At 54.3% G+C, this 57,671-nt stretch carries 53 protein-coding genes, 1 tRNA gene and 1 pseudogene (1 of these 55 running past the window's edge); 13 read left to right on the top strand and 42 right to left on the bottom strand.

Translation table 11 applies throughout. The features are described from left to right. The 3 genes from J2Z49_RS06495 to J2Z49_RS06485 all read right to left on the bottom strand — a co-directional run. On the bottom strand, positions 1-171 hold the 5' end (the start) of the coding sequence (locus J2Z49_RS06495; RefSeq protein ID WP_307401049.1) for a TatD family hydrolase. 591 nt of this gene lie to the left of the window's left edge; 171 of the gene's 762 nt are visible here — the first part of the coding sequence; the start codon lies at positions 169-171; its stop codon lies off the left edge, out of view. 99 nt (positions 172-270) lie between these two features. Next, positions 271-657, bottom strand: a complete 387-nt coding sequence (locus J2Z49_RS06490) for a DsrE family protein (protein WP_307401046.1) — start codon at positions 655-657, stop codon at positions 271-273. Between the two features lie 444 nt (positions 658-1,101). Continuing rightward, a tRNA-Asn gene (locus J2Z49_RS06485) sits at positions 1,102-1,174 on the bottom strand. Positions 1,175-1,575: 401 nt separating this feature from the next. Here J2Z49_RS06485 and J2Z49_RS06480 point away from each other — a divergent pair. Beyond that, positions 1,576-3,390: a chloride channel protein gene (locus tag J2Z49_RS06480; RefSeq protein WP_307401043.1), complete on the top strand. Its 1,815-nt coding sequence runs from the start codon at positions 1,576-1,578 to the stop codon at positions 3,388-3,390. Positions 3,391-3,520: 130 nt separating this feature from the next. Here J2Z49_RS06480 and lysS read toward each other — a convergent pair whose 3' ends face one another. The 6 genes from lysS to J2Z49_RS06450 form a co-directional block, all read right to left on the bottom strand. Continuing rightward, positions 3,521-5,014, bottom strand: coding sequence for a lysine--tRNA ligase (gene lysS, locus J2Z49_RS06475; protein ID WP_307401040.1), 1,494 nt, complete (start codon positions 5,012-5,014; stop codon positions 3,521-3,523). Between the two features lie 23 nt (positions 5,015-5,037). Continuing rightward, positions 5,038-5,511 carry a transcription elongation factor GreA gene (gene greA, locus J2Z49_RS06470; RefSeq protein ID WP_307401037.1) on the bottom strand — a complete coding sequence of 158 codons (474 nt, stop codon included), beginning with the start codon at positions 5,509-5,511 and terminating at the stop codon, positions 5,038-5,040. 143 nt (positions 5,512-5,654) lie between these two features. Further along, a complete protein-coding gene (locus J2Z49_RS06465) occupies positions 5,655-6,764 on the bottom strand; it encodes an SDR family NAD(P)-dependent oxidoreductase (protein WP_307401035.1) in 1,110 nt (369 codons plus the stop codon). A gap of 31 nt (positions 6,765-6,795) precedes the next feature. Next, positions 6,796-7,320, bottom strand: coding sequence for a helix-turn-helix domain-containing protein (locus J2Z49_RS06460; RefSeq protein WP_307401032.1), 525 nt, complete (start codon positions 7,318-7,320; stop codon positions 6,796-6,798). A 197-nt stretch (positions 7,321-7,517) separates the two neighbouring features. Then, positions 7,518-8,498 carry a tRNA dihydrouridine synthase DusB gene (dusB, locus tag J2Z49_RS06455; RefSeq protein WP_307401029.1) on the bottom strand — a complete coding sequence of 327 codons (981 nt, stop codon included), beginning with the start codon at positions 8,496-8,498 and terminating at the stop codon, positions 7,518-7,520. After that, positions 8,495-9,271, bottom strand: a complete 777-nt coding sequence (locus tag J2Z49_RS06450) for a type III pantothenate kinase (RefSeq protein ID WP_307401026.1) — start codon at positions 9,269-9,271, stop codon at positions 8,495-8,497. Before J2Z49_RS06450 ends, dusB begins: the two co-directional genes overlap by 4 nt. Positions 9,272-9,439: 168 nt before the next feature. On the opposite strand from J2Z49_RS06450, the gene J2Z49_RS06445 reads away from it, so the two are divergent. The 3 genes from J2Z49_RS06445 (at position 9,440) to J2Z49_RS06435 (ending at position 11,641) form a co-directional block, all read left to right on the top strand. Further along, positions 9,440-9,778 (top strand): ArsR/SmtB family transcription factor, encoded by a 339-nt coding sequence (locus J2Z49_RS06445; protein ID WP_013824197.1) that lies wholly within the window; start codon positions 9,440-9,442, stop codon positions 9,776-9,778. 93 nt (positions 9,779-9,871) lie between these two features. Continuing rightward, a complete protein-coding gene (locus tag J2Z49_RS06440) occupies positions 9,872-10,846 on the top strand; it encodes a biotin--[acetyl-CoA-carboxylase] ligase (protein WP_307401022.1) in 975 nt (324 codons plus the stop codon). Positions 10,847-11,056: 210 nt separating this feature from the next. Further along, on the top strand, positions 11,057-11,641 hold the full coding sequence (locus J2Z49_RS06435; RefSeq protein WP_307401020.1) for a biotin transporter BioY: 585 nt from the start codon (positions 11,057-11,059) through the stop codon (positions 11,639-11,641). 73 nt (positions 11,642-11,714) lie between these two features. Here J2Z49_RS06435 and J2Z49_RS06430 read toward each other — a convergent pair whose 3' ends face one another. From J2Z49_RS06430 to J2Z49_RS06410, 8 genes and pseudogenes are all read right to left on the bottom strand, one after another. Further along, positions 11,715-14,504, bottom strand: a complete 2,790-nt coding sequence (locus J2Z49_RS06430) for a CHASE4 domain-containing protein (protein ID WP_307401017.1) — start codon at positions 14,502-14,504, stop codon at positions 11,715-11,717. A gap of 366 nt (positions 14,505-14,870) precedes the next feature. Then, a pseudogene (locus J2Z49_RS14840) lies at positions 14,871-15,038 on the bottom strand (type II toxin-antitoxin system VapC family toxin); the annotation flags it as partial. A 21-nt stretch (positions 15,039-15,059) separates the two neighbouring features. After that, a complete protein-coding gene (locus J2Z49_RS06425) occupies positions 15,060-15,296 on the bottom strand; it encodes a type II toxin-antitoxin system Phd/YefM family antitoxin (RefSeq protein WP_027355362.1) in 237 nt (78 codons plus the stop codon). Positions 15,297-15,452: 156 nt separating this feature from the next. Further along, positions 15,453-15,794: a dual OB domain-containing protein gene (locus tag J2Z49_RS14835; RefSeq protein WP_407650055.1), complete on the bottom strand. Its 342-nt coding sequence runs from the start codon at positions 15,792-15,794 to the stop codon at positions 15,453-15,455. A gap of 48 nt (positions 15,795-15,842) precedes the next feature. Next, complete coding sequence (locus J2Z49_RS06420; protein WP_407650059.1) at positions 15,843-17,942, bottom strand: FAD-dependent oxidoreductase; 2,100 nt, start codon at positions 17,940-17,942, stop codon at positions 15,843-15,845. Next, positions 17,935-18,027, bottom strand: a complete 93-nt coding sequence (locus J2Z49_RS14830; RefSeq protein ID WP_407650058.1) for a hypothetical protein — start codon at positions 18,025-18,027, stop codon at positions 17,935-17,937. Before J2Z49_RS14830 ends, J2Z49_RS06420 begins: the two co-directional genes overlap by 8 nt. A 48-nt stretch (positions 18,028-18,075) precedes the next feature. Further along, the gene (locus J2Z49_RS06415; RefSeq protein WP_307401010.1) at positions 18,076-18,306 is read right to left on the bottom strand and encodes a hypothetical protein; all 231 of its coding nucleotides are present in this window, start codon (positions 18,304-18,306) and stop codon (positions 18,076-18,078) included. Positions 18,307-18,382: 76 nt separating this feature from the next. Further along, on the bottom strand, positions 18,383-20,719 hold the full coding sequence (locus J2Z49_RS06410; RefSeq protein WP_307401007.1) for a GGDEF domain-containing protein: 2,337 nt from the start codon (positions 20,717-20,719) through the stop codon (positions 18,383-18,385). 388 nt (positions 20,720-21,107) lie between these two features. On the opposite strand from J2Z49_RS06410, the gene J2Z49_RS06405 reads away from it, so the two are divergent. The 3 genes from J2Z49_RS06405 to J2Z49_RS06395 all read left to right on the top strand — a co-directional run bounded on the left by J2Z49_RS06405 (position 21,108) and on the right by J2Z49_RS06395 (position 22,385). After that, complete coding sequence (locus J2Z49_RS06405; protein WP_307401005.1) at positions 21,108-21,347, top strand: CopG family transcriptional regulator; 240 nt, start codon at positions 21,108-21,110, stop codon at positions 21,345-21,347. Positions 21,348-21,613: 266 nt separating this feature from the next. Further along, positions 21,614-21,865 carry an AbrB/MazE/SpoVT family DNA-binding domain-containing protein gene (locus J2Z49_RS06400; protein ID WP_307401002.1) on the top strand — a complete coding sequence of 84 codons (252 nt, stop codon included), beginning with the start codon at positions 21,614-21,616 and terminating at the stop codon, positions 21,863-21,865. Then, on the top strand, positions 21,837-22,385 hold the full coding sequence (locus J2Z49_RS06395; protein WP_307401000.1) for a PIN domain-containing protein: 549 nt from the start codon (positions 21,837-21,839) through the stop codon (positions 22,383-22,385). The genes J2Z49_RS06400 and J2Z49_RS06395 overlap by 29 nt, the downstream gene beginning before the upstream one ends. Here J2Z49_RS06395 and J2Z49_RS06390 read toward each other — a convergent pair. From J2Z49_RS06390 to nadA, 7 genes are all read right to left on the bottom strand, one after another. Further along, complete coding sequence (locus J2Z49_RS06390; RefSeq protein ID WP_307400998.1) at positions 22,378-22,944, bottom strand: YdcF family protein; 567 nt, start codon at positions 22,942-22,944, stop codon at positions 22,378-22,380. The two genes, J2Z49_RS06395 and J2Z49_RS06390, sit on opposite strands and share 8 nt — an antisense overlap. 996 nt (positions 22,945-23,940) lie before the next feature. Beyond that, positions 23,941-24,624 (bottom strand): SdpI family protein, encoded by a 684-nt coding sequence (locus J2Z49_RS06385; protein WP_307400995.1) that lies wholly within the window; start codon positions 24,622-24,624, stop codon positions 23,941-23,943. Next, entirely contained in the window at positions 24,573-24,959 is a 387-nt protein-coding gene (locus tag J2Z49_RS06380; RefSeq protein ID WP_307400993.1) for an autorepressor SdpR family transcription factor, read from the bottom strand. The genes J2Z49_RS06385 and J2Z49_RS06380 overlap by 52 nt, the downstream gene beginning before the upstream one ends. Positions 24,960-25,445: 486 nt before the next feature. Continuing rightward, on the bottom strand, positions 25,446-26,150 hold the full coding sequence (locus J2Z49_RS06375) for a FadR/GntR family transcriptional regulator (protein ID WP_307400990.1): 705 nt from the start codon (positions 26,148-26,150) through the stop codon (positions 25,446-25,448). A gap of 122 nt (positions 26,151-26,272) precedes the next feature. Beyond that, a complete protein-coding gene (nadC, locus tag J2Z49_RS06370) occupies positions 26,273-27,118 on the bottom strand; it encodes a carboxylating nicotinate-nucleotide diphosphorylase (RefSeq protein WP_307400988.1) in 846 nt (281 codons plus the stop codon). Between the two features lie 77 nt (positions 27,119-27,195). After that, positions 27,196-28,776 (bottom strand): L-aspartate oxidase, encoded by a 1,581-nt coding sequence (nadB, locus tag J2Z49_RS06365; protein WP_307400985.1) that lies wholly within the window; start codon positions 28,774-28,776, stop codon positions 27,196-27,198. A gap of 21 nt (positions 28,777-28,797) precedes the next feature. Continuing rightward, entirely contained in the window at positions 28,798-29,721 is a 924-nt protein-coding gene (nadA, locus tag J2Z49_RS06360; RefSeq protein WP_307400983.1) for a quinolinate synthase NadA, read from the bottom strand. Positions 29,722-30,190: 469 nt separating this feature from the next. Here nadA and J2Z49_RS06355 point away from each other — a divergent pair, with 469 nt between their 5' ends. Then, entirely contained in the window at positions 30,191-31,684 is a 1,494-nt protein-coding gene (locus J2Z49_RS06355) for an SLC13 family permease (protein ID WP_307400980.1), read from the top strand. A 175-nt stretch (positions 31,685-31,859) separates the two neighbouring features. On the opposite strand, the gene J2Z49_RS06350 is transcribed toward J2Z49_RS06355, so the two are convergent. The 11 genes from J2Z49_RS06350 to J2Z49_RS06300 all read right to left on the bottom strand — a co-directional run bounded on the left by J2Z49_RS06350 (position 31,860) and on the right by J2Z49_RS06300 (position 44,668). Next, positions 31,860-33,572 (bottom strand): FAD-binding protein, encoded by a 1,713-nt coding sequence (locus J2Z49_RS06350; RefSeq protein ID WP_307400978.1) that lies wholly within the window; start codon positions 33,570-33,572, stop codon positions 31,860-31,862. Positions 33,573-33,609: 37 nt separating this feature from the next. Further along, entirely contained in the window at positions 33,610-34,329 is a 720-nt protein-coding gene (locus tag J2Z49_RS06345) for a succinate dehydrogenase/fumarate reductase iron-sulfur subunit (protein WP_307400975.1), read from the bottom strand. A gap of 25 nt (positions 34,330-34,354) precedes the next feature. Then, positions 34,355-34,726, bottom strand: coding sequence for a hypothetical protein (locus J2Z49_RS06340; protein ID WP_307400971.1), 372 nt, complete (start codon positions 34,724-34,726; stop codon positions 34,355-34,357). Further along, the gene (gene sdhC / locus J2Z49_RS06335; RefSeq protein WP_013824244.1) at positions 34,699-35,073 is read right to left on the bottom strand and encodes a succinate dehydrogenase, cytochrome b556 subunit; all 375 of its coding nucleotides are present in this window, start codon (positions 35,071-35,073) and stop codon (positions 34,699-34,701) included. The genes J2Z49_RS06340 and sdhC overlap by 28 nt, the downstream gene beginning before the upstream one ends. Positions 35,074-35,174: 101 nt before the next feature. After that, the gene (locus tag J2Z49_RS06330; protein WP_166349322.1) at positions 35,175-35,762 is read right to left on the bottom strand and encodes a FumA C-terminus/TtdB family hydratase beta subunit; all 588 of its coding nucleotides are present in this window, start codon (positions 35,760-35,762) and stop codon (positions 35,175-35,177) included. Positions 35,763-35,777: 15 nt separating this feature from the next. After that, positions 35,778-36,677: a fumarate hydratase gene (locus J2Z49_RS06325; protein ID WP_013824246.1), complete on the bottom strand. Its 900-nt coding sequence runs from the start codon at positions 36,675-36,677 to the stop codon at positions 35,778-35,780. Between the two features lie 262 nt (positions 36,678-36,939). Then, positions 36,940-38,355, bottom strand: coding sequence for an ArsB/NhaD family transporter (locus J2Z49_RS06320; protein ID WP_307400964.1), 1,416 nt, complete (start codon positions 38,353-38,355; stop codon positions 36,940-36,942). A gap of 73 nt (positions 38,356-38,428) precedes the next feature. Next, positions 38,429-40,390: a TRAP transporter permease gene (locus J2Z49_RS06315; RefSeq protein WP_307400961.1), complete on the bottom strand. Its 1,962-nt coding sequence runs from the start codon at positions 40,388-40,390 to the stop codon at positions 38,429-38,431. Positions 40,391-40,484: 94 nt separating this feature from the next. Further along, complete coding sequence (locus J2Z49_RS06310; RefSeq protein WP_307400958.1) at positions 40,485-41,519, bottom strand: TAXI family TRAP transporter solute-binding subunit; 1,035 nt, start codon at positions 41,517-41,519, stop codon at positions 40,485-40,487. Positions 41,520-41,631: 112 nt separating this feature from the next. Continuing rightward, positions 41,632-42,657 carry a UxaA family hydrolase gene (locus tag J2Z49_RS06305; RefSeq protein ID WP_407650057.1) on the bottom strand — a complete coding sequence of 342 codons (1,026 nt, stop codon included), beginning with the start codon at positions 42,655-42,657 and terminating at the stop codon, positions 41,632-41,634. Between the two features lie 298 nt (positions 42,658-42,955). Continuing rightward, a complete protein-coding gene (locus tag J2Z49_RS06300; protein ID WP_307400952.1) occupies positions 42,956-44,668 on the bottom strand; it encodes a methyl-accepting chemotaxis protein in 1,713 nt (570 codons plus the stop codon). A 467-nt stretch (positions 44,669-45,135) separates the two neighbouring features. On the opposite strand from J2Z49_RS06300, the gene J2Z49_RS06295 reads away from it, so the two are divergent. From J2Z49_RS06295 to J2Z49_RS06285, 3 genes are all read left to right on the top strand, one after another. Then, positions 45,136-45,417: a UxaA family hydrolase gene (locus tag J2Z49_RS06295; protein WP_013824252.1), complete on the top strand. Its 282-nt coding sequence runs from the start codon at positions 45,136-45,138 to the stop codon at positions 45,415-45,417. Between the two features lie 2 nt (positions 45,418-45,419). Further along, positions 45,420-46,583: a UxaA family hydrolase gene (locus J2Z49_RS06290; protein ID WP_013824253.1), complete on the top strand. Its 1,164-nt coding sequence runs from the start codon at positions 45,420-45,422 to the stop codon at positions 46,581-46,583. Positions 46,584-46,741: 158 nt separating this feature from the next. After that, positions 46,742-47,473 carry a sulfite exporter TauE/SafE family protein gene (locus J2Z49_RS06285; protein WP_307400949.1) on the top strand — a complete coding sequence of 244 codons (732 nt, stop codon included), beginning with the start codon at positions 46,742-46,744 and terminating at the stop codon, positions 47,471-47,473. 114 nt (positions 47,474-47,587) lie between these two features. On the opposite strand, the gene J2Z49_RS06280 is transcribed toward J2Z49_RS06285, so the two are convergent. The 6 genes from J2Z49_RS06280 to J2Z49_RS06255 form a co-directional block, all read right to left on the bottom strand. Next, positions 47,588-48,634, bottom strand: a complete 1,047-nt coding sequence (locus J2Z49_RS06280) for an Ldh family oxidoreductase (RefSeq protein ID WP_307400945.1) — start codon at positions 48,632-48,634, stop codon at positions 47,588-47,590. A gap of 163 nt (positions 48,635-48,797) precedes the next feature. Next, a complete protein-coding gene (locus J2Z49_RS06275; RefSeq protein WP_307400942.1) occupies positions 48,798-49,493 on the bottom strand; it encodes a FadR/GntR family transcriptional regulator in 696 nt (231 codons plus the stop codon). A gap of 819 nt (positions 49,494-50,312) precedes the next feature. Then, on the bottom strand, positions 50,313-50,696 hold the full coding sequence (panD, locus tag J2Z49_RS06270; protein ID WP_307400939.1) for an aspartate 1-decarboxylase: 384 nt from the start codon (positions 50,694-50,696) through the stop codon (positions 50,313-50,315). A gap of 87 nt (positions 50,697-50,783) precedes the next feature. Further along, on the bottom strand, positions 50,784-51,644 hold the full coding sequence (panC, locus tag J2Z49_RS06265; protein WP_307400936.1) for a pantoate--beta-alanine ligase: 861 nt from the start codon (positions 51,642-51,644) through the stop codon (positions 50,784-50,786). 17 nt (positions 51,645-51,661) lie between these two features. Beyond that, the gene (panB, locus tag J2Z49_RS06260; RefSeq protein ID WP_307400932.1) at positions 51,662-52,498 is read right to left on the bottom strand and encodes a 3-methyl-2-oxobutanoate hydroxymethyltransferase; all 837 of its coding nucleotides are present in this window, start codon (positions 52,496-52,498) and stop codon (positions 51,662-51,664) included. Then, positions 52,495-53,412 carry a Rossmann-like and DUF2520 domain-containing protein gene (locus tag J2Z49_RS06255; protein ID WP_307400929.1) on the bottom strand — a complete coding sequence of 306 codons (918 nt, stop codon included), beginning with the start codon at positions 53,410-53,412 and terminating at the stop codon, positions 52,495-52,497. The genes panB and J2Z49_RS06255 overlap by 4 nt, the downstream gene beginning before the upstream one ends. A gap of 483 nt (positions 53,413-53,895) precedes the next feature. Between J2Z49_RS06255 and J2Z49_RS06250 the strand changes: the two genes are divergently transcribed. Further along, complete coding sequence (locus J2Z49_RS06250; RefSeq protein ID WP_307400926.1) at positions 53,896-55,203, top strand: MFS transporter; 1,308 nt, start codon at positions 53,896-53,898, stop codon at positions 55,201-55,203. Between the two features lie 221 nt (positions 55,204-55,424). Next, positions 55,425-56,657, top strand: coding sequence for an amidohydrolase family protein (locus J2Z49_RS06245; protein WP_307400924.1), 1,233 nt, complete (start codon positions 55,425-55,427; stop codon positions 56,655-56,657). Between the two features lie 139 nt (positions 56,658-56,796). Here the strand turns inward: J2Z49_RS06245 and J2Z49_RS06240 are convergent, their stop codons facing one another. Next, positions 56,797-57,480: an AAA family ATPase gene (locus J2Z49_RS06240; protein ID WP_307400921.1), complete on the bottom strand. Its 684-nt coding sequence runs from the start codon at positions 57,478-57,480 to the stop codon at positions 56,797-56,799. Between the last annotated feature and the right edge of the window lie 191 nt (positions 57,481-57,671).

The following is a 57,671-nucleotide window of genomic DNA, read 5'->3' as shown; positions in this document are numbered from 1 at the left end:
CATCGAAAGGGTTAACATTTGGTGGAAATGATCAAAGAGTGTTTCCGCATGTTTGGCCCCGAAAAATATAGAACAGCCGATAATCTTCTTCACCCCGGCCAGGGCCATGTTTTCCAGCCCTTCGTACGGAAGCAACGAAACATGTGTATGAGAATCTACAATTCCTTCCATAACGATTTCACCCCCCTATTGTGCTGGACCGGGTCCCTTCTTTTTGTTGCCGTGTATTGAAGGGGAAGTTACTCACTTCCCCTTCACGCAGACACATGGTCAGGGCTTGATGTAAGCATACCCTTCAGTTTGTTTTCTGGCAATTTCTGTTATACCAGCCGGTACAACTGTCACAAAGTTAGGGAGGTTCTCTTCGTCGATAGACTGAGCTTTGAGGGCGTTCCGACACGCTACAAAGCTTACTCCCATCTCCGACAAGTTCTTCATCTGGTCAACCAGCGATCCGCTAGCTGTTCCGCAGCACTCACCGCCAACCCCGGTCAGCAGGCACCTGGTCCTGAAAACAGAAACCGCCTCACCGTTGGCCACTACTTCGATGTCAGCACCTCCTTGCCCAACATCATTCAAAAAGTTGGTGATATTGACGAGTGCTCTTTGCCATTTATCAGATTCATTAACATGGAAAAGGACTTTAATCTTTTTCACCTCAACACCCCCCATCTTTCTGCTGAACTCAAAGCAGGTACTTTACCTCATGGTTGTTGTACCCTGCTATCATCTTTTAGTCGTTTTAGTATGTTGCTTTTTTAACGCTACACTTCGTGCCGCTGGTTTAAGCGCTCAGCCACACCTACCGTACTAATCCATGACTGTAATGTAACATAGAAAAGGTTGCTTGTCCAATCATTTTATCTTATGTGTTATATATATGACGTGTAATATAAAAAACATCAAACCTGTGCATTTTCATTTTTACTCAACCCGGTTTCCTTCAAGCTCTTAACCAGCTTTTCCCCCCAGACATTCACCTGCAGCCGGTCCTTGAACCCGCCCCGTGGCATATTCTCACAACCTGGTTATCGCCCGTGCGTGCGGGCGCACAAAAAAAGCATAACCCGGTATTGTCCAGGCATGCTTTATTTCCCATAGCTCCCCGGGCAAGAATTCGAACCTGCAACCCTCCGGTTAACAGCCGGATGCTCTACCGTTAAGCTATCGGGGAAAGGTCCAACACTGAGTAATGTATCATTACCATCAGCCGGCTCCGTCAAGACCCTTTCAACCTTTTTATATGAGAAATATATCACTTAAGCACACGATTGATGGGAATGAAAAGAGAGGATGACTCCTTGGCGAGGGATAAATCCAAACACCCGCATCTTGCCAGTTATCTACCGTAAGGGCTTGAAATTTTATTTGCCGTTGTGAAACGATCGCCTTATTATATGGTGTGGACCAGAATTGTTCAACAATCGAAACCGCCAAACATCCTCTAAAAATCAATAGTATACCACTGCCGGACAATATCTTTCGATTTCGGCTCACAATTGCTAAGATCAATTACATAAAGCTTTTATCCGTGGATTGTGAACTATCTTACATGTTTCGTGAGGGATGATTTAAATGATTACACTAAAAAGAACGCTTATCGAGCGGGTCCGCAGTTTTGACCAGCCTATCTTGCTTTTCCTGTCACTGTTCATCGGAATAGCCTGCGGCTTTCTGGCCGCAGGCTATTACCACCTGATCAGATTACTGCGATGGATTTTTACCGGTTTCGCTAATCCATTCATTTCTCAGAATGGCTATGTAATTTTTATCCCGGTGGCAGGGGGGTTACTCATCGCGCTACTGAATTATCATTTTCTCCATAGCTCTTCACACAGTTACGGGATACCTGCTGTTATTGAATTCATCAGCCTGCAAGGCAAACGCAACCGCCCGCGCACAGTAGTCACAAGAGCCCTGACCTCCGCCATCTCTATCGGTGCCGGTGGCGCTGCCGGTAAACAGGCTTCCATCGTTCAGATGGGGCTGGAAATCAGCGCTTTTATTGGTGAGAAACTGAACCTTCAGGACAAGAAAGTAAAGCTGCTGGTAATATGCGGTGTGGCTGCGGTGATTGGTGCTGCATACAATACCCCTCTGGGTGGGGCAATTTTCGTTTCTGAAATAATCATCAATCAGTTCAACATTAATCAATTCAGCCTGCTGGCTATTGCTTCCACGGTAGCAACAGCGGTCTACCGCGGGATCGTTGGCGATGCGTCAAAATTCACTGCTCCCGAATATATTTTCAAAAATCCGGCTGAACTCCCCTGGTACCTCATTTTAGGGTTACTCTGCGGTGTCGCGGGCGTATTATATCTTAAACTGGCCTTCAAATCAGAAGCGGTTTTTAAAGATATACGAGATCGCCTGAAAGGAAAAATACAGATGATTATCCCGGTATTGGCAGGCCTGGTTATGGGAATTATTTTCTATGCCGTTCCCTTATCTTTCGGTCGGGGCACCCAGGGCATTAACATGGTGCTTAACGGTGAATTGACGGAACCGTGGTTGATGGTTCTGCTGCTGGTTTTAAAACTTTTCAATGTTGCCCTGACCATGGGGGCATGGTCTACCGGCGCCGGCTACAGGGCCGGACTGTTTGTTGGTGCTATGCTGGGCGGTACATATGGCATTGCCATTCATTACCTGGTGCCGGAATCCATTTCTCCGTCAGCCACCTTTGCTCTCGTGGGCATGGCTGGGGTTTTCAGTGGCTTCGCACAGGCACCCCTGACAGCAATGGTAATGATGTCAGAAATGACCAGAAACTTCCAGCTTATCATTCCACTGGCCATTACCTGCGTGGTATCTGCTTATATCTCCAGAGTGCTGAGCACCGAAACCCTGTACACGGCCAGGCTCATCCAGCGCGGCCTGGACGTGATTAACGCACGGCGACCCGATATTTTAAGAAACCTGTACGTGCGTGAGGCCATGACCACTCCCGTAGAAAGCCTTCCCAGCGATATGACCGTCCGTGAGGCCTATATGGTCACAAAGCACAAGCCTTACGGCGGCTTCCCGGTAACTGCAAAAAACGGAGTTTTAATAGGCATAATCACCATCGATGATATCATCCAGTTCCTCGGTGAAGGCAAGGTCAAAACCAGGTTGAGCGAAGTAGCAGTACGGCATCCGGTAACCCTGAATCCAGGGAATTCCTTGCAGGATGCGGCCTGCAAGCTGGCCCGTTACGGGATTAATCACCTGCCGGTGGTAGACGAAAACAATCGCCCTGTAGGTATGGTTACGCGCAAAGATATCATCCGCGCCTACAACAAAGACATCGAACGAGCGGCCAGTACTGTACAGGCCGGCAAGAGCAGAACCCCTCCCTCGGGGAAGCTAACCGATCAAAACAGCAGTGCCACGGAAGTGAACATGTAGTATGACCGATAAAAGGCTCTGAAGGAAGCGGAAAAGGCGGCGCCGACGGGCCGGGCCATTCTCCACCTGTGGTATAAGCTCTCAAGAAGCAAAAGAAAAGAGCGCTGGTGAAGAGCGCTCTCCCGTCCACTTACTCCTTTGGCCGCATTAACGGGAAGAGGATTACATCCCGGATGGACGGGGAATCGGTCAGCAGCATCACCAGCCGGTCAATGCCGATGCCCAGACCTCCCGCGGGCGGCATGCCGTATTCCAGGGCGGTAATGTAATCCTCGTCCAGCATGTGGGCTTCCTCGTCCCCCGCCCGGCGCTTCTCCACCTGCTTGAGGAAGCGGGCCTTTTGATCGATGGGATCGTTGAGTTCGGAGAAGGCATTGGCCATCTCCCGGCCGTAAATAAACAGCTCAAAACGGTACGTCAGGGCGGGATCCTCCGTTTTCCGCTTGGCCAGGGGTGAAATTTCAATGGGGTAGTCCATGATAAAAATGGGCTGGATCAACTGCGGCTCCACTTTTTCCTCGAACACCTTGTTCAGGACGGTGCCCCACCCGTCCTTTTCCTCCACCTCTACCCCCAGCTCCCGGGCCGCCCGGCGGGCTCTCTCCCCGTCATCCCGGTACCGGTTAAAATCCAGCCCGGTATGTTCCTTGACTGCCTCCAGCATGGTCTGCCTTTTCCAGGGCGGCGCAAGATTAATCTCGACTCCCTGGTAGGTGACGGTGGTAGTACCCAGCACCTCGGAGGCCACGGTGGAAATCATTTCTTCGGTGAGATCCATCATGTCGTGGTAGTCGGCATAGGCCTGGTACAGTTCCAGCATGGTGAACTCCGGGTTGTGCTTGGTGGAAATGCCTTCATTGCGAAAATTCCGGTTTATTTCGTAAACCTTTTCAAACCCGCCCACCAGCAGGCGCTTGAGGTAAAGTTCGGGGGCAATGCGCAGGTAAAGATTCATATCCAGGGCGTTGTGATGGGTAATAAAAGGCCTGGCCGCCGCACCGCCGGCAATGGGGTGCATCATGGGCGTTTCTACTTCCAGGAAACCCCGCCTCTCCAGGAAATTCCGGATGGCGTGGATCACCCGGCTCCGGATGATAAAGGTGTTTTTAACCTCGGGATTGACGATCAGGTCCAGGTAACGCTGGCGGTAGCGCAGGTCAACATCCTTCAAGCCGTGCCATTTTTCCGGCAGGGGGCGCAGGGACTTGGCCAGCAGGGTCAGCTCCTCCACGGCCACGGTGATTTCACCGGTGCGGGTTTTAAAAACCTTGCCCCGCACGCCGATGATATCCCCTATGTCCAGCCGCTGGAACAAGTTATAAGTTTCGGCACCCACATCGTTGAGCCGCAGGTAGATCTGAATCTGCCCCGAGCTGTCCCTGAGGTTGCCGAAACTGGCTTTGCCGTGGCCACGCCGGGCCATTAAGCGGCCGGCAATACATACCTCTTGCCCCTCGCACTCCTCGTAGTGCTCGGTAATCCAGGCGGCAAGGTGGGTGCGCGGGTAGCGCCCGCCGTAGGGCTCGATCCCCTGTGCCTTGAGTTCCTCCAGTTTTTCCAGGCGCACGCGCAGCAGTTCATGTAAATCTTCCGGTTTGAGTTCTATACTTTCCTTTTCCGTCATGACAGTCCTCCGGCGAATCCCGTTTAACGTATATCCATAATCTGGTATTTAAGCAGGCCTGCCGGCACGGAAACTTCCACGATACTCCCCTTGCGCTGGCCCAGGATGGCCTTGCCTACGGGAGACTCGTTAGAAATTTTATGAGCTCCGGGATCGGCCTCCACGGAGCCAACAATGGTATATTCAACTTCGTCGCCAAACTCCAGGTCTTTGAGACGGACGGTAGAACCAAGGACTACTTCATCCGTTCCCGTACGCTCATCGTCAATAACCCTGGCGTTGCGCAGCATCTGCTCCAGTGTTAAAATACGGCCTTCAATAAAGGCTTGCTCGTTTTTGGCATCCTCGTATTCCGAGTTTTCACTGATATCTCCAAATTCAATGGCCTGCTTAATGCGGGCGGCTACTTCGCGGCGACGGATGGTTTTTAGCTCTTCCAGTTCCTTTTCGAGCTTTTTTAAGCCCTCAAGGGTTAAAATTACTTCCTTTTCCTTCATGTTCTATCGTCTCCTTTGCATTTCTCTGCCCAGCAGAACCTACTCCCCCAACGACACTGAAAGCACTGCAATGACAAAAACCATTGCAGTGCTCACGGTACCATTAACCTTTCAACCCATTATAAGGAGGGTTTTTTCCTTTGTCAAGGGGCTACCCCCACCAGTTGCTGCTCCCCCAGCGCGTTAAGGCGGCTTTCGGCCCGGGCACGGATGCGCTCGATTTCCCGGGGATCAATGGCCCGCTCAAAGCTGCGCAAACCGGCCAGCTTGAAACCGTGTTTTCTGGCCAGGGCCCTGATTTCCTCCACCTGTTCAATGGTTATGTCACGCCCCAGGGAAAAATTCTCATATCTTTTTTCCAGGGCTAAAATCATGGTTTCGGACATGCAGGCGTAAGCCGTGCCGGGCGGAAAACCAAAGTTAAAGTTAAAATTGACTTCACCGGGCACCTCCACCACACCGCCTTCGATCACCAGCACGTCATCCCTCTGTTCGGCCACCTGGCGGCTCACATTGCGGGGGCGGGAAACGTCACACACCACGGCCCCCGGCAAAAGGTCTTCCGGCCCGATCAGGGTGTCCACCGCGCTGGTGACGGCAATTATCACCTGGGCCGTCCGCAGGGCCTTCTTCACGTCAGAGGTGATGGTCACCGCCAGGCCGGTTTCATAAAGAATTTTCGCCGCCACCTGTTCCAGCCTGGATTTATCCCTGGCCACCAGGGTCATCCTGGTGGCCTCCCGGGCCAGCATGAGGGCACAAACCCTACCGATGGAACCGGTAGCTCCCAGCACCACAATGTGTGCCCGGCGCAAATCGTGCCCCATCAGGCGGGCCGCTTCCTTTGTCCCCTCAATGGCCGTGGCCACAGTATAGCTATTACCCGTGGTCACGGCTATATTCAGGTTTTTGGCCACGGTAATGCCCGCATCCCCCACCACGGAGGTAAAGGCTCCCAGGCCAACAATGCCGGCTCCCAGTTTCTCGGCCACCCGCCCCGCCTGAATAATCCGTTCCAGCACAAAATCCTCCGGCAATTCCAGCATCTGCCTGGCGGTAAGGGGGCAGGCCACAAACCAGCCCTCCGCTTCCCCGTAAGGGGTTTTCACACCGGTAATATGGGACACCTTCATGGGAGGCACCAGCCGGAAGGCGCTTTCAACCCAGCGCCCGGGAAGGTAACGGGTGAAGGGAAACTTCCTGGCCACATCCCGGACATCGAGAGGGTGAATGATAAAAGCAAATTTTTCCACAGGACTCACCTCTAACCGTTTTGCGGCAGACTCAAAGCTTAACTGCCCGGATCAGTTTCACAATTTCGTCGGGGTTGACATATTTATCTTCCTGTATGGGCGATTCACCAATTTCGTAACCTAAAACGGGCTTATCCAGCACCGCTTCAATAATTTTAATTCTTTTGCTGGACCCGATGACCACTACCTGGTCATAGGCGTGCGCCCCGGCTATTAATTCCATCATGGTATTAACCAGCTCAAGACCGCTTTGGCTCCGTACAAAGTCCCAGCGTTCGGCTTCGGTCATGAGGAGCACGAAATCCACCCCTTCTTTATCCAGGGCGGACTGGAGCTCTTCCTTGTTTTTGATGGGAAAGCCAACCACGGCAATCCGCTTGCCTTTCCGGACTTCGCCCAGGCTCTCCAGGCGGCTCACCAGTGTCCGGTCCACGCCCAAACGACCGGCCACTTCCGCCTGGGATAAGCCCTTAGCCCGCAGCTCAAGCATCCTGGAAACGTACTGGTCGATGCGGCGCCGGCTGATGATTTTTTCGCCAATGCGGATGAGATCCACGGAAAATCACACCATCCATTATATCCCGAAAGGGGATAAAAAATGTGCACACTTTTGTGTACACTATTGTAGCAGGGCTTACCAGAAAAGGCAAGGCATTAAAAAGAAAAGCCACGTTTAGCATCCGCGGCTTATACCAAAACCCGCACAAAAAACGACCGGTGCACCGGTACCGGTACACCGCCTGCCGCAAGCGATTATAAGTATCCTCCATCAAGGATTCCCGTTAAAATATCCTTCATTTCCTGTACCGAACCGGCCCTGTTTATTTTCTCCCGCAGCCGGGCAGCGCCCCGCAGCCCCTTCAGGTACCAGGCTGCGTGCTTGCGCATTTCCAGCACCCCGATGTGCTCCCCCTTTAGCGCTACCAGGAGATCGAGGTGCCGCAGGGCGGTGCGGATCTTTTCTTCCCAGCTGGGTTCGGGCAGGAGCTCACCGGTGGCCAGGTAATGCACCGTGCGGGAAAAAATCCAGGGGTTGCCCATGGAGGCCCGCCCGATCATCACGCCGTCACAGCCCGTCTCCTCCAGCATCCGCCTGGCATCCAGGGGCGTGCGCACATCCCCGTTGCCAATCACCGGGATGCCCACCGCCTCCTTTACCCGGCGGATGATGTCCCAGTCGGCCTGCCCGCTGTAGAACTGGGCCCGGGTACGCCCGTGAACGGTCACCGCCGCAGCCCCGGCCGCTTCCACCAGGCGGGCCATTTCCACAGCATTAACGTTCGCTTCATCCCAACCCTTGCGCATTTTGACCGTGACCGGCACCTTTACCCGGGCCGCCACCCGGGACACAATCTCGGCGGCCAGTTCCGGGTTTTTCATCAGGGCCGCCCCTTCGCCGTTTTTAACGATTTTCGGCGTAGGGCAGCCCATGTTGATGTCTATGATATCGGCGCCCTCGCCGGCAACAATTTCCGCCGCCCGGGCCATGTAGTCGGGGTTGGAACCGAAGATCTGCACGGCCAGGGGGCCTTTCTCGCCCCCGTGCTCGAGAATTATCCGGGTGCGGGGATTGCCGTAGATTAAAGCCTGGTCGCTGATCATCTCCGTGAAGACCAGGCCGCAGCCGGCCTCCCGGACCAGGATGCGGTAGGCCCGGTCGGTAACCCCGGCCATGGGGGCGGCAATTACCGGATTGGCCAGTTCAACGTCACCGATCAATAACTTCACCGTCATCTCACCGTCGGCAAATTGCGTTCGTAAATCAGGCGCAGGCCCTTCAGGGTCAACAGGGGATCCACCCGGTCGATGGTGCGGGACTCCCGGGCAATAAGCTCAGCCAGGCCGCCGGTGGCCAGCACGGTGGGGTTCCCCCCCAGCTCGGCCTTCATCCGGCGCACAATTTCATCCACCTGACCCACAAAGCCAAAGATGATCCCCGCCTGCATGCTGCTGACGGTGTTCTTGCCAATCACCGCCGGCGGCCTGACCAGCTCAACCCGGGGCAGCTTGGCGGCCCGGGCGAAGAGGGCCTCGGTGGAAATGCCGATACCCGGGGCAATGGCACCGCCCAGGTATTCTCCCCTGGCCGATATGGCGTCAAAGGTGGTGGCCGTGCCAAAATCAACAATGATCAACGGCCCGCCGTAAAGCTCGTACCCCGCCACCGCATTGACAATGCGGTCGGCACCCACCTCCCGGGGGTTATCATATTTAATAGCCAGGCCCGTCTTGATCCCGGGCCCCACCACCAGGGGTTTGACGCCAAAATACTTCTCGCTCATCTGTTCCAGGGCCAGCATTAAAGGCGGCACCACCGATGATATAACCAGGGCCTTGATGTCCCGGCGGGAAATGCCCGCATACTGGAAAAGGTCTCGAAGCAGCATCCCGTATTCATCGGCGGTACGGTGGGGATTGGTGGACAGCCGCCAGTGCTCCAGCAATTCCTGGCCTTTATATACCCCCAGAACAATATTTGTATTCCCAACGTCAAATACCAGGATCATCGTATCCCACTCCTTTTCAGAGTAATTCTATCAAAGGGGTGCAGGCGGTGCAACAAAATGTACATTGTATTAAGAGGTCCTGGAACCGATCCGGCCTTCACTGGCACTGGAGCAAAAATTATGATATTATCAGATAATAATTAAGCAAGATTTCTGGAGGTAGAGGCAATGAATGAACGCATTCCCCGCATGAAGGCGGATATATTAAAAGCCCTGGCCCACCCCACCCGGGTGAGCATTCTGGAATGCCTGCGGCAGGGGGAACGGTGCGTCTGTGAAATCATCGAAGAGCTGGATATGGAGCAGTCCAACGTATCCCAGCACCTGGCGGTTTTGAAAAAGCTGGACATTGTCGACTCCCGCAAAGAAGGGCTGCGGGTGAATTACCGGGTAAAATACCCCGAAGTATTTCAAATTCTTGACCTCCTGGACGGCGTGCTGGTGTCACAGGTGGAGGATACCATGTCTACTTTAAAGAGCCTGCGCAAAAAAGAGCTGAAGAAATAGCCGTCAACCATTGTTGTTGACAAAGTTGACAAAAGTCGTTAATAGCCTTAAAATTTAAGGAAAATAACGGTTTTTGTCCCGAGGTGTCTTTTGTTGAAGGAACAGGTCCTGGAAATGCTGGTAAAAGGATACCCTGATTTTGTCTCCGGGGAGGCTATCTGCCGGAGCCTGGGGGTTTCCCGCACGGCGGTATGGAAGCACATCCATGCTTTGCGGGGGGCGGGTTATGACATTGAGGCCGTGCCCCACGCCGGCTACCGCCTGGTAAACATTCCGGACCGCCTTTATCCCGCAGAAATCACCCGGGGGCTGCAAACTGCCTTTCTGGGACGCAGCGTTTATCATTACGACCAGGTGGAGTCCACCAACCGTACGGCCCGGGAACTGGCCGCCCGCGGGGTCCCCGACGGCACCCTGGTGGTGGCCGAGGAACAGACCGGAGGCCGGGGACGTATGGGCCGGGGATGGTTCTCCCCCCACGGCCGGGGAATCTGGTGTTCCGTGATCTTGCACCCCGCGGTAAACCCCATGGACGCCCCTCCCCTGACCATGCTGGCGGCCGTGGCCGTGGCCCGGGCACTGCGCCGGACCGCGGGAGTTGAGGCGGGAATCAAGTGGCCCAACGACCTGCTGGTGGGGGAGAAAAAAATATGCGGCATTTTAACCGAACTCTCCGCCGAAATGGAGCGGATCAATTATTTAATCATCGGCATGGGCATCAACGTCAATATTGACCGCCACGAGTTCCCCCCGGAGCTGCGGGAAATCGCCACCTCGGTGCAGATCGAAAGGGGGCGGCGGGTTTCCCGGGTGCATCTGCTGCAAAACCTGCTGGCCGAGCTGGAATACTGGTACAGGATCTGGGAAAAAGAGGGGTTTGCCCCGGTGCTGGCCTGCTGGAAGGAGTTAAACGTTACCCTGCACCGGCCGGTCAGGGTGTTCACCCAGAGGGAAACCTGGGAAGGGTGGGCCGAGGATGTGGATGCCGACGGCTCGCTGGTACTGCGCCTGCCCGGCGGCGAATACAAAAGGGTGGTCAGCGGGGAGGTGAGCCTGCGGGCCAGGTAGAACAAATGAGGCTGTTACCGTCGTCATGAAAGACGCTCCACTTGATGCTCCTTCAGGGGAAGTATTGTGACTTTTTGGTTAACCAGTAAATATCCTGAAGTTAACTATTTCGCTCCGGGCTTCCCTCCCCCCGGTCTCGTTAAGTTTGCCCGGCACTCAACAGTTTTGTAAGTGATTGTACAAAATTGTAATGTAAGGAGGCATCATTCCATGAAACTATCACCCCGGGATATGGCTCTGGCCGCCCTCTTTGCCGCCCTGGCGGCCGTGGCGGCCATGTTGTCCCGCTTCTTCATCACGCCTTATGTACCATTTAGCCTGGTGCCCTTTGTGGTTATGCTGGCCGGCGGGCTTCTAGGTGCCCGGGTGGGAGCTCTGAGCATGCTGATCTACGTGCTGCTGGGCCTTGTCGGCCTGCCGGTCTTCGAGACGGCCCCCTTTGGCGGCCCGGCCTATGTGCTGAAGCCCACCTTCGGCTTCCTGCTGGGCTTTATCGGGGGCGCCTGGGTTACGGGAGCCCTGGCCCCCAAGCAAAAGGACCCGGGCGTGGTACCCCTGTTTTTGGCTATGGTCGCCGGCCTGGCGGTAATCTACGTCATCGGACTGCCTTACCTCTACGTAATACTCAATTTTTACATGGGCAAAACCTTCTCCGCCCTGCAGGTAATTAAGATAGGATTCCTGCCCTTCATCGGCTTCGACCTGCTCAAGGCCGCACTGGCCGCCGTGCTGGCCCGGCTGGTTTACCGGCGGCTGCACGGCCTGGGCGGTGGAAGCACCGGCCGGGTGAGGTAAAACGTCCCCCCGGGCATCACAGCTTTCAGGCAAAAGCAGCAAAATAAGGGAAACAGAAGTTATGGCCGTTACTTCATGCATCTGAAAACAGGGAAACAAAGACATCAACCAGGTGCGGGTCGAAATGGCTTCCCGCGCACTTTTTAAGCTCTGCTATCGCCTCTTCTTTGCTCCTGGGCTTTAGGTACGGCCGCCCGCCGGTCATGGCGTCAAAGGCATCGGCAATGGACAGGATGCGGCATTCCACCGGTATCTCTTCTCCTCTCAGCCCCAGGGGGTATCCCTTCCCGTCCCACCTTTCGTGGTGCTTGAGAATCAAGTCTGCCACCCCGGCGAGGTCGGGGGAGGACAGGGCGATGCGGTAGCCCTTTTCGGGGTGCTGGCGCATGACCTCCCATTCTTCCTCTGTAAGCGGGCCTTTCTTGAATAAAATGCTGTCCGGCACGGCAACCTTGCCCAGGTCATGGACCTGGGCCAAAAGGGCCAGGTCTGCCATCTGCCGGGGAGAAAGCCCCAGTTTCTCGCCCATTTTAAGGCACATTTCTTTCAGCCTTTCGGCGTGCCCCGCGGTGAGGTAATCCTTTTCTTTGAGGGCTGCCAGCAGGGCGCCCACGATCTGGTTTCGCGCGCCGGCCCTGTGAACAAGCTTATGGCGGTACATGAGGTCGTCGGCCTTCTTGAAGGTGTCTTTGAGGGATTCGTCCCCGCTCCGGCACGTGGCAAAGCCTGTAGACACGTGCAGGGGCAGCTCGGGGTGTTCTTTGTTGTAGTCATCGATCCGGGAGCGTATCCGGTACATAATATCTTCCCCGGTTTTTTCATCCGTTCCCGGCAGAAGAGCGGCGAATTCATCGCCCCCTATGCGGGCCAGGATATCGGAACGGCGCAGGGAATTTCTCAAAACATCTGCGCAGGCCTTCAACATTTCATCGCCCCTGGCGTGACCCAGGGTATCGTTGACCAGTTTCAGGCCGTCCAGATCGGCCACCAGGACGGTTATCGGGTATTCCCGGCTGGCAGATAAGCGTCTGAGCTCTTCCTGGAAAAAGGCCCGGTTGTAAAGGCCTGTCAATGGGTCGTGCAGGCTCAGGTATTTCAACTGTTCTTCGTAGCGCCTGCGCTCGGTGATATCCAGGGCTGCTTCCACGGTCCCTATCACGTTTCCCTTTTCGTCCTTAACGGGGGAGGCAGTAATACTCCACAGGCGGCCGTCCGGCGAAGCCACCTCCCCCGCGCATACCCGGCCGGTCTCCATAGCCTGCACCACCGGGCACCCCTGGCAGGGATCGCTCCTGCCGTGCCATATTTCGTGGCATTTCGCTCCAAACAGGTCCCCGGGGTTCCTGCCGACGGATTGACCGGCCGCGCGGTTGGCCCAGATGATCTGCATGTCCCGGTCTATAAATATAACCAGCTCCGTAAGGCTGTCGAGAATCAGGGATTTTTCTGCCATCAACCGCTGCAGCTCTTCTTCCAGAATCCTGCGCGGGGTGATGTCAGTCAAAAAATGCAGGGTGGCGGGCCGCCCCTCCCACTCGACCACTACGGAGTTTGTTTCCGCCCACTTGATACTCCCGTCCCTGGCTATTACCCTGAACGGAAATGCGTATAAGATGGCTTTATTCTCCAGCAATTCCCTGTAATGTTCCCATACTGCCTCCCTGTCTTCCGGGTGAATGAAGTCAAGAAAATGCCTGGAGACGAGCTCTTCCGTTGTATAGCCTGTATGGACCGCAGCCGCCCGGTTGGCAAATTTGACCACGCCCTCCTGGACCACCACGACTGCTTCGGCGGCGTTTTCCACCACCGCCCTGTATTTCTTTTCCTTGTCGCTTATCTCCCGCCGGTACTCTTCCAGTCTATCCAGCATTTTACCGATTTCAGCGGAAAGGAGGGCAAGTTCATCCCTTCCCCCCAGAACCGGGAACCCGGAGGAAAGGGGAAACTGGTAGCCCGTGCTGGTTACGGCAGCGGTAAGCTTTGCCAGCCGGGATACGACGGCACGGTTCAGCCAGAACAGGGCCAGGCCACAGCACAGGACCGCCGCCAGCGCCAGGTAAAGGCTGAAGGCCTTTTCGGCGGACTGGAACACCCTGGCAGCGCGCCTGTCCGAATTAACCTGGAGGATTAAAGCGGTTTTCCCCTGCAGGTCTTTAATGCCGGTAAAGCCGGCGCTTTCCCCAGGGGAAATTATCCTGGCGTAGCAGGCCTCCCCGTTCTCTAAAGAGCCCGCCGGCTGCAGCTTGCGGAAGTCCACGGCCCCCGGCGGGTGAAGGGTGAGAGGCAGGCGGGTAATCTCCGAGAGCTCTTTTAAATGCTTATCATTTAAGATACGGCCGAAAATCAGGGTTCCCCGGGCAGGCCCGGTGTCATCGCTTTTTAAAACGGGCCTGGCGGCCAACAGCACCGGCCCTTCCGGCGTCACCACCAGTCCTTTAAGACCGCTTGCTTTCTGGCGGGCCGGAAGAACAATCTCCCGGGGTACGGGGATATCTTTTCCCTCTTCCGGATCGTATCCCCTGGCGTATACCGTCTCTCCTCCAGTGTTTATAATCACTGCGTAGTTGATCTTAAGAACCTCAAAGGTGCTGTCGACCAGGTTCTTTTTTATGTATTCCTCGTTTTTTTCCTTCACAAATATATACGTATCATCCCATGCAGCCCAATCTTCGGTATACTTATCCAACTCCGCCATTTCCCTTTCCAGGGCCTGCAGGGCCCGCTCAATATTCTGCTTAAGATCATCTCTTTCCAGCTCAGCTACAATGCTATTTGCAATCACGTGAGAAACCGCGAAAAAAACAAGGGCAAGAATGGCGAAGGCGGCGCATAGGGTGAGGACTATCCTGGTTTTTAAAGACATCCCGGTATCTCCCCCAGGTCCTGGCCGGCAGCCGGGTTCCCGTCACCGCATGAAGGTAAAGCGGCAAGCTTTCAGTGCAGCGGGGGTTATATTCCCCGGCATGTTCGGTTTTTACTTTACCAAATTAAATGCCGCTACCAATAAAGCTTCAATATCTGGGGAAATTCGACACCTCAGCTCAATAACCTACCGGCCGGGGAAATTTTTTGCCTCTTCGCCAGATCGCGTGGGTAAACATCTGTTCCCAGTTTATTGTTGTAGCGGAAGGGCAAAAATGCTCAAATCTGGAGTAACAAAAAAGCCCCGGCAAAAATTCTTACCGGTACTTCTGGTTCTCTGACCAGGAAACAGCGGACTTTAAGCCTTTCACCAAACAACCTCTACCGGATAACAGGCAATTTGGGGATCCGCAGTTATAATGGGCAGATTTTCTAACTGAGCCTGGGCAATCAGAAGGCGGTCAAAAGGGTTCCGGTGGAAATCCGGGAGGGTATAAACGTGGAGGGCGTGGCGCATCGAAACAGCCAGGGGTTCAACGGCATTTACGGCAAGTTGTTACTTTTCAAACGCCTCTAAAATATTCTCGGGAAGTGGCTCATTAAAATCTGTGCTGATACCGACTCTCCCTTTTGCGCTGCCGGGAACGCGCCGGGCCGGCCGCTCCGTTACTGGAACCAAACGGGCTACTGGCTTGCCGGCTTTTGCAATCACAACCTCCTCGCCTTCCTTTACCCGCGCCAAAAGCCTGGAAAAATGGGTTTTTGCCTCATGAATATTCACCTGTACCGGCATCCGGATTCACCTCCGTTACCGGTAGTAGCCCGCACGCGTACAAAGCGTCCTCAACGGGCAGCCAGACGCGGTAAAAAGTCACACCCCAGAGCATTTCCATTTCGAGGATGCGACAGGGTTGGTTGAGGTTCTGGAGGTAGGCCCAGTCGCCTGATCTCAAAGCCGATTCCTCCAGTGGCGGGGTAAAACGATCACGCCAGCAACGAGCTTGTAGCAACAATTGTCCCATTCAAACGGTTCACCCAGACTAATTGTAAATAAAATTTTGTCATCCTGCTTTAGTCCAGGGGCTTCGTAAAACGGGTAGCAACCAGGGGGCAAATTTCTAAGACGTCCATGGCAGTATGGATCGGTCACCACAAGGTTGTAGGGCTGCCCGCTTAAATGAAACACGGCCCGCACTTGGCGTCTGTTTCTAATATCCTTCGTTATGTACCAATAGGCATTTTCTGGTTCAATAAGAACTAAGGATGAGCTAGCAGGACTCCTGGCAAACATATCCCCACCTCGAATCGCCAGGGTTGCCCCCTCGTTTAAATTGTTAATTTACCTTTCCGGATTAACGGCGTCGGCAGCCAGGGTGCCGGAGATGACCACCGCCTCGATGCCCGCCCCCGGAAAAACGCCGGCGCCGGCCAGGTAGAGCCGCTCCACGGGGCTTTTGGCCGGCGGCCGCCACTGACCGGCGGCGGGACCGTAGATGGCGCCGCCCGTCGTCCGGGCATAGCGGGCGAACGTGGCCGGGCTGGCCTCCTCCCGGAAGACGATGTGCTCCCGCAGGCCGGGCAGCACCCGTTCGGCCAGGGCGATCAGCGCGTCGCCGAACTCTCTTTTGCGCCGGGCATAGCCGGGCATCCGGCGGTCCCAGGTTGTTGCCTCCGCCCGGGGAACCAGGGTCAGCAGGGTGATGGCGGCATGTCCGGGCGGCGCCAGGCCGGGATCGACCCTGGAGGGAGTCATTATGCCAAGCCCCCGGCCGTCTACGGTGTGAACCAGGGTGACCGGCTCCAGGTCCGGTACGAAGTCGACGCCCAGGAAGACCGCAAAAGCCGAAGTAGAGAATTCCAGGTCTTCAATGCGTCGCACAAAGTCGGGCAGTAGATGTTCCCGCCCCACCAGTTCCAGGAAGGTCTTGCGGACGTCGGCGCCTGCGATGACGGCCCCGGCACGGTGTACTTGTCCGCCGGCCAGGATTACGCCCGCGGCCCGGCCTCCTTCGATGAGGATGCGCTCTACGGGTGCGCGCAGGAGTACCCGGCCGCCGTGCGCCTCGATCACGTCTGCCAGCACGTCGGCAAGGGCCTGGGAGCCACCCACAGGGTAGTAGCCGCCGTCGAAGTAGTAGCCGAAAAGGGGGGCCATCTGGGCGGCGGTGAGTGCTTCCGGCCGGTCGCCCAGGTAGCCCGTCAGGAGGAGCAGGAACCGTTTCAGAGATGCATTCTGGAAAAACCGCTCCAGCATGACCGTATAGGGAAGGTCCATCCAGCGGAAGGCATACGGGTGGGTGCGCGGGTAGGCCAGCATCTCCCCCGGCGTGCGCGGCGGGCACGGCACGCCGCCGGTGCGCTCCACGCCGGCGTAGAGGTCGCGGTAGATGCCCTCCATCTCGGCGAAAAAGGCAGCTATAGCCTCCCGTTCCGCGGGAAAGCGCGCCTGCAGAGCCCTGACCAGTTCCTCTGCCGTGCCGGGCACCTTGAGCCGGAAGCCGGGCAGCACGTATTCGTGGCCCACCCGCCGCCATTCCAGCCGGTCGCCGATTTCCAGCCGGCGCAAAAGATTGGTCAACGGGCCGCGCGGCCCCAGCCCGCTGATGTCGTGCACCCCCGCGTCGAAGACGTAGCGCAGCCGCTCGCCGTCCCGCCGCACGTGCCGCTCCCACGAGGTGCAGAAGCCGCCCGGCCGGTGGTGCTGCTCTGCCACCAGCACTTTCAGGCCCCGCCGCGCCAGGAGGGCCGCCGCCGTAAGGCCGCCGATGCCGGCGCCTACGACGATGACGTCGTGTTCGGCTTCACCGGCCGGCCGTGTGGGGCCGAAGACCGGGTCCGGCCACCGGTACGGCTCGCGGGCAGCTATTTCCCGCGCCAGAATGTGCCTGGGGTACCAGGTGGGGAAGAAAAGGGAAAAAGCGATGCCGGCCCCGATGGCGGCGTTGGGGACGACCACGGTGAGCCAGAGGCGGGCCTCCGGCCAGGCAAGCGCCAGCACACCCAGCGCGGCGTTGAAGGTGAAAATCGCGCCCCAGACTGCCGTAATCAGGGCGTTGGTGCGGTAAAAGAGGGGATGGCGCCAGTATTCGCGCGGCCAGTCCTCGCAGGCGTACTGGTAGGTGAATGGCGAACCGGCAAGGAGCGTCCCCCAGGCCATCACCGCCAGGGCAGCGCCGGCCAGCACGGCACTGCAGGTCTTAAAAAGTGGGGAACCAAGGACGACGGTCACCGCAAAATGGGCAACAAAAAAAGCAAGCGTCACCAGCTCCATCGTCTTGACCTGCCGCTGCTGGAAGCGGTAGGCGTTTAAGACCAGCGCGGCGGTCAGGCCGGCCGTCACCGCCTCCGTCCATAGGCCGGGACCCGAGAGCGCCCAGTACAGGATCCAGGGGATAAAGCCGATGAAAATCCAGACCGTGCCGGGTATTTTCTTACCCATGGGCCTCGTCCTCCTGCATGACCGCGGCCAGGGCGGCGTCGCACCAATCGACGGCCATCCGGGCGAAGCGGCGGCCGAATTCCAGGGTAAAGGACCAGTAGCGGGCGTTCTCACGCGCTCCGGTAAGGTCCGCCTAGTGATGGATCAGCGGGGATAATCGATCGATTGCCGCACCCCAGGTTAATCGAGATTTTGACGCCGGACGGCACATTTCCTCTGACCGTAAGTACTCTTCGTCCACGGCGGCAAAGACGCTCCGGAGCCCGGCAAAGGAGTGCCGTCCGGCCCTGCCCGGGCAGGGACATTCATCTGCGGTACGCCGCACTACTCCGGGATGCAATGATGGGCACAAGAAAAGGCCCATACAACTCACCTGCCGGTCATTTCTCCTGGGGTTGCGGCATTTCCCTGGCCTGCAGGGCTTCGGACGGCAGTTTTTCTTAATCAACCCTGGACCTGCGGTCTTTTACGTAAACGCTACCCGGCAGGGACTTGGCGTAGCGTTTGAGCTGAGCCGCCTTTTCCGAAAATTTTTTCTGGTCGTACAGGCAATCGCGGCCAGTGCATTCAACAATGGCCATGGATATAGAAATTAAAGGGAAAAAAGTCTCCCCGCCGCTCCGGTCGCAGCCGCGTATTCCTCCCGCCGCACGGTCCTCCGGGTCGTAAAAGCGGCGGATCAGCCGGTCGAAATACCGCGCAATTTTTGCGCATAAAATCTCTGCCTTTTCCGGAACGGTTATGATGATAAAGTCATCGCCCCCGATGTGGCCGATGAAATCATTTCTGGCGCCGAACTTTTTTACGACACTGCTCAGGAGAGCGGCGGTAAACAAAATCACCCGGTCACCGCTTTCAAAGCCGTACCTGTCGTTATAAGACTTGAAATGGTCCAGGTCCAGGTAGATCACCGCGCAGTCCTCATTTTCCCTGGCCCGCCTGGACAGTTCCTGCTCGATGGCTATATTCCCCGGCAATCCGGTCAGCGGGTTGGCGCCCCTGGCCATTTCCAGCCGGATTCTGGTCATGGTATCAAGTAAAGTCTGGACCGATACAACCCCTTTTAACATCTGATTTCTTGTAACAAAGATATAGTCGTAGAGCTTGAGCCTGTTCCGGTTCATGGCAACCTGGGAGACTATTTCAATGGGAGTGTCTTCCTCCACCACCAGGGGGGAAGTGTCCATCAGCGATGTTATCGGGCGCTCGAAATACAGGGGTACCCCGTACTGTATCCCCAGGTAGCGGTCCAGGCGGTAGCGCATCACCAACCCCACGGGTTTTCCCTCTTCTACCACCACCACTCCATCAAGCAGGTCATTTTCTTCCAGTATTTTTTTAACTTCGCGAACCAGACAGTCTTTGCGGACACTTACGGCGTTTTCCGTGATTTCTCCTACCGGGAAGGCATGCTTCCAGGCCCTGTTGCGCCGGCCGGAAGCCAGCCGGAGCACTTTAACCTCCACAGTCTCATCCAGGTAGGCTTTCGGGAATACCGGCCTCCCCAGGAAGTAGCCCTGGCCGTAGTGGGCGCCGATACTGGCAAGGGTGGTCAGTTCTTCCCCGGTTTCTATGCCCTCGGCAATAATGGCACAGCCGATTTTTTCGGCAAAGGTTATAAATGTTTCCAGCAGGGCCCTCTTGGTAGAGTTAAGGTTGATGTCCCTGACCAGGGACATGTCTATTTTAATGAAGTCGGGCCTGATTTCCGCAATGGACTGCAGGCAGGAAAATCCGGAGCCGGCATCGTCCACGGCCACCATATAGCCCTGGCTGCGGTAATGTTCCAGGGTTTTGTTAAAATTGGGAAAGTCCTTGATGCAGTGCCGCTCGGTAATTTCAAACACGATGCTGGAAGGTTTGAGGCCCATCTCCCCGATCAGCCTCATGGTCTCTCCCCTGACGAAATGGGGGTCGCTGATGGTGCGGGGGTGGATGTTCAGGAAGAGCTTCTGGTCCGGCCCCAGGTCCCCGAGGTTTTCCAGGGCCAGCCGGCGGCAGACCCTTTCCAGGGGATAGAGCAGCCCGGCTTTCTCAGCAAATGAAAAAATAATATCGGGGCTGCGGAAATAGCTCTCCCGGGGCCCCCTGGTCAGGGCCTCCCAGCCCAGGATACCGCCGGAACGCAGGGAAACTATGGGCTGGTAGACGATCTCAAACCGGGCCTGATCGAGAATTTCCCTGAACTCGGATAAGAGCATGGCCGTCTCCAGGCTGATGGAACCCCTGGCCATCCCCTGGGCCTCGCGCAGCGCCGTATAAAGCTGGCTCTCCACGTTTTCCGCCTTAAAACTGAGGACGGCGTACCCCACGTGGATGTCCGGTTCCCCACCGGTAATTTTCAAATACTCCTGCTTTATCCTTTCCCTGATGCCGATGCGGGAAGTGACGGCTATTTTCTGCAGCTCACCGTGCTCCGGCCAGCCTTCCATCGCCATCAGGACGACAAAGTCGTCACCCCAGAGATTTTCCACGGCAAGGATTTCGATACCGGGGAAAATTTCAGGTATTTCTCTTTCCAGGCTTTTTTTAAACATGGCCAGGATTTTCGAGGCAGCCTGAAAGCCGCTCACCTGCTCCACCTCGTGGAATTTCACCAGGTCAAAATAAAGGAGCACCACCGGCCTTGACTTCTGGAGGTTTTCCCGAACCTTTCCGGCCAGGCCGGGGTCCTTCAGGCTGTGGTTCCGGAATATGGTCCTTCTTTTAACGCCGGGAAAAGAAAAGAACCTGGAGGCGGCTTCCCAACCCTTGATTATCCCGGAGATCACGGCCACTCACCCGAACTTTTTAATACAAGCTTATTGCAGCAAGTTTAAGGTATTATTACTTTTCCAAAAAAGAAAAGCAAATTTCCGGTTAAATTTTCTTTAATCCCCCGGCCTGCAGGCCGTCCGCAACCCCTTGACCCCCCTCCCTGCCATCCCGGTAAACCTGCTTTCCCGTTGATATCGAAAAAGTGGTACCAGTGGCCCTGGATTTTGCCAAAAAGGATAAGCACACCGTTGTCATGACAAAGGTAACAGCTCTGCACTTCCTTCAATGCTGAACGGAATACCCGCAACAGGGATTTTTCATCTACCCCTCTGATCTGGGAAATTATGCCGGGCGACTTGATTTACCACGTAACTAAGTGATACACTTAGTTACGTAGTGGTGGAGGATGTGGAGTACCAGAATGTTACCCTTTCGCTACCTAAGGAAGTGCTGCGCCGGGCAAAACATATCGCTATTAAGCGGGGGACCCCGCTCTCCGGTCTTCTCACCTACCTGCTCGAGGAACTCACGCGCAGGGAAGACGAGTACCGCAGGGCAAAGGAGTACCACCTGGCCATGCTGGACGAGTTTGACCTGGCGACGAAGGGAAACGCCACGTGGACCAGGGGCGATCTCCATGACCGGTAAAAATGGCGACCGGCAGGTAGACGGATGGCTGTAAAGACACAGCATAACCTGGCAGCTTTCGCGGGCCTATCCCCCAAAAGGGAGATTTTTACCCGCAGGCCTCTTGAGGGTGTTAATGGCAAATGTGGTCGGTTTTTCGGCCACCGCTGGCGGGATATGGGGTGGTTCTAGTGGCAGATCTTCATTTAGAAGATGCTTTATAAGTTAGAGGTTTTGCTTTACAATACACAAAAAGTAAACCTTTTGTCTCATGGAGGTAAAGTTTAGTGTTCGCTAAGATTTCAAAAAAAGGCCAGATTACTTTGCCTGCCGAGGTCAGGAAACTTTTGAACCTCCGTCCCGGGGCGCACGTCCGGTTCGTGGTCGAGAAGGATGCCGCCCGGATTCTCCCCGCCGAAGGGGGAATCGAGACACTCAAAGGCGCCGTTAAAGTTTCAGCGCCGCAGGATTTCAAAGCCGCCCGCCATAAAGCAATGGAGGAACGCAGCCGTGAGAAAAGTGCGCGCACTCGACGCTAACGTTATCCTCCGCTTTCTGACTAATGATGTTCCGGAGCAGGCAAACCGTTGCGCTGAGCTATTGAAGCGGATTGAAGCCGGTACCGAAGAAGTCTGGTTGCCCGACCTAGTCCTGGCAGATATTATCTGGACCCTGGAAAAATTTTATAAACAACCTAAGAAACAGATCCGTGAGCTGCTCATCCCCATTCTCAACCTGCGTAGCTTACGCTTTTCGAGCAAGAAAACGGCTCAAAAGGCCCTCCAACTTTACGTAGAAAAGAACCTCGATTGGACCGATGCTGTTATCGCCGCGCAGATGCTTGCCCGCAAGCAGAGCGAGATTTATTCGTATATAAACTGGAAGGTGTTACCCGGCTTGAACCTTGAGAGGTCTGTGGAATACGAGGACACCGAACACTACCGTCTTACCCGCGACTTTTTGAACAACCGGGCACGTTTCTTCCGCCATAGCCTCCTTATCCTGGAATTTTCGCCTTCCAGTACCTTTTTTCATCCTCAACTCGGCCGGTTCACTTGAAAGTTGCAACCAGGTTGGCCATTGCCTCGCGAAATACCATAGGCGGTCTGAACATGGCAGTTTCATGAACCCCGGCACCGTAAGCTTTAATTCCCAGCCGATGGGCTTCCTTCATGGCCCGGAGCAAGTGAAAATCGTGGGTAACAATAATGGCACTGTTCCAGCCATGTTCCCGCATGATTTTAAGGGCACCCATCAGGTTTTCCCGCGTGTTCCGGGAGCAAACCTCCGCATAAACAATATCAGCAGGTATACCTAGCGCTATAATAGTTTGCTTGGCCGCGGTCCCCTCGGGGGTAGGGTTTAAATGGCCCACTCCGCCGGTAGTGATGATAGCCCGGGCGTACCCTTGACGGTAAAGCCTTTCTGCCAGGGTGATTCGTTCGAATAAAGCAGGACTGGGGCCGTTCGGCCACACGGCGGCGCCCAGCACGATGATAACATCGGCTTTTTGCGGCTGGGTTTTTCGCCCGTACCATTCAACGTAGCCGTACAGGCCCCCCAGCGTTAACGAGGCAGTGGAAAACAACATCAAGGTAATCAACGTAATTTTTTTCATGAACGCCCCTCCGCTTTCAATAGTATAGAAATTAAAGGCGTTTTACAACATGGCAAAAGGTTAAGTAAGGCAAGTCTGACCTGCTGATACCCCCCTTCGGCCCTACCCAGTTCAGCAGCTTTTCCCCGTCAATTTTATTCACATGGGCCAGGCCAAAACCAGCCCCCGAAGCCAATTCAATATTAACGCTTGCGGAAGCCGTAGCCGGATTGCTGCCTGCCGGCTCCCGATCAACCAGCAGAGACTGCCTGAGCAGTTCGACACCCTTAACGGAAACCGCCGTTAATACGACCTATCACTGATCTGGTACCGCCACCTTCGCCAGCGAAGATTGGGAAGTACACCGATTTCCAGCACCCCGTACAAAACCACCAGCAACCCTGGAAAAACCAGCAACCACCAGGGCCAGGTCAATTTTAGGACAACAAACACCCTGAGGCTTGTAGCCAAAAGCCCTAACACTACCGTTTTGATTGTCCCGTGAATTCTCCAAACCTTTATTGAGGCGGAACTGAACCGGATACTGAAACGTGTACCAGCAGTGAGAAGAAAAAACCTCGCCGGTGCGGGACCGGGGGCTCGATAAGTTAATAAGTTAAGTGCCTGGCACCACTGCTGGACCACTCCTTGACCCCCATCCCTGCCATCCCGGTAAACCTGCTTTCCCCTGGTGGATTAAATGTAGTGAAGGGAGGGTGATTGCCATTTCTAAGAAACGCCTGTTTGCTAGGATAGCAGTTTTGGTCCTGGTATTACTAGGTGGTCTTATCTGGCAAGCCCTGTTCACAAGTCGAGATGTATCCCTGACTTACCACAAGCCATACTCTGAGCTAAAAGACGAACTACTGTATGCCCGCATTATCGATATGACCAGTAACGCACACGAGACAGTTGGGCTCATAAGGGACAAAGAGAAGTTATTGGAACTTTAGACCAGCAATCCACCACCGCCCGCCCTATTCGCCGCCGGCCACTCATCCTTCCCGGCAAGAGAGACTAGTTCCTCAGCCGCCTGAAAATAGCGTACGAGTAGATCACCGGCGCCAGCCCCATCACGGCCACGCACGCGAAAAACACGTACGCGCCTGCGGGCGAACGCACCGGTGCCAGAACGAGACAGATCAGACCGCCCAGCACCCACACTTTGGCCGCGAGGCGGTGGGTGCGCCGCCAGACCTCCGTGCTGGCCAGGGTCCAGGGTGTCCGGATGCCGACAAAGAAATTGGGTTGTACCTGTCCCATAACATTGCCAACGACGACAAAGAGGAGAGCAACGCCGCCTTTAACCAACAGGCCTATATCCAAGCCGTACCCGAGGGCTGCCGCCGTAGCCGCAGCGTAAATGCCGGCCATAAAGAGCACCAGGCTCCAGCGCAGCAACCGGTAAACACCATCAAAACGGGCGTAATTCTCGCGCCACGGGTCGACCAAGGGCATCACCAGCATCAGCGCGTAAAGGCCGCAAGTCAAAAGCGGTGCGAAGAAGGCCCCATAGGCCCGCGAGCCGTAGCGGTCCACCTCGCCCCGGATGTTCCAGTGAACGGGCACCTGCTCTGGAAGCATAGGGTAAAGGAAAAATCCCGCAATAATGAGCCCCGCCAGGATTACCCACAGCGGCCAGTCCGGCTTTAAGGTCTTCCAGTTGAGGGAATAACCTTCGCTTTTATTCTCTTTCCGCACGCTTTACCACCCTCCCGTTCATCCCTACCGGCTTTCCGCTTCCCGACCGCCTTACCCGCCTCCTTTCGCCCCCTCCCCTCCATAACCGCCAGAAACCAGGCCGCCGTCTCCTGGAAAACGGTCGTGTTCAGGGAGTAGTAAATGTGCTGGCCCTTCCGGTAGTCCTGCACCAGGTTGGCCTGCTTGAGCACGCCCAGGTGGTGGGAGATGGTCGGCTTGGTCAGGTCGAACCGTCCGGCGATTTCCCCCGCCGTGCGGTCGCCTTCCCGCAGGAGCCGCAGGATTTCCCGTCGCGTTTCGTCCGCCAGGGCTTTGAAAACCAAACTTAACATCATTGTCCACCTGCCAGCCGCGCAAACGGCTATTTATATTTAGATATTTAGAAAAACATCTAACTATCCACTAACACCACTCTACCATACCGCAGAGACAATTGCAATACTAAACCTGCCCCGCAGGAGTAGCATTCCGAATTCGGCGGTTCGCGGTTTATGGTACTTAGGTAAGCGCGTCGGCCTCTCGACCGGCCGCTCTTCTCGACGCGGACGCTCCGCCGGGTGCAGCTTTTCTGATCCGGCCACAAGCATCTCTCCTGCCTTCACCACGCTCAAGTGCTGCAGGGGCAGAAGCGCGGCAGACCCAACAGGGCGGCTGCGCCGGCTATGGTGGTGCCGTAAAAAATCGCCGGGCACCCAGCCAGGCGGCAAACTGCCTGAATTCGTCCCGGCTCAGGTTCCTTAACCCGCCGGCCAGTTTCCACAGGACATGAGGCGGGGCCGGGGAGCTCGATAAGTTAATAAGTTAAGTGCCTGGCACCGTACTTAAATGCGCAGGCCTTTTTCCACCTTGTCCAGGTGGTCGAACATGGCCCGGCGGGCGTCCTGATCCCGGCCTTCTTTAATGGCCAGGAAAATGGCTTTATGCTCGTTTAACAAGCGCTGGGGCGTACCGGGCGTCATATAAAGCTGCATGCGGGCCGTACGCAGCACTCTCTGCATGGTGCCGGCAATGGTGTTCATCAGTTCTACCAGCAGGGAATTGTGGGTGGCTTCCGCTATGGCATAGTGGAATTTCCAGTCGGCCTTTTCCCCCAGGTCCCCGGCTTTAATATCGGCCTCCATCTGGGCCAGGGCCTCCTCCATAAGGGCCAGTTCCTCCGGGGTATGCCTCAAAGCGGCCAGGCCCGCCGACTCTACCTCCAGTATCTTGCGCAATTCCATCAGTTCTTCCGTGGTGTCCCGGTCCATTATTAATACCAGCGAGAGAACGTTGATCAGAGCCTGGGGTTCCACCCGCCGCACAAAGGTGCCCTCACCCGGCCGTATTTCCAGTATTCCCATGGCTTCCAGGGCACGGAAGGCTTCCCGTACCGCCGAACGGCCCACCTGGAGTTTTTCGGCCAGCTCCTTCTCCGAGATCAGCTTATCCCCGGGATTTAATACCCCTTCGGCAATTAATTGCTTCACCTGATCAATTATTTCCTCGTAAATTTTCCTGGGCTTTATTGGTTTTAAGGCATCGTACACAGCCCCCACCTCCCCGCCTTTTACCGTTTTCTGAAAGGGTCACCAAACTATCCGGGCGGCGGTCGTCCCCTGTCTGCCCGGTGCAACGGGCGGGCGCCGCCCTTTTCATTTTTGCAGTTATTCTACAGGGGCTTCATTTCTCCTACATCCAGGCTGATGTCCAGCGAGCGGGCGGAATGGGTAAGCGCACCCAGGGAAATGAAATCCACTCCCGTGCGGGCAACCTCCACAATGTTCTGCTCGTTAATCCTTCCCGATGCCTCCAGGTAAGCCCGGCCGGCTGCGAGCTCCACCGCCCGGGTCATGGTGGGAATATCCATGTTATCCAGCATGATGATGTCGGCCCCGGCGGCAAGGGCCTCTTCTACCCCGGTCAAATCTTCAACCTCAACCTCCACCTTCATGGTATGGGGTATGTTGGCCCTGGCCAGCTCCACCGCCCGGGTGATACTCCCGGCCACCTTGATGTGGTTATCCTTGATCAAAACGGCGTCATACAGGCCAAAGCGGTGGTTCAGGGCTCCCCCCACCCGCACGGCGTATTTTTCCAGGATACGCAGACCGGGGGTAGTCTTACGCGTGTCCACTATCTTGGCCTTGAAATCCCGGATGAGCTCCACCAGCCGGGCGGTATAGGTGGCAATGCCCGACATGCGCTGCAGAAGGTTCAGGGCCACCCGCTCACCGCTCAAAATGGCCCGGGCCTCCCCCTCCACCCGGGCCAGGAGCTGTCCTGCCTGGACCCTTTCCCCCTCCCGCACCCGAATTTGAAAGGAGATGTCCGGTGAAAGCCGGCGGAAAACGGCCCCGGCCACGGGCAGGCCGGCCACCACTCCCGGTTCTTTGGCATGAATAAACCCGATGGTGGTGTAATCCGGTGGTACGATGCTGCTGGTGGTCACATCGCCGGTGCCTATATCCTCCTTGAGCACCCGGTCGATCAGATCTTCTAGAACGATGTTCTGCATGTCTCATCCCCCTATAATTTAAGGATGTAATAAGGGACTGCAACTCAATTGCCTGGTCAAAGCATGAACCAAACCTCTTAGCGGCGCAGGATAACATGCTTCAGCCACAAGTCCCGGGGTTGGGGGTAATCCAAACGATAATGGCCTCCCCGGCTTTCCGTACGGATCAGCGCTGCCTGGGCAACCAGCTGCCCGACCGCGAGCATATTCCACACTTCCATTTCCTCTATGCTCCGGGCCTGGTATCCGGCCAGATAAGACCAATCCTCAAAGAAAGCCAGGGCCTTTTCCAGCCCTTCCGCCGTACGGACGGGCCCCACATATTTCCCCATCACACTTTGTATTTCCTGACGCAAACGAGCTGCATCCACTTCAGGGGCATCAGCCAGCTCCCGGTAGCAGAATTCCGGATGCCCATGGCGTCGCGGGGGCAGGCTGTTTACCCGCTCCACAATACGGCCTCCGAAAACCAGACCGTCCAGCAGGGAATTGCTGGCCAGGCGGTTGGCGCCGTGTACTCCCTGGCAGGCTACCTCGCCGCAGGCGTAAAGCCCTTCAATACTGGTTTCCCCATAAAGGTTGGTTTTTACTCCCCCCATCATGTAGTGGGCCGCCGGAGCCACGGGAATGGGGTCTTTGGTGACGTCCAGCCCGTAAGAGGCGCAGGTGCGGCTGATGGTGGGGAAGCGCTGCTGGACCATGGCCGGGTCCAGGTGGGAAAGATCGAGGAAAACCCTGTCTGATGCGGTACTGCCCATCTCCTTGAGCATGGCCCGCACCACCACGTCCCGGGGGGCCAGCTCCGCCAGTTCGTGATAACGGGGCATAAACCGTTCCCCGTAACGATTCCGCAGGTAAGCTCCCTCGCCCCGCACGGCTTCGGAAATGAGAAAGGGAGGTGCTCCGGGAAGGCTCAAGACGGTGGGGTGGAATTGAATGAACTCCATATCCATAACTTCCGCGCCGGCCCGCCAGGCCATGGCAATACCGTCCCCCGTGGCCACCGCGGGATTGGTACTGTGTTCAAAAAGCTGGCCCAGCCCGCCGGTGGCCAGCACTACCGCCCTGCCCCAGAAGACCTTGAGCTCCCCCGAGGAACCGTCCAGGGCGAGCACGCCGTAACAGATGTTATCCTGTACCAGAAGGTCCACCGCAAAATGGTTTTCCCGCACATCAATGTTTGGAGCCAGGCGTGCCTGCCCGGAAAGCACCCGCTGGATTTCCGCCCCGGTGGCATCCCCGGCGGCATGGAGAATGCGCCTCCGGCTGTGGGCCCCTTCCCGGGTAAGGGCCAGTTGACCGTTTTCCCGGTCGAACTGTGCCCCCATGTCAATCAATTCCCGCACCCTGTCGGGGCCCTCATTGACCAGCACACTCACCGCCTCGGGATCACAAAGCCCCGCCCCGGCGGCCAGGGTATCCTTTAGATGCAGGGCCGGAGAATCGGAATGACCCAGGGCGGCGGCAATACCTCCCTGGGCCTTATCGGTGTTGCTATCCTCCATGGTGTACTTGGTCAGCACCACCACCCGCCGGTTAAGACGGCTGGCTGCGTACGCAGTATACAACCCGGCTATGCCACTGCCCAGGATTACATAGTCCCAATTTTCCTGGGGCAGCTGCCGGGTATCGAAGTTGACCAGATATCTGCCGGTCAATTGTAGATCCCTCCTGTGGAATCAGGTCACCGCCAGCATCCGTTCCAGGGAACGCAGTGCTCTTTCCCGGATCTCCGGCGGTACCGTCACCCGCGGCTCCAGGGTAACCAGTGCCCGGTGCACCTTCTCCAGGGTGGTGGCCTTCATGTTTGGACAAATTAACTTATCGGAAGCCAGGTAAAACTCCTTGTCCGGGCATTGTTTGCGGAACTGGTGTAAAATACCAGCTTCCGTACAAACAATAAATTCCCTGGCGTCACTTTCCCGGGCAAAGCGGATCATACCCGTGGTGCTGGCCACGGCATCAGCCAGGTCAATCACTTCCGGGCGGCATTCCGGGTGAACCAGTACCAGGGCGTTGGGGTGGGCTTCCCTGGCGGCCAGCACATCTTCAGCAAACAGCTTGTCGTGGGTGTTACAATAACCTTCCCAGAGGTGAATTTTCCGCCCCGTCTGCCTGGCCACGTATTGCCCCAGGTTCTCGTCGGGGATGAAAAGTACCGGCCGGTCCTCCGGCAGTGAGGAAACGATCTTCACCGCATTGGCACTTGTGCAGCACACATCGCTTTCGGCCTTAACGGCAGCCGAGGTATTCACGTAACAGACCACTGTGGCCCCGGGGATTTCTTTTTTCCTCTCCCTCAGGGCTTCCACGGTCACCATATCGGCCATGGGACAGCCGGCTTTGATCTCGGGCAGGAGCACAATTTTGTCGGGCGACAAAATGGCCGCACTTTCGGCCATGAAGTGGACGCCGCAAAAAACAATGACTTCCGCGTCGGTTTTGGCGGCCTGCTGGGACAGTCCCAGGGAATCCCCCACAAAATCGGCAATTTCCTGTACCTCCGGGCGCTGATAGACGTGGCTTAAAATTACAGCCCGTCGTTCTTTTTTCAATCGTTTAATTTCTTCAGATAAGTAACGAATTTTATCTTCATTAGACATAGTTTCACTCCTTAACCATTTCAACCATGACTATTCAGAGCAAAAACCACATCCTACCATGGCGCCCACGGAAAAATAACCGCAAAAAGCAACCGAAAGTGTCTACAATCATGAGATAATTCTAACCACAGGCGTTGAGAATTGTCAAGAGCCAGGTCATTCGGGGATAAAATCAAGATACTGTAGGATTTTTTAAACCCCCCCGATTTATAAGCAAACGGCAACCCGAAATAACAATATTTACCATAGCACTTTTCTGCCATGTTGGGCGATAATCTTTTCTTAATTATCCAGGCGGCCTTGACGGCCACCCCGCACGTGGTTAAGTAAAAGTCCCGTCGGGGCGACTCCGGGAAACATGCTACGTGGCTGGCATACTGAGCGTTGTTCAGCAAAAGATAACCGGCTTCCTGTTCAATTATTGCCACTATATACTGTATATGTTAATATTAACTAAAGGAGGATGATCATGGTCTATTTAACTTTAAAATTGCCTGGTCCGTTAATAAGGCTTTTCGACAGGAGATACGTTGGAATTTACGTATCGTCGCTGGCGTTCCTTATTCTTATCAACGTGCAGTTTCCGGACACCATAAGCCCGCTGGGGGCTAGGCTGACCGCCGTGCTGGCAAGCATGCTAATTATCTGGGTAACCGAATCGGTGGATTACTCCACCAGCGCCTTTTACCTGATAGGGATATTCACCCTGGCCCTGGCGGACTGTCCCGACCCGGCAGGCAACGGAAAACCCATCGGTACCAGGGAAGCACTGGCCATGTCTTTGAGCGGGTTTGGTTCGGAGGCCTGGATATTGGTAACCGCGGCTCTCATCCTGGCTTCGGCGGTTAAGGAGAGCGGCCTGGGCGAGCGCATCGCCTACTGGATTCTGCTGGCCGCCGGCCCCAAGCCGAAAAACATCCTGCTGGGAATGCTGCTGATGTCCTACCTGACAAGCATCTTTATTCCGGCCCAGGCGGCCAACGCGGCTTTAATGTGCACCGTCGGGCTAAGCATCATGGAGATATACAGGATAGACAAAAGCGACAACTTCGCCAAGGCGGTCATGCTCATCGTGGCATTCGGCACGGGCATTGCCGGCCTGGGCATACAGACATCGGGGGCGCCCACCATACAAACTGCGAACTACCTGGCGGAAGCTGGATACCCGGTCAAGTGGTTGTCCTGGACCATTTACGGAATGCCCTTTTCCATCGTCGCCGGCCTGGTATTGTATATCCTGATTTGTTCAAGGTTCCCCACCAAAAAACTGCCCGGCGAAATCGCACTAATCAGGCAAAAACTGGCGGCCATGGGCCCCGTGTCGGCCCGGGAACTGAAACTGGCGGCCATTATGCTGGCCACCACTGCGCTCTGGGCCAGCGAACACAAGCTACACAACATAGACAGCAGTACGGTTTCGGTTTTGGCAGTGATGACCCTGTTCCTGCCCTTTAACAACATTACCACCTGGGACCGGCTGGTCAAGAACATCAACTGGGGTATCCTGTTTCTTTTCGGCGCCGCCATCTCCCTGGGACAGTGGCTGTTAAAAAGCGGCGCTGCCTCCTGGATGGCCCAGAACACCATTAGCCTGCTCAACCTGCAAAAACTAAGCCTGCTCCCCATTGTAGCCGTATCGGTGGTCTTTTTTTCACTGATGTCGCTTGTCTTTTCGGCCAGGGCGGCAGCGGTGGCCGCCCTGGTCCCGGTGGCCATAGGATTTGCCGAAAGCTTTGCCCGGTCCCACGGTGTAACGGTGTGGGGCTGCACCCTTATGTTCTATTATGCGATCCAATATTCCGTCTTGCTGCCAGTGAATACTCCCATGTCTATGATCGCTTACTCCACCGAGACCTTTTCTGCCAGGGAAATGCTGCTCACCGGCGCACCATTGATCGTAGTCCTGATGCTGATCACCCTTGTTTTCGCAAAAACCTACTGGCACTGGCTGGGCCTTGTTTAGCGACATCAGTCAATTGCCCGTGGCGGTCAACGAGTTGTATAATGTGAGTTGTATAAAGTATTAACAACCCACTCAATACTAAATTGATGGGATTAGATTAAGCATTTAAAGGGGGTGCATTTATCCAGAATGCACCCCCCACCTGTCCACAGGTAAATAAGCGGAATGCTTTAACCTACTTCGCTACCACATCTTCCGGACGGAGACGGGTGAGCTTTACCGGGCGTGTTTCTATGAAATATCCATCTCCTTTTTTGCGCATAAAGATGTTGCATAACCAGTTCTGGTTATCGGTTTCGGGAAAATCTTCACGGTAATGGGAACCGCGGCTTTCTTTTCTATATAGGGCGCTTGCCGCCACCAACTGGGCTACCACCAGCTGGTTTCGCAAATTGAGTATTTCGTTTAAAGCCAGGTTGTAGCCCCGCAAAGAACCGGTGGGAAGCTTGGCCCTTTCCACCTCTTCTGACATTTCGGCCAATCTTTTCAGTGCCTGCTCCAGCTTCTGCCCGGTGCGCACTACGCCTACTTTCTCCCACATTAAGTTTTTGAGCTCATCCCGCAATTGATACACATCGGGACCGTCCGCGTGTCCAAAAAATTTGAGCACATTATTGGTGAACATCTTTACCTGGACCTGATCAACGGGAACCCAATTCTGGCTTTGGGCAAATTCGGCAGCCGCATCTCCCGCCCGAGCACCGAAAACCGTCGAGTCGGCAATGCCATTACCGCCCAGGCGGTTTGCTCCATGCACCCCGCCGGCATCTTCCCCGGCCACAAATAACCCTTTCAAGGAACTGTAACAATTGACATCAATCCTAACTCCACCCATCTGGAAGTGGGCCGTAGGGCTAACTTCTACCGGTTCCCTGGCCAGGTCCTTGCCAATGTCCCTTACCCGCTCGCACATGCCGGGAAACTTGCTTTCCACAAACTCGGCGCCCAGGTGGGACATGTCCAGCAGAACACCACCGGCCGGAGTTCCCCGCCCGGCCATTATTTCCATATAACCGGCCCGGGCTACCCGGTCACGGGTGGAACGCTCCAGTCTCTCCGGGTCATAGCGCTCCATGAACCGCTCTCCGATGGCATTGTAGAGACGGCCGCCAGCCCCCCGCAGGCCTTCCTCCAGCACGCTGCCGCTCAACCTGGACTTACCTGCCAGCAGCCCGGTGGGGTGGAACTGTAACATTTCCATATCCACAAATTCCGCCCCGGCACGCCAGCACATGGCCATTCCGTCACCGGTTTTGTCAAAAGAGGGGGCAGAAATTTTATACATGGAGGCACTGCCGCCGGTGGCCACAATTACCGCTTTAGCGTTGACCACGATGAACTGGCCCGTGCGAATATTCATCAGCAGGGCCCCAACCACCCGGTCCCCATTGCTGTTGGTTAACAGTTCAAGACCTCGTGTTTCTTCGAGTACGGTAATATCGCGCGCAAAAACCTGATCCGTCGCCCGAGCAATAATTTCTATGCCGGTCAGGTCGCCCCGGTGTACCGTCCGGTCGAAGGATTGCCCGGCAAAGGGCTTTTGGTGAATACGCCCGTCTTCCCGCCGGTCGAAAAAGCAGCCAATTTTGGTTTCCATTTCATGAATACGTTTTGGGGCGTCATTTACTAAAGTCCAGGCCAGTTCCTGGTTGTTGATAAACGCACCGCCCTTAATGGTGTCCTTAAAATGCAGTTCCACAGAATCTTTAGGGTCCAGTACCACGTTGTAGCCACCCTGCACCATGCGGCTGCACCCGCATTTACCGATCAGCCCCTTCGTGGCCAGCACAATCTTAAGCCGCGGGTTGCTGTCGTAAGCATGGAGGGCGGCAAACAATCCGGCACCCCCACTACCCAGGATTAATATATCGGCTTTAATTTCTTCCATAAGAAATACATACCCCCTTTGTTGAAACCACCGATCTTTATCCTCTGAAAAGCCCCAATCGCTTGAATACACACCGTTTCTTCAGTTGCTGGATGGCCTGGGTGGGGACAATTTTCTTGGGACACACTTCCGCACAGTTAAACTGGGTGTGACACCGCCAGACGCCTTCGGATTGTTCCACAATGACCAGCCGCTCACGAGTTGCAGCGTCGCGCTTATCGGCAATGAGGCAATAAGCTCTGGTCAGGGCAGCAGGTCCCAGGTAATGGGGATCGGTGGCCACCATGGTACAAGCTCCATAGCACGCCCCACAGGTAATACATTCCAGCATGTAATCGATTAATTCCCTTTCTCCGGAATCGGGCTTGCAAATTACCGGCTCTTTTAGATCTTGTTTGGGAATCAGGTAGGGCTTTATTTTCTTATATTTTTCAAAGAAAGGTTCCATATCTACGGCCAAATCCCTGATAATGGGTAAATTAGGAAGGGGCATAATGGTGATATCCTTTGTCCCCAGGGAACTGACCTGGGTCCGGCAGGCCAAACGGGGCCGGCCGTTGATATACATGGCGCAGGAACCGCACATACCTATACGGCAGGAACACCTGTAGGCCAGAGTGGGATCGTGGTAATTCTGTATGTTCATCACCACGTCCAGTACGGCCATGTTGGGAAACTCTTCTATCTTAAAGGTATCAAACCTGGGCACCTTATCTGTCTCAGGATTGAATCGGAACACCTTAACATTAAGAGTCAATTTCCAGCATCCCCTTTCGTCCCTATTAGACGAACTGCCAGAGGGAATATATGCCCATAATAAACAGGCCTACCCCCACCAGCAGCAACACGAAGGTTATCGAACGGGATCTTACGTTAAAATCTTCCAGAACGTTGTGCAACCCATTTAGCGCATGAAATAATCCGAAGGCCAAAAGAAGGGAATCCACCGTTAAGAACAACGCCGTCTGCAGTCGCCGGGCTGCATCGGCATAGACCAGGATTTCACCGGGATTCTGATAATGCAAGATCCAGAAGTGCACCCCCAGCACCAGAATTAAAAAGAAAGCGGTTATGCGCTGAAAGAGCCATGTCCATCCGCTCAACATTTCATCACGCTCCCTAACGGCTAAAAGATTTCCGGCAATACCCGCCATAACAGGAATAGATAAATAACCAGCCCTGCAGCCATCAGGACCCAAAAAATCTCTTTCTGGCGGTTAAATCCTATGCCAATGTCAAACAATAAAATTCTTATCCCATTTAAACCATGATAAAGAACTGCGGCAGCCAGCAGCAGATCCAGTATTAAAAACAATGTACTGCCCATCAGGAAACCGAGCACACTATTAAAGGTCTCCGGTCCCCGCAGCAGGGAAGTACCCATCAGCACTATGTGCAAGATAATGTAAAAAACCAGTGCCAGCCCGGTAATCCGGTGGAACAACCAGGCCCACATGCCTACGGTATCCCACACCTGGCTTCTGTTTTTAAAGGTATACATTCTTCCACACGCTCCTGCTTGTTATTTGGAAACCTAATGTAACGGCATTTATTGCAGGTGGGCACCCTTTCTCCGGGGCGCCCACCCTGCGCCAAAGTTGGTCAAACGCCAAGCCTCTTATAAATATCCGCAAGCTTGTCCCGTGCCCGGGCCTTTACCTGGTAGTACATATTGTTACCCTCCGAGTCCATTGCTACGATAAGAGGGCCGAAATCCCTAACCCGGAACTTCCAGATGGCCTCAGGCATTAAATCTTCCCACCAAACTCCTTCAATAGCCTGGATCTTTTCCGTCTCCCAGGAAGCAGCGCCACCTACAATAGCCAGGTAACAACCACCGTATTTTTTCATGGCCTCCATGCTGGCTTCCATCATTCCCGCCTTACCGATGATTGCCCTCACCCCATACTGGCCCATTAGACCGGGAGTAAACCGGTCCATGCGGGAGCTGGTGGTAGTCCCAATGCAAACCTTTTCGTACCCGCCGTTTACCTTGCGCACGTTGGGTGCGGTATGAATACAGGCAGCACCGGTAAGATCGACCGGAGGCGGAACATTGTGCTCAAACATGCGTATGAGGTTGGCGTCCCTTATACCGAAGATAGTGCCTTCTAAAAAGACTGTATCGCCGACCTTCAGCTTCCGGACATCTTCTTCCGACAAGGGCGTGGTCAGTCTGTACTCGGCCATGGTTATCCCTCCTTCTTAATACCCGAATTCCACCCGGCCATAGGCATCAATTTTCGCCCTGGCTCTTCTCGCCGGCCAGCACTGGATATTGACAGCCACCGGATTCTGGGTTATATGGGTATAGGCGTATTCAATGTTTAAGGCCAGGGCCGTGGTTTTTCCTCCCAAACCCATAGGCCCAATACCTAACTGATTAACTGCTTCGAGTAATTCTTCTTCCAGGGCCGCAATGTCGGGGTCGTCATTCCGTGAACCTAAGGGACGGGTTACGGCAGCCAGCTTGGCCAGCTTGACGCAGAGGTCGGCCGTACCTCCCAGTCCCACGCCTATCACAAACGGCGGACAGGGGTTGGCTCCTGCTTCCAGCACACTATCGATAATAAATTTCTTGACTCCCCGGATGCCCTCGGCAGGGATCAGCATCTTGAGAAAACTCATGTTCTCGGAACCGGAACCCTTGGGCACCATTAAGATCTCCAGGGTATCGTCATCTTTAACGAAATCCAGATTGATTAAGGGAATGCGATAACCAGTACTGGTCTGGTGGTTGGTTCTCTTAATTGGATGACAGACGCTGGAGCGCAGTGGGTGCTCTACGGTAGCCCTTTCGGTACCGCGAACGATGGCCTCCTGCAGGCGCGGGATGTCAATATTAAGACGGCTGCCCACCTTTACAAAGTAAAGGGGGATACCTGTATCCTGGCAGAGCAGACGCTGCTTGTCATCGGATATGGCAATGGCTTCTAACATGGTGGATAAGACTTTCTTGGGAGTATCTTCCGTTTCTGTCTCATAAGCCTTTTGAAGGGCCTGCCGCACATCGGGGGGCAAGTCTTTAAGGGCTTTAATATAGAGACTTTTCGCCGTGTCCTCAACGATGGAATAAAGTTCCCCGTTAACAGATGCGGTTGTCATAAATTAGCCCACCTCCCAAAATTTAATGAATAATGAATTTTTAAGCTTGTCCATATTACCTCGGGCTCCCACCTCCCTTTAGATCATTTTCTCGGAGCCCTCTGGGGCGGTCGAGCTACTGAAAATTTATCGCTGATATTCCCTCTTCCCTGAGGGAACAATGATATGATATGTAAGGTCTTACCAGGAATGGGATTCATCCGCTGTTTTTGCACTGTATCTGGATGCTCAAGAAGATACTATATCTCCATGCCAACGGGCTCTAAATTTGCTTATGCTTAACCAACCCACCCTGGGACAGCTTGTTTTCGGAGAAGAGAAATTTGTTCAGGGGAATACTCAAAACCCCCAGCACCACTCCGACCACCAGGGTGCCCACCAGGGATATCAAACCGTGATAGTGATACCAGAACAATAGATAAACTGTGGACACAATTATGGACATGAGCATCAGGGGGAAGGCCACCTTCAGGTAGCTTATGAAGGTGATGAGAACTCCCCTCTTTTCGGCCATGCCGATAACCACCACGTTTGCGGAGGCACCAATTGCGGTACCGTTTCCACCCAGACAAGCCCCCAGGGACAGGGCCCACCACAAAAGATCCAGATTACCCATCTGGCCCAGGCGCCCCATGTCATGGATCAGCGGGATCATGGTGGCTACGAAAGGAATGTTATCCACAAAGGCCGAGGCCAGGGCGGAAACCCACAGGATGAGCATGGCCGCCGGCATCAGCTGTCCCCGGGTGATTTCCAGGGAAAAGCGGGCCACAGCCTCGATGACGCCTACTTTCTCCAGAGCCCCCACTACGATGAACAGTCCCACGAAGAAGAAGATTACCGGCCATTCCACCGCGTGAAGGACGTGCTCAGGGTCCTCCCGGGTCAGGAGCAAAAGCAGGCTGGCACCGGACAGGGCAATAACCGACGACTCCAGGTGCAGGAACTGGTGCAGCACAAAACCGGCAATGGTAAGACACAGCACCACCAGACATTTTTTCAGCAGCACCGGGTCCTTGATTTCATCCTTTTCATTCATCCGCATGATTTTTTCTTGCAGTTCAGGCCGGGACACCAGCTGGCGGCGGTAGATAATGCGCAGGCAGAATATGGTCAGGATATAGATTACCACCACTACCGGCGTCAGGTTGATGACGAAATCCATGAACCCCAGATGGGTCTGGCTGCCGATCATGATGTTGGGCGGATCGCCAATTAAAGTGGCCGTGCCGCCGATGTTGGAAGCAATGATTTCGGCAATCAGGAAGGGTATGGGGCTGATCTGCAGCTGGCCGGCAATGGCAAAGGTAACCGGCACAATTAAAAGCACCGTGGTCACGTTATCCAGGAAAGCCGAAAGCACCGCCGTAACCAGGGAAAGGGCAGCCAAGATGCGCAGAGGTTCTCCCTTTGCCCGGCGGGCTGCCTTGACGGCCAGGTATTCGAAAACCCCCGTGCGGCGGGTAATGCCCACGATAATCATCATGCCGACCAAAAGGCCGATGGTATTGAAGTCAATGGCGTGCACAGCCTCTTCGAGGTTCATGATCCCGGTGAGGGCCAAAAGTGCGGCCCCCACCAGGGCAGCCACTGCCCGATGAATTTTTTCCGAAACAATGACAGCGTAAGTTAGCAGGAATACGGCAGTGGCAAAGATAACCTGGACCTGCGCTGACATTTTCTCACTCCTCATTAAATCTGTGGCGAATTACAGCGCATTAATCATTATTAACCTCAAAAACTATTGTATTTTATTTAGCAGAATCGGCAGAAGCTGACCCCTGACGCCGCATGGTAATCACTTGCCACAATATCAACATGATCATCAGCACAAAGCCGATTATATCTGTATAAATATCTGGCCAACACAGCATTACCGCCGATATGCCGGCAAGTATCCTTTCTACTAAGCTAAGCTTGCGCAACTGATAGCCCTGTGTAAACCCGGCCACCATGTAAATCCCTAAAAAGGCGCCGGCAATAGCCCGGATGACTTCCGGAGTGGGACCATTAAACAAGATAGGTGTATAGGCAAACAAGAAGGGAATGATATACAACGGCTGGCCAAAGCGTACCGCCGTCCAGCCTGTTTTCATGGGATCCGCCTGGGCAATGGCAGCCCCGGCAAAAGCAGCCAGACATACGGGCGGGTTGATATTGCCAATCAAGCTCATCCAGTATACGATTAAATGGGCTGGCAACACTTCAACACCCAGTTCCTGCAAAGCCGGCGCCGCAAGGACAGCCAAAATAACGTAGGAGGTGGTGGCGGTAATACCCATACCCAGAACGTAAGCGGCAACACCGACCAGCAAAATAGCCAAAGGTAATATCCCGCCGGAAAGGGCCAGCAGCAGGCTGGAGAACTTCAGGGCCAGTCCGGTGAGGTAGACAACCCCCACAATGATGCCGATGGTACCGACCGTTGCCCCCACGGTCAGGGATTGAACCGTACCCTTCACCAGGGCGTTACCGATTTCTTTCAGCCCCATGCGGGTATCCTTGCGCACCCAGCTTAGCGCCACACTACCGACAATACCCCAGAAGGCAGTCGCCGCCGGCGAATAACCCTTCACCAACAAGTAAATGACCACTGCCACCGGAAGCAGGTAGTACCACCCCTGCTTCAGTTCGTGCCTGGGATCGGGCAGTTCACTTTTGGGCAAGCCCGATAATCCCAGGTTTCTGGCCTGATAATCAACCATCAGGTAAAGGTACATGTAATATAGGAAGGCCGGAACAAAACTCACCAGCGCAATATGCCAGTAGGAAATACCGGTGAATTCGGACATTATAAAAGCACCGGCTCCCATGATAGGGGGCATCAGCATGCCCCCGGTGGAAGCCACCGCTTCAATGGCACCAGCCATATGGGGCTTGTAGCCCACCCTTTTCATCAAAGGTATGGTGAAGGTGCCGGTGGTCACTACATTGGCCGCAGCACTGCCGTTGATGGAGCCCATCAAACCGGAAGCCACAATGGCCACTTTGGCCGGACCGCCCCTGGCCCTGCCGAGCAGGCTGTATGGAAAGTCAATAAAAAACTTCCCTGCCCCGGAAAACTCCAGGAATGTCCCGAAAAGCATAAACATAAATACAAAGTTGGCAAAAATGGCTGATACGCCACCAAAAATCCCGTACAGGGAGGAAAAGAGGAAACCTGCTACACGGTGCAGGGTAAAGCCTTTATGGGACAGTATGCCGGGGAAATAGGGTCCGAACAGGGCATAAATAACAAATATAACAGCAATTACTGCCAGGACGTTACCGGTTACCCGGCGAGTGGCCTCAATGCACAAAACAATGGCTATTAGCCCCATGATTAAATCGGGAGTGGTTACAAAACCAATGCGGTTGGCCATCTGACCGTAGTTTATTACGAAATAAACGGTTACGACCACGGCCAGCAACGCCAGCACGGCATCAAGGATAGTTATGCGGTTACGTGGGGATTTTTTGCTCGCCGGGTAAAGCAGCAGGCACAGGAAAACGGTTATACCGACGTAAATTCCGCGGTTAGCTTCAGGAGAAATAATGCCAAATTTCGACTGGTAGAGATAAAACAGGGAAAACAGGCCGGCCACAATAGCAACAAACAAGCCAACGGGGCCACTAAGAGTCCGCCTGGCTGAAGCCCCTTCATATTCTTCCACCATTTTTTCTATATCCTTACCTTCCGGTGGTGCAGGGCTGCTTGTCTGAGTCAGAAACACGCATCGCTACCTCCTTACTTTATTTAGGGAAGGGGAAGCGGGCATAAAACCCGCTCCTGCTTAAAAACTACCTACCCCTATTGAAGAAACCAATTTAAGAAGAGCTGGATATATTAGGTGGAATAGTCATGCCCTTTTCCTTAAAGAATTTCTCAGCTCCCGGATGGAGAGGTACTGCCAGTTTGTCCATTCCTACCAGGGCATTTTGGAGCGTCATGTCCTCCCCGGCCTTGTGCGTTTGCCGTAATTTTGCCTGACCGCTGTCGGAATAAATGGCCTGGAGCATCTTGTAAACAACTTCCTCAGGTACATTCTTATGAACCACCAGGTAGACAGGGTTGTTATAAAACTTTATATCCTTTTCCTGACCCTTGTAGGTACCACTTTTCACTTCTTGAATCAGGTAGAAGGGGTATTTTTGTCCAAATCCTTTTTGCTCTCCTTCGGAAGGAGCATCAATCAGGTTAACCGGTGTCAGGGCCGAAACATCTGTAATGGCAGACCAGGGAACACGGGAAAAATACCCCATCACATCAAGGGTACGGTTCTTTAATCCGTCAGCCATGTCTTCCGGGGGATAGTACATTACCTTGACCTTGTCCCATAGCCCCATGTGCTTAAGGAAAGTCTCACCGAATATGGCTGATCCGGAACCCTGGGGACCAATAGAAACAGTTTTTCCCGCGAAGTCAGCCACTGTCTTGATTCCACTTTCCTTCAAGGCCGCCCAGTGAAATGCAGCACCCCAGGCAAAGGCGACCAATCTGAAGTCCTGGATTTTCTGATCTTTGAAGAATTCCTGACCGTTCCATGCCCAGTATATTTCCGAAGCATTAGCCCAGGCCATATCGGTTTGCCCGGACTGAATCAGGCGCAAATTTTCTGCCGAACCGCCGCTGGTTTCCACGCTAATATCAATACCCTGTTCTTTAACAATGCTTGCTATGGCCCCACCCATGGGATAATATGTTCCACCTGTTCCAGCCGTGGCAAAGCTGTAGGCCTTCTGGCTTCCCTGTCCAGGCTGACTTTCTCCCCCACCTTTTTTGCCGCATCCGCTAATACCAGCAGACAGTAAACCTATCACCAAAATAACCGTGAGGATTGCCACTACGGGCCTCTTTTTCATTTTAACCTTCGCCTCCTTGAAACTGTTTTTGACACTAAAACGACCCGTCCCAATCAATCGCTTCTCCCGGATTACCCCCCCTTTCTGAACAACTCCTTATTATAGCCCCCCTTTAACCAGCGCCCATCGCCTGCAGAAAAACTTCCCCTGCGGTCAATTTCCCCGAGCAGGTGGCCAGAATTTCGCTCACCAAAAGAATCGCTGCGTTCTCGGAACTCAGTTTGCCGCGCAAGAAACCCGAAAGATCCAGATCGATAATATCCCTCAGATTCCAGGTATCGGTAGCCACCCGCAAAACGGGCACAAAGGAATCAACCAGTGGTTGTCCTCCTGGGGTTGAAACAATAAGATGGATCCCTGCCGAAACAACTTTCTCAGGAGCGAACGCCTCAGAAACAGCTACATAAACTCCCGGCTTCTCAGGTAGCGCCTGCGGAAGAACTACAGTACCCTCAATGGGGGCAGACCCCCACTGGTCCTCATTGTTAAGCTCGTCCCTGGCAAAAACGTTATCCCTACCCCTGCCAGCCATTAAAATATCAGTCACCCCGGACCCGGTCGCCCGCCGGGCCAGCAATTTCAGAAGGGATTCTTCCATCTCTCCAAAATAGAGTGTACGGCCCCCCTCTTCCACAAAACGGTCAGAACACCTGTCGAAAACAGGCAGCAGCTTTCCCTCTTCTACTGCCATACTGCCGGAAAAATCAAAAGCCACACACAGCTTGTTTACCGGGACAAGCTCTCGCCGCGCAGTGGACATATCGCGTTTCATTTCCACCACTGCCTGGAGGGCTGTAGCCGAAGCCTGTCCAATGCCCCCATAATCTTGAAGCCTGAACACCCGGACTGGCCTTCCGGTAAGGGAAACAGAGTGAGCCAGACTATCAACAACAGAATTATCGGACAAATTTCCCGCTAAGACAATTACCCCCCCAATGTTAGGGTTGGTAACAGCACCAATTAATGTAGTTCGAAGATAAGACCGTGCTCCCTCAGGACTGAACTGGTCGGGCAATCCGCTGACCAGTGTAATTCCTTGTACCATTCCTAACAATTGACGGCAGACGTAACCCGCAAAAGAACCCAGGGGAACGACGCACAAATGATTGCGGATGCCTGCCGAACCGTCGGGTCTCATATATCCTAAAAATTCCATGGTCTCCTCCGCAATATTGGTAATACCTCTTACCCCTGATGTATAGATTATGCCAAAATTCGATGTCCTTTGCAAGATGTTTTCTAAACATTATAAAACTTATTTTTAAATTTAATTGGGTTAATTGAGACTTTTTGAGTTACTGGGAATGGAATCACGCAAATAAATCTGCCCGCCGTGCCGGGGGTTATAACCTTTCAGCACGGCGGGTGGGGCTTTGTAACAATCACCAATATAAGGTTCTCGGATCACCAGAAACACACAAACATGGTAGAAAACTTTAGGACACCACAAACCTGCCCACCATGGCCCGCAGCTGGTCAGCCAGTTTTTTCAAATTATTTGCGGCCCCCAGGATTTCTTCCATGGCGGCATTCTGTTCTTCCGCCACAGCCGCTATATTTTCGGTGCTGGCGGATACCTGTTGTATAGAAGCGACTACATCCTGGAGGTATCTATTCAGTTCCTCAACGCGCTGGGAAATTTTTTCAAAAGACTCCCCCGCCTGGCTAACTACTTGAGTGCTGCCTTCTATCCGGTTTATATTTTCTTTAGCATTCTTGACCATCTGGCCGATTTCAGAACGAATACCCTCCACCAGTTGGTTAATTTCTTTAGCCGATGCTGCCGACTGTTCAGCCAGCTTGCGTACTTCTTCGGCCACCACCGAAAAACCACGACCGTGTTCCCCTGCCCGGGCAGCCTCAATGGCGGCATTAAGTGCTAAAAGGTTTGTTTCTTCGGCAATATTAGCAATCACATCTGCCACATGGAATATATTGCCCGCCCTGGCATCTAAATTCATAATCGAATCGGCCACTTCCCGGATGGCCGAATGAATGGCTTCAATCTCCTGACCTATACGGCGTGACAGCACACTGCCTTGTCCGGATGCTTCAGCAGCCTCCCTCGAGATTTCCGCAACCATCTGGGCATTGCTGGACACATTATTAACCGTAGAAGCCACTTCAGAAATCGCAGCCGCAGTTTCATTGGCTCCAGAACTGATTTGTTCTGCATTGCCTTTTAATTGATCGGCGGCCTGAACCAGAGAAATGGAAGCATTGGACACTTCTTTAACCGCTCCGGCTAAACTGTCAACCATTTCTCTAAAAGCCCTGGCCACTTCTCCCACTTCATCGCGGGACGTGGATGCTATCTTTACCGTCAGATCACCCTGGGAAACGAGATCAGCTGATTTTCCCAACTCTTTTAAAGGCCTGGTTAATGTGCTGCTCAGGGATAAGCCAATAAGCACAGCCACAGCGACCGTCACGGCTACTGCCATACCAACCTGCTTAAGAAAATCCCGAGCCAGGGCAGTTGCCTCGGTTAAAGGCAAATTCACCACCACACCCCAGCCGGCCAAAGGTACAGGCTCAAAATTACTGAGATATTTTACGCCTTTAGTTTGATAAATAAGGTGACCCGACTTTCCTCTCAACACTTCTTTTACCGGAAGTTCGTCTTTCAAATCAATTAGTCCGGCTTCCCCCTGCTCCTTTTCTTTTTGAGGATGAACCACGGCCCGTCCCTGCCGGTCCACGATAAAAGAATACCCGGCCACACCAGCTTTATTTTTCTTTATTAAGTCCTCTAAAAATTCCAGGTCCAGGGTCATTTGAACAAAGCCCTTTAATATTCCCTGTGTAAAAATGGGTGCAATCATAATTACACTGTTTTTGCCCGTGGTTTTGTTAATGACCACCTCACTTATGGTTAAATCCCGTCTGGCCATGCCTTCTTTAAAGTATTCCCGGTCTCCCAGGTAAAGTAGCTTCTGTCCATCCGATCGGGCTATCTGGTATCCCCTGGTATCTATTACGGCCAGCAAAGCAGCACCGGAAATATTCTTCTGTAACGAAACCAACAGGGGAGTAACTTTAGCCGGATCCATTTCCTGTACATCGGAGGTACTGGCCAGACCCTGGAGCATTTCAGCACGGTCGGTTAAAAATCTATTGATCTCACTGACCACTCCTTTGGCAATCACACGGTTTTGCTGAAAAGACGCCTGGATCAGATCGGCATTGGCAAAGCGAAAAAATAATAACGCCAGCCCTATAAGAGGTAACAGTGAGAAAAGTAAGAAAGACGCGATTAATTTGCCACGTAACCTGAGCCTGAACATACACTCTCCCCTTCCCAGAAATTTTAATGCCCACAATATTATATCGGTCTGAGGTAGTACCTCCTGAACAGCTCTATCTTAACTATGGTCAAAATTTTTATTGGCTTCTATTACAGTTGGCTTCTATATGGGCTTCTTAATATAGGATAGGAAAAAATAATAGTTGACATCCGGTGGTTAACTAAAGTATAATTTACCCAGCAGAGGTCATACCACATACCACTTTTCAGCCGATTCCTTGCATAACGAATTGCCAAAATTTTCCTATTTTTATCTTTTAAGTTTTGAGCTAGGCCTAGCTAACTAACCAGTCAAGGGAGGAGGATACCATGGCGGTAAAATTTTTTGTACACCACGAGAAGGATACCGTAGGAGTCGCGGTAGCCGATATCAAAGCCGGTGAGACCGCCACCGGCTGGGTGATGGACACCAACGCTGAAATCACCGTGACGGCCCTCAACGATATTCCCCTGGGCCACAAGATTGCTCTGTGCGATTTTCTCCCCGGCGACACTGTAATCAAATATGGCGAATCCATCGGCAAAACTACCCAGGCCATCAAAAAAGGGGAACACGTGCACATCCATAACCTGAAGACTGCGAGGTGGTAAAGATGACACTAAAATTTATGGGATACCGCAGGGAGAACGGCAGAGTGGGGGTCCGTAACCACGTTGTGATTTTGCCTCTCGATGATATATCCAATGCCTGCGCTGAAGCAGTGGCCAACAATGTAAAGGGGACTATCGCCCTCCCCCACCATTTCGGCCGCCTTCAGTTCGGTCGCGACCTGGAGCTTTTCTTCCGCCAGTTAATTGGCATTGGCAGCAACCCCAATGTGGCCGCCTGCATCGTCATCGGCATCGAGACTTCTCACTGGACCACCCGGGTAGCCGAGGGAATCGCCAAGACTGGCAAGCCCGTGGCCATGTTCGGGATTGAAAGATACGGTGACTTCAACACCATCGAGCGGGCTTCCAGAAAAGCCAAGGAATTCGTTCACTGGGCCAGCGAACTCCAGCGGGAAGAATGCGAAATCGCCGACCTGGTGGTCAGTGTGAAGTGCGGCGAGTCGGACACCACCTCCGGCCTGGCCGCCAATCCCACTGTAGGTAAAGTGGTGGAGCGGCTGACCGCGGCCGGTGCCTCCTGCAGCTTTGGTGAAACCACCGAACTGACCGGAGGCGAGCATATTGTTGCCGCCAGGATGAGAACCCCGGAACTGAGGGAAAAATTCATGGCCCTTTTCAATGACTACCAGGCCCTCATTATGCAGGAAGAAGCCGACCTCCTCGGCTCCCAGCCGACTCAGGGCAACATCATCGGTGGTTTGACCACCATTGAAGAAAAAGCGCTGGGCAACATCCAGAAGATCGGCAATTGCATGGTGGACGGCGTCCTTGAATCTGCCGAATACATTCCTCCGCGGACCGGCAAACTCTGGTTCATGGACACCTCCTCTGCGGCAGCGGAAGCCGTTACCCTGTGGGCGGCCGGCGGCGCCGTGATTCACCTCTTCCCCACCGGCCAGGGCAACGTCGTGGGTAACCCTATCGTCCCGGTCATCAAACTGTCGGCCAACCCCATTACCGTCTCCACTATGTCCGAGCACATTGACGTGGATGTATCCGGCGTGCTCCGCCGCGAACTGACCCTCGACCAGGCCGCCGACAAGTTGATGGAAATGATCATCCGCACCGCCAACGGCCGTCTGACTTCCGCCGAGGTCCTGGGTCACAGGGAATTTGTCATCAACAAACTATACCGCAGCGCATAAGTCCTCTTTTATCGAGCGGCAAACAATTAAAAAAGAATATTATTCCCCTCCACACTACCCCCATATATACGGAATAAGCCCCGGAAGTATCAGATACTTTCGGGGCATATTTATAAAATCGTCAACTTTACATAACTATTAATAAAGGAGAAAATACTATGCTAAACATCTTTTCCATGCTAGCCGCCTTTGTAGCAGGGTTGTTAAAAACTGCCTTCGGCATTGGCGCAGGGGTATTTTTAACTCCCCTGCTGTCTCTTACCATGGACCCCAAAACTGCAGTGGCTTTAATGGCACCCATGATGCTTATAACAGATTTTTCTACTTTGGGTACCCACTGGAAAAGGTGGGATAAAAAGCAGCTCTTGATAATATTGCCTGGCGCCCTATTAGGTACTATTTTAGGTAGCTATTACCTGGCCGGAGCTTCTCCCGAAAAAACAAAAATTACAATAGGAACTATTGCTATACTTTTTTCAACCCTTCAAATTTTACGTATAAAAAAAGAAAAACTTTTTACAAATATAAAATTCAGTCCATGGCAGGGTAGCATTATCAGTATCGCAGCAGGAACAGCTTCGGCAATAGCCCACTCAGGAGGTATTGTCCTTACCATTTATTTAATAACACAAAATTTAAAGAAAGAAACTTTTGTGGCCACTTTGGTGGGATTCCTACTCTTTGCTGATTGTTTAAAGATAGTAATGTTTAGCAGGCTGGGAATCCTCACTTTGCCCCTGGTCAAAATTAGTTTATTCCTGGTTCCGGTTTTGTTTTTAGGTAGCTGGGCGGGAAGTAAATTAATTAAAAAGATATCAGATAAGCAGTTTATTATTTATATTAATATTCTGGTCTTTTTAAGCGGGCTTATTTTATTGATCAAACACTAAGCCCACCTGTAACCTGATGAAAGTCCTTAAGTATGAAAGCCCTCTGGATCCCGGACTCGGAAGGTGCAGGGAATCATGCCAACGGCAGCAAGCCGAAGAAATCCAGCCTGTCTTTCAGCTCTCCAGAGTCCGGACGCCCAACTCCATAGCAAGCTGGTTCAATTCCTGTAGCAGGTTTTCATCAACCGGAATACCTTCTCTTACCCGTTGTTTGGCCTTGACCCGCCGCCTTTCGCCAGGGATCAAAATCTGTTCAAACCCTTTGGCCAAAGGTACGGCCTTTACTCCCTGGATCATATCAGCCATCCGCTTATGAAACGTTTCCAGCGACATCAGGCGGGATACGTCTATGGCCAGGAAACAATGACCGACATTTGCTGGTTCCAAACTATCGTCGTAAATCCAGCCTACCCCGGGACCGTAAGCTGAACCGGAAAGAATACCGGACAACACTTCCACCGCCAGGGCCAGGGCATATCCTTTGGCACCACCTACGGGTAACACCGCCCCTCCCAGGGCTTTCTGCGGGTCGGTGGTTGGTCGTCCTTCTGCATCAATAGCCCAACCCAACGGGATCTCTCGCCCTTCTCTGGCCGCCAGGATGATATTTCCCCGAGCCACGGTGGAAGAAGACATATCCACCACCACCGGGTATTCGTTCGTAGGAAAGGCAAAGGCAATGGGGTTTGTGCCGAAATAAGGTTTCCGCCCGCCCCAGGGAGGAATTCCCGGAGGAGAATTGGTAAACGCCATGCCTATCATTTGCCACCGCGTAGCCATTTTGCAGTAGTAGGAGGCGGCACCGAAATGGTTGCTGTGTTTGGTGGTCACAAACCCTACGCCGTATTGTCCCGCTAACTCGATGGCTATTTTCATGGACCGCACTGCCACCAGTTGTCCCAGGCCGTTATCCCCGTCCACTGCAGCCATCGCTCCAGTACGGTCAACTTTAATTTGAGGCCGTGAATTGATTCGGCCATTTCTCAACCTGGAAATATAAATTGGTAACCGGCTGATTCCATGGGTATCAATACCTTCAAGGCTGGCATCAATTAATACATCGGTGACTACCCCGGCATCCTCCGGTGGCACACCAGCAGCTTTCATCAATTCCCGGCAAAATGGGGCCAATATATCCACGGGGTATTTTTTCAAAAGCATTTAAAATCGACCTCCGTCATTTTTCATACTCATCAGGGCAACTTACGCCGCAGGTTTTTTGCGCTCGTCCCTGGTTAGATAAGAGGTAAGCATGTTTTTCCTTATACACAGAGGAGTGAGGTCATACCTCGATAGCGCACAAATACCCCTCGGTTGTTAAAAGTTACAGAACCCGCTCCACACTTTGAATATGCTCCAGCATAGCTTTCACCGCAGTATCCTTGTCCCGGCGACTGATGGCCTCCATAATGCGCTGATGATCTTTGATGGATTGGATGGCCCGGCCGGGAATGGCTGTAGTACGACTGCGCATGCGGTCGTAGACATGATAGAGGCTGCTGACGATGGCAATTAAAACATGGTTCCGGGTGAAGCTAAAAATAGCCCCGTGAAAACGGGCGTCGTGCTCCCGGGCATAAGCAGGATCAACTTCATTGGTGGTAATGCGGGCCAGAGCATCCTCAACTATTTCCCGTAAGGCGAGGATCTCTTCATCGCTGGCCCTTTCCACCGCCAGACTGACTGCCTGTGTTTCCAGTATCTTGCGCACTTCCAACAAGTCTTTGATTTCGTCCTTTTTGACCACCAGCAATTCGCCCAAGGTATTCATTAACGAAGTGACATCGTTTTGGGCAATAAAAATACCCTGCCCCTTTTTAATGGTCACCATGCCCATGGTGGCCAGTATTTGAATAGCCTCCCGCACCGAAGTACGGCTAACATTCATCAACTGAGCCAGTTCTCGTTCAGGAGGCAGGCGATCCCCGGGCTTTAGTTTTCCTTCGGCAACCAGCGAGCGAATCTGAGCCACAATGCGCTGGGAACGATTAGTATTTTCTGAGACTACTGGTACAAACATCTTCTATTAGTCCCTTCCCTCAGCTTTAGTTATAAGAAAACGTTCAACTCGGTAATCTTTATGTCAAAACCATTTTAAATATTTAAAAGACTATCACTGATTCAGCATGTTTATGGCCTTTGTGGTACATAAATTTAGGGTAATTATTCTGCACTAGCTTTATATTATAGCACGCAGCCAGGCATATTTCAAGCAATTTACATACTTAGTCATCCCCAATTTTTTACGAAATTCCGTCGCAAGCCAATTCCGGCTAGATGCTAAATCTGCAGGCAACCTGCTGCGACGCCCACTCATCCGGGACCGCAAAATATAATACCCAGCGGGTTATAACCCCAAGGTTCGACGCTTTTCCGTAATTGCCACCAACCGGTGATGTATTTGCCGCTTCTCCGCCCAAACCCCTACCACAGTCAACTAAAAAGGGCTACCTGCCACCATATAGGTAGTGTTCGACAGCGCGTCTAAACCCCGGCTACCAGCGCTTGGTGGACCCTGTCATGAAGGTCCGTCCACCAATATCCGACGCCGAAGCCCTACTATGGCTGCGGCCAACGGCCTCGCGCTGGTTAGTTCAAACCGTCCTTATACAACCAGAAGTACTGCACCGATGATATGGTGAATATTTAACAAGAGACCTCACACCCTTCTTTGTTTTGATTTTTTTTGTTATTTTTGTTGTTTTAGGAGCGTGAGGTCTCATTCTATTTCCAAGGAATGACATCGCCGTACTGCGGGGAAAATTACCCTAAAACCACTAAAGGGCTTCTGGCCAATTTACTTCGTACGGGACGGTTAGCAAAAAAAGGAGAGTCCGGCCTAGCCCACCTCTCCCGGTACCTCCTCCCGCCGGATCTCCACCACCCGGTTCTGCCCGTCCACCATGACCACCGTGGGCGAAAAACCGGCCGCTTCCTCCGGGGTCATCATAGCATAGGAAATGATAATGATCGTGTCCCCGGGCTGCACCAGCCGGGCGGCGGCACCGTTAAGACAGATGACGCCGGAATCCCGGGGCCCGCTGATGACGTAGGTTTCAAACCGGACCCCGTTGTTGTTGTTGACAACCTGCACCTTTTCGTGGGGTAAAATGCCGGCCGCTTCCAGCAGCGCCCGGTCAATGGTGATGCTGCCCATGTAGTTCAGGTTGGCCCCGGTTACAGTAGCCCGGTGAATTTTAGATTTGAAGAGCGTAATAAACATGCCAGCGTACCCCCTTCCCTTGAAGCGTTCGGCTTCCGGCCCGGCGTCCTTCTTCAGGTGGGCGCCGGGCCGGACAAAACTTCAGATCTACAGCACCCCGTCCGGGCTGCCGAGCACAAGGTTATCGATTAACCGGGTAGAGCCAAAGCGTACGGCCAGGGCCAAAAGGGCCGGCCCGTCAAGCCTGGACACCGGCTTCAAATCGGGAACTGACCGGATTTCCACGTAGTCGACCAGGGCCCGGGGCTCGGCGGCAATCATGCCCCGCACCAGTTCCACCAGCCGGCCCGCGTCCCGTTCCCCGGACTCGTAGGCCCGGCGGGCAGCCTCTAAACTTCGGGAAAGCACGGTGGCGGCCCGCCTTTCCTCCGGGCTCAGGTACACGTTGCGGGAACTCATGGCCAGGCCGTCTTCCTCCCGCACCGTGGGCACCGTAACTATTTCCAGATCCATGTTCAGGTCTTCAACCATACGCCGGATGACCAGGGCTTGCTGGGCGTCTTTCTGACCGAAAAAGGCCCTGTCGGGGCGCACAATGTTGAACAGCTTGGTCACCACCGTGGCCACCCCCCGGAAGTGACCGGGCCGGGAAAGCCCGCAGAGGCATTCAGTAAGACCTTCGACATCGACATGGGTGGTAAAACCGGGCGGGTACATCTCCTCCACGGAGGGATGGAAGATAGCATCCACGCCCACTTCCCGCGCCAGGGACACATCCCGGTCCAGGTCGCGGGGGTAGCGGTCGTAATCCTCCCGCGGGCCGAACTGCAACGGGTTGACGAAAATGCTGACCACCACCACATCACAGGCCTCTTTTGCCCGGCGCATGAGGGTGAGATGACCCTCGTGGAAATAGCCCATGGTGGGGACAAAGCCCACGGTCAGGCCCCGGGAACGGGCCTGGCGTACAAAATCCCGGATTTCTTTTATCGTGCGGCAGATGAGCAAGGGATACTCCCCTCCGGTTAATACAATTTGCTAAGCACTTCCTCCGGCATGTCAAAACCATGTTCCGGGCCGGGGAAGGCGCCGCTCTGCACTTCCTCCCGGTAGGCCTTGAGCGCCCGGGCAATCTCTTCGTGGAGGTTGGCATAACGCTTGGCAAATTTTGGCGACTTCCCCAGGAACATCCCCAGCAGATCGTGGGTCACCAGGACCTGCCCGTTGCAGTGGGGTCCCGCGCCTATGCCGATGGTGCATACCTCCAGGGTTTCGGTAAGCAGTTTGGCCAGGGGGACGGGTACACACTCCAGGACAATGGCAAAAACTCCTGCTTCCTGAATGGCCCGGGCGTCCTCAAGAAGTTTTTTCGCCTGGGCCTCGTCCTTGCCCTGCACTTTGTAACCGCCCATCTGGTGAATGGATTGGGGCGTCAAACCCAGGTGGCCCATCACAGGAATGCCGCAGGACACCATAGCCCGGATGGTATCGGCCACCTCCCGGCCGCCCTCCAGCTTGACCGCCTGGGCGCCTCCTTCCTGCAGGATGCGGCCGGCGTTGCGCAGGGCCTCTTCCCGGGAAATGTGGTAGGACATAAAAGGCATGTCGCCGATAACCATGGCCCGTTTGACCCCCCGGGTAACGGCTTTAATATGATGAACCATATCGTCCATGGTCACGGGAATAGTGGAATCATAGCCTAAGACGGCATTGCCCAGGGAATCTCCCACTAAAATGGCATCAATCCCCGCTTCATCCACCATCCTGGCCATGGGATAATCGTAGGCCGTGAGCATGGTAATTTTCCGGCCGGTCTTTTTTGCTTCCCGGAAATACGCAGTGGTGACCTGCTGGTTGCTCATGAGGATACCTCCTTGGATTTGGATACATCTTCACCATTGGCCGAAGCCATAAATACCTCTTCCAGTTGCCGGGCCTGCCCGGCATCAATGCTGCCCTTTTCCCTGGCCACCTGGATGGTGTACAGCCCCAGCAGGCGGTAGAGCCGGGATTCCCGGTTCCCCACCCGGTCCAGGGCCGGCAGGTGCCCGGCAATGGTGGGCACATCTCCCCGGGCCACCGGACCCGTAAGGGCTTCCACCGGTCCCACCCGCCTGATATTGTTTATTGTGCCCCGCACCAGGGGATACAACGCTTCAAAAGCTTCCCTCCGGGAGAGGCCAAACCGGCCGTAAACGCTGGTCGCCAGGTGCATCAAAGACACCAGGTAGTTGGAAGCAATGCAGGCCGCCGCATGGTAAAGGGGCTTATCTTCAGCCTTGATGATAAAGGCATGGCCTTGTAAGTCGTCAACCACCTGCCGGGCCACGGGAATGGCCGCCTCATCCCCCTCCAGGGCAAAGTAGGACCCGGGGAGGTTTTCCCTGGCCCCCGCAACATCGGCAAAGGACTGTAACGGGTGGATGGACACGGCCAGGGCGCCGGCTTCCCGGACACCGTGCAGTTCACTGGATGCGTGGGCACCGCTGGTGTGGGCCACCACCTGGCCGGAACGAAATCCCCCTTCCCGGGCAATAAGTTCCGACACCGGGGCAATCTCCCGGTCGGGCGTGGTAATAAAAACCAGATCGGCCTTTAGCGCTGCCTCCCACGGCCGGTCATACGCCCTGCAACCCAGGGACCGGGCCAGTTTCTGGGCCGGCTCCGGACTCCTGCTGGCCACGGCCACCACCGGGTAACCCCGCTCCTTTAAAAGCAGGGCCAGGGCGCTGCCCACTTTACCGCATCCCACTACGGCCACCGAAGGCTTACTCATCAGTCCCACCCCAGCTTCTGAAATCCTGATTACGGCAAATAACAAAGAAGCCCCGTACAATTCAACAAAAAATGCCTTCCGGGCTCCCGAAAGGCAGTAAATGTTCCCCATTATCTCCGTCTCGGTCCTTCCCGGCTCCAAGCGGCAAAACGTATTAGGTTTTAGAGGTACTTTTAGTAACTAAGGTATGGTTCCCGCGGGGATACCATCCCATGGATAAATTTTATCATACGCTCTAGCAAAGAGACAATAAATTTTTTAAAGGTGGTAATCTAAAATTCTGATCTTCCAGTGCCAGCGGGTCCAAGGACTTACAGGTGGCCAGGGGATATTATTACCGGGCTGAAGGCTTCCACCAGGCGACTGAAAACAGAGCTTCCGAGTCCTTCTATTCCTACTCCAGCTACCTTCACCAAAGCAGGAGTTCGGCGGCGAAAAAAAGAATAATTAGACCAGTTAAATACCAACAGGTGAATAAACAAAATGCGCGAAACCCGGCAACGGGAACACATCCCACTGGTACAACTGGCTTTAATTCAATTGCTGGTACTGTTGCCGGCCTATTGTTTGTCGGCCGTCCTGCCCCTGGTGGAAAAGCAGTGGGGGATCAGCCACGGGGAGGCCGGGATAATGGTGGCCGCCTTTCAGGCCGGGTACATTGCAGCAGCCCTGGTGGCCCTCCCCCTCACCGACCGCATTGACGCCCGCTATGTGATGGCCGGAGGAGCCATTTTATCGACCTTCACCCATACCATCTTTTCCCTGCTGGCCCGGGATGCCTTATCGGGTACCCTGCTGCGGGCGCTGGCCGGTGCGGGCCTGGGAGGGATCTACATGCCCGGGATCAAAGTCATTTCCCTGGCCCCCAGTTCCCGCGGCCGGGCAGTGGGCTTTTACGTTTCCTCCTACCTGGTGGGCACCTCCCTTTCCTTCGCCCTCACCGGGGCCCTTACCGCCTTTTTAACCTGGCAGGAGGCCTACCTCGTTCTGGCAGGGGTAAGCTTTGGGGCCATTGCCCTTTCTCTCTGGCTGTGGCGCCAACCCGCAGCCGCCTTTTTACCCGGCACCCGGAAAGCAAAAATCCCGGCAAACAGTTCCGGGGGAGATGAAACACCCGGTCTTGCTTCGCAGACCGGGCCACCGGAACCGGCGCAGGGAATCCAGCAGGTTGAAACCAGCCAGCGTAACCTGGCCATGGTTCTGGTCATCCTGGCCTATGCGGCCCACATGTGGGAAATGTACGGGTTGCGTTCGTGGTTGACGCCCTTTCTTACCGTCGTTTTCCAAGACCGCTACGCCCAGGCCACTTCCCTGGCGGCCACCCTCACTGCCCTGTCGGTAATGCTGGGGGCTCCATCCACCCTGGCCGCCGGTTGGCTCTCAGATCGCCTGGGGCGCACGGGCACGGCCCTGGCGATCATGCTCACCAGCGCCGCCTGTTCATTTACCATGGGCTGGCTGCTACCGGCATCGCCGTGGCTGTTGCTGCCGGTGGGCCTGGTTTACAGCTTGACGGTTACGGCGGATTCACCGATATTTTCCACCGGACTGGCGGAAATCGCCCCCCGGGAAAAACTGGGCCGCATCATGGCCTGGCAGACCTTTGTGGGTTATATTGCCGCCACCGTGTCCCCCGCGGTTTTTGGGCTGATTCTTGACGTTTATGCCGGTCCCGCCGGCTGGATCCTGGCTTTTTCCAGCCTTGGTGCCGTGGTGCTGGTTGGAGCGGTGCTAATGTTTTATCTTTCCTTCTTGCCGTCAAGCCGGGCCATGGGCGAAAGGCCGCGGTAGAACACTATTTGCTGTCACAGGCACCACTCACTTAGTTCATGCTGTTATTGAGTCCCTGATCAATGCGTGCCCTTAAAAAAGTGTATAAGAACATCAATCAATGAGTATATAAACAATGCCAATCCAATACCCGCAACAATCTTGCCATACTTTAACCGGCGCAAGAAGCGTCCCTGCTGCCAGGCCGATTCGAAAGGATTCTACCGAGGCGAGGATGTCCCATGTCTTTAATAAATCTTGGCCCCGGCCAGACCTTACTCATCAAAGCCTCCCGTATTTGGCGGGGCACGCCGTCCCCGCCCCAGGAAGGACTGATATATGTCCAGGGCGGGAAAGTAATAGCCATTTCCGCCGGTAATGACCCTGAGGAATACCTTTGCACAGACCATTCCCGAGAACCGGTACCCGTACTCGAACTCCCCAATTGCACTGTGGTCCCCGGCTTCATCGACTGCCACGTCCACCTGGCTCTGGACGGCAGGGATTTTTCGAGGGCGCAGCAGCAATGGACCGCCCGGGGGGAATTACTTGAGCGGGTGAAGGCGGACTTAACAAGTACCCTGGAACGGGGTATAGTAGCCATTCGGGATGGAGGAGACCGGGCTGGTATCGGTCTTGAAGTAAAACAACTGGTTATAACCGGCAGGTTGGCCGGGCCTCTGGTACTGGCCTGCGGGCATGCGCTGCACCGGCAGGGAAAGTACGGCTCTTTCCTGGGGCCAGGTTTAACCCCGGGGGAACTGGAAAAGGCGGTGGATTCCCTGGCCCGGCAGGGAGTGGACCACCTCAAGATCCTGGTATCAGGAATAGTAAGCTTCTCCGAGTACGGGCGGGTGGGCGGCCCCCAGTTCACCCGGGAGGAACTGCAACGAATAGTCTACCGCGCCCGCAGCCGCGGGCTAAAGGTCATGGCCCACGCCAGCGGGGACGATGCTGTTCGCCTGGCCGTAGAAGCCGGGGTGGATTCCATAGAGCACGGTTATTTCATCAGCGAGGAATCCCTGCACCGCATGGCCGCTCAGGGTATTGCCTGGGTGCCCACGGTAATCCCGGTGGCCGGCCAGGTGAGGGGAAAATTGCGGGCACAATATACGGCCCGGGAAATTGAGGTCATCACCCGCACCTGGCGGCGCCAGGTGGAAATGATCAAAAAAGCCCTGGAAATGGGCGTTACCCTGGGGGTGGGCACCGACGCCGGGGCCACCGGCGTATGCCACGGACAGGGCTTCCTGGAGGAACTGCTTCTTTACCGGGAAGCCGGCCTTTCCCCGGCGGATATTCTTCTGGCCGCCACCCGCAACGGTGCGGCCATCCTGGGACTGGAGCACCTGCTGGGCCGCATTGAACCGGGGCGGCCCGCCTTCCTGGTGGCCGTGGAAGGCAACCCCTGGGAGGACGTCAGCGCCCTGGCCAGGGTAAAATATGTATTCCGGCCCGCACGCAGCTTTATCTAACCAGTTGAAAAAATTGACGAGGAGGTTCACTATGGCTCGTATTGGCATAATTACCTGTTCCAACTGCACCCAGGATTTAAATTGTGCTTCGGTTGTATGCCTGGCTTACCAGCCTGGAATCTGAATTTTGCAGGCCACACTAAGATAGTTCCCGCAAGATATATTCCTGGAACATCGGTTCAGTAAATTTATACACTCCGCGCCCGCTTTTTTCGATGACCCCTTTGGCCATCAAAAAATCGATAGCCCTTTTGACCTCGTTAGGGTGTTCCTTTCGGGAATAAGCTCTTTCCCCCCGGGTAATTCTCTTTAAAACCTTGCCGGAGTGGGGGTTTCCGTTTAATTCATCAATTATCCTGTCGAACAGGGGGGAGAGCGCGTACAGCGCCCGCTCGTACCCAATTCTGACGGTTTCGAGGGAAAGCTTTTTTTCGGAAGCTTCGAGGAGGAAGTGATAAACTTCTGAGCACACAATCATGGTGTCTTGCGGGTGTCCTCCGGTAAGCTTCACAATTTCCCTTATACTGTCCTCGTCAGCTTTTAAGCCTGCGCTGGCGAACTTTCTGGCGATGTATTCTATCCAGGCGTCTTCCGGAATAGGGGGGATGGGAAGAATTAGGGCAAACCTGTAGAATGCCTGCTTGCTGCTGGCAAAAATGTTCTTCATGAGGTCTTCTTTGGAACCCAGGAAAAGGTAGGACACGTTTTTGTGCATTTGAAAGTGCGCTCTCATCTTCTTGTAAATTTCCCTGCCGGCGACCCGAGAGGCTTCCTGGAACTCGTCAAAGACCACCACCATTTGCTTCTTTTCTTTTCTGGCCAATTCATCGGGCAGGTCCAGGGCGTAGTCGAGCAACCTGCTTTCGTCCCGGTCCCTTTCCAAGAGGCGGAAGTCGATTTCGAGATCCCTCAACTTGAGTGTAGATCGTAAAATAGAATTGACCCCCGATCGTCAAATAAAACTGACCCACCCTATGATAAAATCTCCCTCGAGAGGGGGAGGCAAAAGAGGTG

Source organism: Desulfofundulus luciae (genome assembly GCF_030813795.1).
In the GTDB taxonomy this organism is placed as follows: domain Bacteria; phylum Bacillota; class Desulfotomaculia; order Desulfotomaculales; family Desulfovirgulaceae; genus Desulfofundulus; species Desulfofundulus luciae.
The sequence above is the reverse complement of the archived record's forward strand: the minus strand, read 5'-3'. Positions and strand labels throughout refer to the sequence as shown.

Excerpts from the sequence above, each read along its gene's own strand:
- J2Z49_RS06480 (WP_307401043.1), top strand. The coding sequence starts at position 1,576 with ATGATTACACTAAAAAGAACGCTTATCGAGCGGGTCCGCAGTTTTGAC.
- J2Z49_RS06250 (WP_307400926.1), top strand. The coding sequence starts at position 53,896 with ATGCGCGAAACCCGGCAACGGGAACACATCCCACTGGTACAACTGGCT.
- J2Z49_RS06340 (WP_307400971.1), bottom strand. The coding sequence starts at position 34,726 with ATGGCGGGTATTGCCGGAAATCTTTTAGCCGTTAGGGAGCGTGATGAA.
- J2Z49_RS06325 (WP_013824246.1), bottom strand. The coding sequence starts at position 36,677 with ATGACAACCGCATCTGTTAACGGGGAACTTTATTCCATCGTTGAGGAC.
- J2Z49_RS06330 (WP_166349322.1), bottom strand. The coding sequence starts at position 35,762 with ATGGCCGAGTACAGACTGACCACGCCCTTGTCGGAAGAAGATGTCCGG.
- J2Z49_RS06355 (WP_307400980.1), top strand. The coding sequence starts at position 30,191 with ATGGTCTATTTAACTTTAAAATTGCCTGGTCCGTTAATAAGGCTTTTC.
- J2Z49_RS06295 (WP_013824252.1), top strand. The coding sequence starts at position 45,136 with ATGGCGGTAAAATTTTTTGTACACCACGAGAAGGATACCGTAGGAGTC.
- J2Z49_RS06415 (WP_307401010.1), bottom strand. The coding sequence starts at position 18,306 with ATGGGCCTTTTCTTGTGCCCATCATTGCATCCCGGAGTAGTGCGGCGT.
- nadC (WP_307400988.1), bottom strand. The coding sequence starts at position 27,118 with ATGCAGAACATCGTTCTAGAAGATCTGATCGACCGGGTGCTCAAGGAG.
- greA (WP_307401037.1), bottom strand. The coding sequence starts at position 5,511 with ATGAAGGAAAAGGAAGTAATTTTAACCCTTGAGGGCTTAAAAAAGCTC.
- J2Z49_RS06420 (WP_407650059.1), bottom strand. The coding sequence starts at position 17,942 with ATGGGTAAGAAAATACCCGGCACGGTCTGGATTTTCATCGGCTTTATC.
- J2Z49_RS06450 (WP_307401026.1), bottom strand. The coding sequence starts at position 9,271 with ATGATCCTGGTATTTGACGTTGGGAATACAAATATTGTTCTGGGGGTA.
- J2Z49_RS06280 (WP_307400945.1), bottom strand. The coding sequence starts at position 48,634 with ATGCTTTTGAAAAAATACCCCGTGGATATATTGGCCCCATTTTGCCGG.
- J2Z49_RS06430 (WP_307401017.1), bottom strand. The coding sequence starts at position 14,504 with ATGTCTTTAAAAACCAGGATAGTCCTCACCCTATGCGCCGCCTTCGCC.
- sdhC (WP_013824244.1), bottom strand. The coding sequence starts at position 35,073 with ATGTATACCTTTAAAAACAGAAGCCAGGTGTGGGATACCGTAGGCATG.
- J2Z49_RS06435 (WP_307401020.1), top strand. The coding sequence starts at position 11,057 with ATGAAACTATCACCCCGGGATATGGCTCTGGCCGCCCTCTTTGCCGCC.
- J2Z49_RS14835 (WP_407650055.1), bottom strand. The coding sequence starts at position 15,794 with ATGTTTGCCAGGAGTCCTGCTAGCTCATCCTTAGTTCTTATTGAACCA.
- J2Z49_RS06275 (WP_307400942.1), bottom strand. The coding sequence starts at position 49,493 with ATGTTTGTACCAGTAGTCTCAGAAAATACTAATCGTTCCCAGCGCATT.
- J2Z49_RS06380 (WP_307400993.1), bottom strand. The coding sequence starts at position 24,959 with ATGATGTTAAGTTTGGTTTTCAAAGCCCTGGCGGACGAAACGCGACGG.
- J2Z49_RS06425 (WP_027355362.1), bottom strand. The coding sequence starts at position 15,296 with ATGCCGGTACAGGTGAATATTCATGAGGCAAAAACCCATTTTTCCAGG.
- panD (WP_307400939.1), bottom strand. The coding sequence starts at position 50,696 with ATGTTTATTACGCTCTTCAAATCTAAAATTCACCGGGCTACTGTAACC.
- J2Z49_RS06285 (WP_307400949.1), top strand. The coding sequence starts at position 46,742 with ATGCTAAACATCTTTTCCATGCTAGCCGCCTTTGTAGCAGGGTTGTTA.
- lysS (WP_307401040.1), bottom strand. The coding sequence starts at position 5,014 with ATGACGGAAAAGGAAAGTATAGAACTCAAACCGGAAGATTTACATGAA.
- nadA (WP_307400983.1), bottom strand. The coding sequence starts at position 29,721 with ATGTCTAATGAAGATAAAATTCGTTACTTATCTGAAGAAATTAAACGA.
- dusB (WP_307401029.1), bottom strand. The coding sequence starts at position 8,498 with ATGACGGTGAAGTTATTGATCGGTGACGTTGAACTGGCCAATCCGGTA.
- J2Z49_RS06290 (WP_013824253.1), top strand. The coding sequence starts at position 45,420 with ATGACACTAAAATTTATGGGATACCGCAGGGAGAACGGCAGAGTGGGG.
- J2Z49_RS06305 (WP_407650057.1), bottom strand. The coding sequence starts at position 42,657 with ATGAGACCCGACGGTTCGGCAGGCATCCGCAATCATTTGTGCGTCGTT.
- panB (WP_307400932.1), bottom strand. The coding sequence starts at position 52,498 with ATGAGCAACCAGCAGGTCACCACTGCGTATTTCCGGGAAGCAAAAAAG.
- J2Z49_RS06255 (WP_307400929.1), bottom strand. The coding sequence starts at position 53,412 with ATGAGTAAGCCTTCGGTGGCCGTAGTGGGATGCGGTAAAGTGGGCAGC.
- J2Z49_RS06320 (WP_307400964.1), bottom strand. The coding sequence starts at position 38,355 with ATGTCAGCGCAGGTCCAGGTTATCTTTGCCACTGCCGTATTCCTGCTA.
- J2Z49_RS06350 (WP_307400978.1), bottom strand. The coding sequence starts at position 33,572 with ATGGAAGAAATTAAAGCCGATATATTAATCCTGGGTAGTGGGGGTGCC.
- J2Z49_RS06310 (WP_307400958.1), bottom strand. The coding sequence starts at position 41,519 with ATGAAAAAGAGGCCCGTAGTGGCAATCCTCACGGTTATTTTGGTGATA.
- J2Z49_RS06245 (WP_307400924.1), top strand. The coding sequence starts at position 55,425 with ATGTCTTTAATAAATCTTGGCCCCGGCCAGACCTTACTCATCAAAGCC.
- J2Z49_RS06390 (WP_307400998.1), bottom strand. The coding sequence starts at position 22,944 with ATGAAAAAAATTACGTTGATTACCTTGATGTTGTTTTCCACTGCCTCG.
- J2Z49_RS06445 (WP_013824197.1), top strand. The coding sequence starts at position 9,440 with ATGAATGAACGCATTCCCCGCATGAAGGCGGATATATTAAAAGCCCTG.